This is a genomic window from Blautia sp. MSK18_10 (assembly GCF_020553185.1).
Lineage (GTDB): Bacteria > Bacillota > Clostridia > Lachnospirales > Lachnospiraceae > Blautia_A > Blautia_A wexlerae.
Genome location: NZ_JAJCGT010000034.1, coordinates 1 through 43,537 on the forward strand (window position 1 = coordinate 1; position 43,537 = coordinate 43,537).

Genomic DNA, 43,537 nt, shown 5'->3' on the forward strand with positions numbered 1-43,537 from the left:
ACTCCCGGAGGACTTCTTCGCCGTACTTATCAATCATCCGTACCAGAAAATCAATGCACCGCTCAAATTCAATATTCTGTTGCATAAGCTCCTCCCGTCATTGTTTTAATCTGAGCTTATTTTACAGAACCTACCGGAAAACCACATTGAATAGAAATTGATTTTAAATTGACACAATCAATTTAAAAATATCCGCATTTTCTTGATCAGGAGTTATATCCACAGATTGGATTTTGCATTGGAAAAAATCTATCCGGTCTTTTAACAAAATAAGCATAATTTACGGCGGGCAACTTGCCCGCCGTTATATTCAACTATTCGTCAAATAAATATATGCATCTTCCAAAGTGATATCATTATCCAGGACACAATTCTCATTTGGCTTTCCTTTGCTTAATACTTTCATATGAATTCCATTTTCTACATACTGCTTAGATGATATAGAATAATTGGCTTCTAACAAACGGGCTTCTTCTGCATTTTGTACCGTACAATTCCAAACACAGCCCTTTGCATTTTCCAGCAACCCACTCACGCTTCCAGAATATAAAAAACTTCCCTTTTTCATAATGGCAAGCTGTGTACAGGTTGCTGCTAAATCTTCTACTACATGAGTGGAAAACAGCACAGTTCTATCCTTTGAAAAATCAACCAAAAGATTGCGGATCCTGATTCTTTCTTCCGGATCTAACCCGGTGGTAGGTTCATCAATAATCAAAAAATCCGGATTATTAAGAAGTGCCTGTATGAGTCCGACACGTCTCTTCATACCACCAGATAATTGCCGCATTTTTTTATCCTGATGCTCTGTAAGAGAAGTCTTTTCCAGATAATAGGTAATTCTTTGTTCGAGGTCATTTCTGGCTACTCCTGACAGTCCCCCCATATATACAAGACATTCTTTCACCGTAAGATTCGGATATAAGTCGATTTCCTGTGGAAGATAACCAATCTTTTTCTGTATTTTCTCATAATTTCCCTCGTTATACAGAATTCCATCAAGGGAAACCATTCCTTCCGTTTGTTTTAAAACAGTTGTAAGAACCCTCATCAAAGTGGTTTTTCCGGCACCATTCTCACCCAAAAGTCCGTAAATTCCCTTAGGTATTTCAAGAGATGCCTTATTTACTGCAACTACACCATTTTTAAATCTAACTGTTAAATCATTTATTCTAATACTCATAATCTATCCTCTTTTCTTTAAAGTCATTGGTAATACTGCAAATAAAAACAGCCCCGCTATAAAAGACACAAGCGTTCCATAAATCCAACTCTCGGACATTAATTGAGTAGGTTCACAAAAGCTGAAAGAAAACAATCCCAGATTTCCGAAAAATGAACTTCCCGCTTTTGATATAAGTCCAATGACAATTCCAAATAAACATCCAATACCTGCCCACATATTTCGAAGCAATGTACACAAAATCACAGAGCATATACTCCAAAGCCAGATAGTTCCAAACATTGCAATGAAATATAAAAGAAATATCTGAATACCCGAAATGCCTTCGTTTACACTGCCCGGTTTTTGCCAGTAAAACAAAACATATCCAACACAAGAAAGTATTAATAAATATAATATTTGAACGCCCACTCTCTGCGATATTACTTTTAACTGCTTTTTTTGATCATACAAATGAAATACATCGGCACGCTTACTTTTTACTTCCATCAAATATGTGTCACTACAAAAAATAATTGTTAAAAATGCTATTGGAGACTGAATTGCTGAACCGATTTCTTCATAGTATATAATCGGATGAATAACACACAATATCAGTATAAATGCACATGAATAAAAAATCTTATATAACGACAGGCAGTTTTTTAGTTCCGTTTTCAATGAACCCTCCTCCTTTTCCAGATTGTAACAGAAATACATACTAATATAACTGATGAAATTACAAGAATAATCTGATTTATGTTTGACATTTTGGCTGCATGTGTTTCAAAAAATCTGCCAGGGAATCGCACCATAATAGAGAACGGTCTCATATAATAAATATCATTCTTCATGGTCAGCATATTTGAATATATAATGTGCAAAAACAAGATTGGTGCTGCCGGAAGCGGATTTTTAAATATTACTGCTGTAATTGTATAGACACAACATATCATCAAAATATTCGGAATAATATAGATCAGAGAATTCACGCAAAAATCAATTGGTGTTACTGGAAAGCCCGATTCTAAAGACGTTTTCAAACACAGCATAAAGAATATAACATTCAAAATCACTAATACTCCCAGCATACTAATGAATCCGCTTATTACTTTCCCACATATATATTGGACTGCCGTAACAGGCTTTGTATGTAATAATTCATAGGTACTTTTTCGTGTATCCTGAATAAATAAAAATGATAGCAAGACTGTTGCAAAAAAGGCCATATGCAATCCTGCAAAATCCGTAAATTTTTTGGCAAAGTACCAGGAAAAAGAATGTTCGGATAATTTCCGCTCGATATAATGATTGATTTCTTCTGCTGTCCCCTTATGAATTTCAAGGTCCTCATAAGCATATATTGCATTATAATAGCCATATTGGGATTCCAAAAACTCAGAAGCAGTCTTTACATCCATATTCTGAATTTCTTTCATTACATGATCTGCTTCCTGCCTGCTAAATCCAAAACCATTTTTGGAGGTGTCCATTAGCGTCTCTTTGATCGTATCTTCCCACTCCCTTCTTCTTTCTTTATCATCAGATGTGGGAATGTACCCATCCATGACATCAGCATCTTCCAATGCTACGTCATTTTGTGTGATCTGTTCATTCTGTTTGATATAATGAATTTGCAAATACGATGACAGACATTGATACATACTGGTAACTATAATAATCAAGCCAATCCACAAAACAGGGTTCTTTAAATAATCAAGTATACTTCTTTTTATGATTGTTTTCATTGTATCTCTTCCTTTCTTTATTTCTTTAACGACATCATACAAATCAATTCTCAATAAATTCACAACAAAAAAGACTAAAACCACTTTATTTGTGATTTCAGCCTTATAAAGTATTTTTATTCAGCTTTGAAAAGAGCTTCTACATGAGCACCGCCCTGTCTGACATTATATATTTTCAAATTTCCTCCATGCTTTTCACAGAAAATACGAGAAATATACATACCAAGACCAAAATGCTTTAAATCATCTTGTAGATTCTTATGATAAAATGGCTCTGTTACTTTTTCCTCAGTATCCACGAATCCTATTCCATCATCTTCAACAGAAATTATAAGAAAACCATCCTTTTTCTTTATTTGCAAAGCAATACTTTTTTGTGCATATCGAACCGCATTTTCCAGTAAGTTGTCTGTCACTTCCATGACAAGTTCCTCATCCACTTTCACAATGTTTTGTTCCTGCGCTCTTTCTACCTTACATAATTTACTTTCCTTCTTGGACAGCATGGCAGCTTCTGCCTCAATCTTTTTTTCCAGTTCCGATAATTCTATCTCTGAGCATTGCAGTTCCCTCTGTTCTAAATGGGACATTTTTCTCATGTTTTCCGTAAAATGCTCTATACGGTCAATCTGATACATGCCTGTTTGTAAGATATCAATAACATCCTCTGTTTTTATACTCTCAGCAGAAACAAACTCTAAGAGCATTTCCTGATACCCACGCAATATGGAAAGTGGAGAACGTATATCATGTGCAATTGCATTCCGCAAAGCCTTCTCGTCATCAATCATTCGCCACATCTTTCTGTTGTTATCTGCTAAAGCACTTCGCATCATTTCAAATTCTTTACACAAAGTTCCCATCTCATCTTTATTTTCATAGGACACATGAAAATCCAGTTCATTATCCGCAATCATTTGCGAGGCATCTTTTAGTTCCTGTAGAGGTGTCTTTAACTTATTTTTATAAAAAAAGAATACCGCAGCAACACTCCCAACAATCGAAAAAATCAGTACCGAATATGTTTCCATAAAGTCACACATTTCCGAAAGATGATAGTCCAAACGATTCATCTGCGATTGATTAGGTCTTGATATCTCAATCTCGTATTTCTTTCCATATTGCTGAAACACGTCCGTATAATCTGCATAATCAATATATTTTTCCCATATTTTATTCTGCATATTTCTTGCAAAATGAACTGTAAATCCAGATAACAGAAATGCTGCCGTTAAGCTGATCACAAAATAAAGCAGAATTGTTTTTTTCAGTGACAAGTTTCTTATTTTTTCCATCGGTATCCAATCCCCCATACAGTTTCTATGTATTCTTTTTCTGAATAATCCGCTATTTTTTTCCTTATACGCCGTACTAACTCCGTTATCGTTCTACTGTCCCCTTCCGCATCATATCCACAGACTTGTTCATATATACGTTCTTTATCAAACACCTGCCCCGGATGCATGGATAAGAATTCTATAATCTGATATTCAATTTTTGTGAACTCCATCCTGTGTCCGGCTATAGCTACTATTTTTTCAGAATAATCAATCAGCATTTCATCCATGAAACGGTATTCCGTTTTTTGTTGATGCCTTTCTTCTCTCTTTATGTTTGTAACAATCCTCGCTTCCAACTCCCGAAGACTAAATGGTTTCGTAATATAATCATCCCCACCTGAAAGCAACCCATTAATTTTATCATCTTCGTCAACTCTTGCTGTCAGAAATAAAATTGGACATAACACTTTACTGCGTATCAGACGACATACTTCAATCCCATCCATGCGTGGCATATTGATATCCAATAAAATAATATCCGGTTTCATTTTTATTTTATTTAATGCTTCCATTCCATCTGTAGCCGTAATAGTTTCATATTGTTTCATATTAAAATAACTACAAAGCATTTTCACCAATTCTTTATCATCATCAACAACTAAAATCTTGTATTTCATCCAAACCACCTCCAGTATCCATATTATACGATAAAAAACAATGAAATCACAACAAGAGTACATGAAGAACGTAAGCACAATATATCTTTTTTCTCAATTCCTGCTCAATTTCCCCTCAATGTCTTTTACCTCCGATCTTCGTATGCTTATCTCACAGCAGAGCAGTACCACAACGGTACGACCTGCTGAATCAATCAATACGAAAACGGAGGTATTTTTTATGCAAGAACTCAGAAACACAAAAATCATTGCTGTAGATCATGGCTACGGCAATATGAAAACAGCAAACACCGTCACCCCAACCGGCATCAAAGCCTATGAAACTGAACCAATCTTCACCGGGAATATTCTGGAATACAACGGCATTTACTACCGGATCGGCAAAGGACACAAAGAATTTATCCCGGATAAAGCTATGGACGAAGAATATTATCTTCTGACACTAATGGCTATGTAAAAAAAGAGAAAGCCAGTATTTTTAATCCCATCCAGCATATAAAATTGAATCAGCAGCTTACCACTGTTACCGAAGAAATTGAAGAACTGAAATCAAGGAAAGAGCAGCTAATCTTCCAGGCAGAATGCTCTACCGATAAAGATATGACGAATCTATCCAAGAAATACGACCAGATGAATAACAATCTTGATATCCTAGATTCTCAGGACATCTCGCTCAAAAAACAGCTTGAAAAAGATGCTGCCGCTTTCCGGGAAGAAAAATTTCGTCCTGAACCTGAACAGTATACAGAATTGCTGGACACCAGAATCCAGATACGTCCTGATTTTCGGGATAAGCTGATCGAACAGCTCAAAGGTACTTTCGGTAAATATTATGACTATCACCGACGTGATATTGCAGCCAATGAGGTGGATTATCTCAATGCGGAAGATCCTGATGTTTTCTCTCATCGTGCATGGGAACTTGAATATCAGAGAAAACAAGAAATGCGGCGAAATCAGCCTGCTCGAACTAAGAAAAAGTCATATGATATGGAATTGTAACCGTCTTTGAATAGATAATATGTTCTTACAAATCTCTTGTTCAAAAATGAGTTTTTCCCAAAAAAGCGTATGGATTTAAAACTTCCATACGCCTTTTTATATTCTACTCTTCAAATTATCTAAAAGTTGACTAAAAATATATCACCGTTCATACGATGCAATAATTTCTTTGCTATCTGCTGTTTTATAATCAATTGTTCCCAAATTACCAATCAAGTCAAATGTCATATCTGCATTAACCTGCAATTCATCTTCAAGTTTGGCTGCAGACGGCTCATCTTTTAGAAAAACTGTTAATCCATAAGGCTCTGTTTCAGACTGTATCTCTATACTGTCATATGAGTATCCCGCCGGATACTCTTGACCACTTACAATATTTATAACATTTGAAGAATCTCCTACATAATCTGTCTTATACTGCGATAAATCAGGAATTTCGTACAGTTTTTCTTTTTTTCCACACGCCGAAATCAACATTATTGACATGGCGATTAACATAATTGCAAGTACTTTTTTCTTCATAGAAACACCTCCCGAAAGCTTTATTCAACACTTTTCGATTTGAGTAAAAGGCCAAGGGACTTTAATGTCCCTTATGCTTTTCTCTTTTCTTTCGCTGTTTCAGTTCAAACATTCGCTGCTCTTCTGCCTCTTTTTTCTTGCGTCTTTTCTCTTTGCGTTCCTGCTTGTTCTGTTCCTGTTGTAATTTCAACGCCTGTTGCGATTTTGTACCAATGCCTATTTCCAGCATCTGCTTCTTTGCTTCCCGCTGCATCCGTTTCGGATTTCTTTTGATATCCTTTACAACAGTTTCAACAACCGGACTGAATTTCAAACTGAAATAGCACTTTTGAATATATTCCTGTACTTCATAATCTTTTGGCTCTGCACCAAATGTTACCTTTGCCACAGATAGTTTACCATCTTCGATGCGTTCAAAGATTCCCACCCAAAACGGCTCTTCAAAAAATACTGTCAGCTTTCCATTTACTTTGTCCATAAGAATCCCTCCTAAAAATGATTGAACAAAGAATGGACAACCCGGAGGGGCAGGTTACTTACCCTATTTATATAGGACGGCCGGGCTACCTACCGGCTCTGGTACATCAAAGATGTACGTTGCGTTTTTATCTTTGCTTTTATAATCAAGCCATATGGCACGATTAACTTAATTCTGAAACTTCTAAGTTACTTTTTATGCTAAATAGCGAAACCATCACCTTTTGAGAAAAGGTTTATACTCCACTTAGGGAGATATCATTTAACTCACCATTTAAAAATCAATATCGGTATACTTATTTTTCAACTTGTAAAATGCTATTATTACGCTTGTATAATATTGCATCATCCAATCATACCATATTTCTTTGCTATAATCGTTCTTTTGATCTGCACGATTATGGCGAATATTATAACCATTAACTATACCAAAAATCAACTTATCATGTTCATTTTTAGGAACTTCATACTCAGCATTTAAAGTATCTTTTACTTCTTCACGTTCACTTTCCAAAATATCGGCAAGAATATTAATAGCTTTCTTTTTCTGTTCCAAATTGGCATCAAAACGATAATACATTTCTGTGGCTGTTGCTAATTGCTCATATACTGAATCGGGTAAATCAGAACCGTCATATTCTAACTGTTCACGCAACGCACCGTTAGGTATTTGCATTATAAATCCATTTGTCGGTTCAAGATAATATCCCTCTTTATATGCACGTAAGATATTATTAATTTGTTCAGCAAATTCTTCCTTTTGTGCTTCATTTTCAAACTGATCTATTTCATAGTTATAAACACCAATATGGTCGTATAAAATCTCAATCACTGAAAACAATGTCTGCTCATCATATTCTTCAAGATATTGCCAAATTGGCCAAACCTCTTTATCCTGTAAGCATGTTGCAAAATACACTTCCGGTGATGGCAACAAACTTGGTGGTAAAATCTGCTCCGAATCCTGCGTATAAGGAATTTGCCTCCACACTCCTCTTGTAGCCACTTCAAAATACTCTTTATCACAAAAATATTTATATACCTGTCCGAAATACTGTAATAACTCATCAAAATCTATCTGTAGTTGCTTTGTAAGTAAACCATGTCTTTCTGCGTAATATTTTTTCATATTTTTCTGTTCTCCTTATGTCAACTAAAAATTGCCTTGTTCATTTTTAATACTATTTTCCATTAATCTAATCAAATCATCAATGAATGCATTACAGATTTCCCCAAAGTCATAAGTCTTATATTCGCAGGCAAATTGATTTGCAATTACATTTCTTAATTCATCAACTTTCCTCATTTCTGTCCGTTCAATCTAATAGTATTATTTTACCATATCACTTGTTTTTTTACCATCTTCAAAAGAGCAATAGCAAAAAAGCTGATCAAGAATCATAACCTTCCAATATTTTCTCTCTCTGCATCTGTTCCATGTAAATAGATTGCTTTCCGGCACGCGAAAAAATTGTTTGTAGAAACGGTAAAAAGCTCCCGAAGGAGCTTTCCACGCTTTAAATATACACTAATTCTTTTAACACAATCTCTTCTGCTACATTTCGGATATTATTTACAGCCCTGACCCATTCCATCTGGTCACAAGCTTTCATTTCTTCCGTAATGCCTTCCTTTTCCATCATCTGACGCACTAGAATGTCCATTCTCTCCTGTGCTTCATCGTCCACAGCATTCAGATGTTCTGTCAATCTGTCTTCCAACATATACAGTGAATACATTGCCGGACGATACTCTTTCAGATATGTTTTCCGCATCATTCCATATTTCCCATAATGCGGTTCTTCATCTGTACTGACAAGATTCGGATAGTAAATTCCGTCTGCGCCAAGTGTGTAGGTTCCACCCATTTTTCAAATGTACTTTTCATGTGTTATTCCTCCTTGAAATCAGCGATGTCCTTAGATCATCGCATAATATTTCAGGGCAGCCTTGATAGCATCTTCTTTCTCTTTCGGGCATTGTGGAACTCTTGCATTTTCTGATTTTGGAAGATTATAGTTTTCTCCCACTTCAATTCCACATTTGCGTTTTACCTGAGAAATATATAAACTTGAAACCTTCAAGCCAGATTCTTTCAGCACATAATCCTTGATTTCCTGATAGGTTGCTTTCAACTCGGCACTGGTGGCATCCAGCTCATCCAGGTCTAAGTCGATCTCTATCGTGTCATCTGGCTTCTGTTGGGACAAAAGAACAACCGTCTCCACATGAACAGTCATCCCAAATTGATCAACCGGGCATACTTTTCTAAGCTCATATCCCCTCTCACACAGATACTTCAGATCCCTTGCCAACGTCGCACTGTCGCAACTTACATACACAATCCTATCCGGGTTCATCTCGACCATGGTCTCCAGCAGGGTTTCATCACAGCCTTTTCTTGGCGGATCTACGACGATGACATCTGCATAAACGCCATTTTTCTTATACTCTCTTGGCAGCACTTCTTCTGCCTTACCCACAAAGAACTCTGTATTCTCCAGGCCATTAAGTTTCGCATTTTCTTTCGCATTCTCTATAGCTGCAGGAACAATTTCCACACCACGGACAAATTTTGCTTTCTGTGCCAGGAACAGGGAAATGGTTCCGATCCCACAGTAGAGATCCCATACTGTCTCTTCCCCATGAAGATCTGCGTATTCCAGTGCCTTTGCATAAAGCTTCTGGGTCTGCATAGGATTTACCTGATAGAAAGACAGAGGAGAAATCTGATAGGAAATATCTCCGATCCTGTCTGTGATATATTCCTGACCCCAGAGCAGACGGATTTCCTCACCAAGGATTACATTGCTATGTTTCTTATTTACATTGATGGTGATGCTTGTCATTCCCGGAATCTCACACAGAGATTTTACAAGCTGTTCCTCTTTCGGAATCTTATTTCCGTTCAGGATCAGACAGACCATCACTTCTTTTGTGAAGTATCCGTAACGGATCAGGACATGGCGCACCAGCCCTTTGCCTGTTGCTTCATTATATGGTTCAATCCCGTATTTCTCCATATGTGCGATTACACAGTCCAGAACTTCTTTATTCTCAGCTACACCAAGTGCACAGTCACGGTTTTCGATAATGTTGTGGGTTCTTCCCGCATAGAAACCTGTAACGATTTTTCCCTCTTTATTTCTGCCTACAGGAAACTGTGCCTTATTTCTGTAATGAAAAAGTTCATCCATGCCAATGATCGGCTCCATGGGGATATCTGTAAAGCCACCGATACGTTCCAGATGTCCCTTCACCTTATTTGTCTTAAATACAAGCTGCTGATCATAGGAAAGTGCCTGAAGCTGGCATCCGCCACACTGGCGGGCAAATTCGCACTTGGGCTCAACTCTGTACGGAGATGGCTTCAGCACCTCCATAAGACGTCCGTAACCATAATTTTTCTTTGCTTTTATAATTTTGGCTGTTACTGTATCTCCGATCACTGCGTCCTTGACAAAAACGGTGAAGCCATCGGCTTTTCCGATACCTTCACCGTCAATTCCGCAATCTTCTATCTCTAACGTAACAAGATCGTTCTTACGAAATTCCATAAAGATTACACCTCATCTGTTCTTCTTAAGTTGGATTCAAACAATTTATTATATCCAAGCCATTCTTTTTTGCTCTTGTTTGCTGCAAAAATCTCTGTGATGGTTTCCATTCTTGCATCTGTATTATCTGCAAGATTGAGGGCTACGGCCTCCACCAGTGCAGGTTTTTTCGGGGAACCATATTCCAGTTCTCCATGGTGGGACAGGATACAATGGATCAGTTCATTCTTAAGCACCTCCGGAAATTCCGGTATCTGGCGCGCAAGATCATTGATCATCTGCGCTCCCATATAAATATGTCCCAGAAGCTGACCTTCATCTGTATAATCATTTAACGGAAATGCAGATAATTCTTTTGTCTTTCCGATATCATGAAGAAGTGATGCTGTGATCAGTAAATCCCTGTTGATGACCGGGTATGCCTTTGACATATAATCGCAGAGTCTGGTCACTCCCAGAGTATGCTCCATCAGACCGCCGATAAATCCGTGATGTACTGTCTTCGCTGCAGAATGTCCTTCAAACGCTTTCACAAAAGCTTCATCTTCCACAAATAATTTCTTCAGAAGTGCAGACAGATAAGTATTCTCCACACTGTCAATAAATGCTCTCAGCTGGCTGTACATATCATCTGTGCTGTTCTCACTTACAGGAAGATAATCTGCCGGGTCATATTCATCTTCGGCAGCCTTGCGCACACGCTTGATATTCAACTGCATAGCCCCTGCAAAGCTGGTCACATCTCCCACAACATCAATATAATCCAGGGCATCGAAATCATCAATTCCCAGCGAATTTGGATCCCAGATCTTGCCATCCATGATTCCGGTTTTATCCTGGAGGATAATATTCTCATAGGGTTTTCCATTCTTCGTTACCGCAGACTGTTTCTGCTTGCACAGATAAATCCCATTAATTCTGTCTCCCTCATGTAACTCATTTAAAAAACGCATAAAGCCTGCCTCTCTATCCTTTATTTTTAGTATTATAACAATTCCACAAGAAAGAATCCCGCTTGCAGGATTCTCCGCCTGTCACTATCTCTCTCCAACTGTTACCTTATAATCTTTCTCCGCATACTCACCATCGGAATTTTTGCGAAGAACCGTTATGGTAAGATTTTCTCCCTGCTTTTTTGTCTGAAGATATGTATAATAAGACTGCATACTCTCTGTGGGAGTTCCATCAATCTTACTTATGATATCTCCACACTGTATCCCTGCCTTCATCGCAGGAGATTCTTCTTGTGTACGCTCCACGTAAAGTCCCTGATCAATTCCCAGTTTTCTACATTGTGCCTGAGTTATCTCTGTTCCATAAATACCTGTATATCTGATTGTCTCTTTGTTAGCCAAATGTTCTACCAACGGAAGAATCTGCGAAATGGAAACTGCATGAATATTATCTCCATCGTTTTCATTCTTCTTCAGTATCATACCTGCCACATTTCCGTCAGAATCAAGCAGCACACCACTTCCATCTTCATTCCCCTGCACATCTGTAGCCAACACATTATACTCCGTATCCGCTACCGATAGTTTTTCAGAAACAGAAGTGATCATTCCATAAACCACCGCATCACTGTCACCGGCAGGACTTCCGATAGCAATTACTATATCGCTCTGTCCCAGTTTCTTTGTGTCTGTCAGATCAGATACCACGATACCTTCTCTTGTACTGTCATTGAGAAGATTTTTTCTCACAGTTGCAACTGCAAATCCGGAATCTGCATCTCCCCTGCATATCTCTCCCTGCACTGTCGAACCATCTGCAAAAGTCACCTGCAGTTCCTGCAGATTTTCCAGTTCTTCCTCATAGGTCAGGATATAAAATTGCGTCTCTGTTTCAAGAAAGACAAGACCTTCCGTATCTTCCTGCTGCAAATAAGAATTATTCAGCAAATCCTCATCCTTTGAAATTCCTCTCACGTTTACAAGAGATTTTCGGGATTTTTGGGAAACTTTCAGCACTTCCCTATACATCTCCTGACGCATTGCCAGAAGACTCTTCTCCTCTTTTTCAGAAACTGAAGCAACAGATTCCCTCTCTGTTGCCTGTTCTTCAGATATCGTCTCCGCTACATCCGATCCTGTCAGTTCGATTTTCTGCTGTGTATTCTCTTCTCTATCCGCCATAACCGGAAACACACTGGCAAAGGTTACGGCTGCGCAACCTCCAAACAAAACGCCACATCCTGCTATCATAAGCAGCCTGCGCAACAGACTGCCATTCTCTTTTGGCTGTTTTTTTACCGTTTCTTTTATAAACTGATATTCCTGTGTGTCCATTTTGTTTTTTTTCATACCTGATTCTCCTGCCGCACTCCATTCAGGATAACTGCCCAGTGTCATACAAAACAGCAATCTGCCAAACAGTTACCATTCAGGTTCAATATCGCTTGTATTCAAACAAATTATATCGTAACAATCTACACATTATTTTAACAAAAAGATATGAATTTTTTATGAATATACTATAAGTAATTTCCCACAGTACAAAAAAGAAGCTCCTACTGAAACACTTATCGTATCAGCGAAACACTGCAACTCAGGTTATTATGATGACACAAAAAAACGGCTTAAATGCACATATAATAGCATTCAAACCGTTTCTTATGCGGAAGATGGGACTTGAACCCACACGAGCGCAATGCTCACAAGATCCTTAGTCTTGCTCGTCTGCCAGTTCCGACACTTCCGCATATCGCATTTCTGTTATAAGTTTTACTTATTGTTGCGACAATTGGTACTATACCAAAAACTATATAAACTGTCAATAGCTTTTTTGAATTTTTTTTATTTTTTTGTAAAAACTATCATTTTTATGTATTTCTATCCTTTTTGCTTTCCATAGATTCCAAAATCATATATAATAGGAAAAGTATTTGTAACTGCTTATTTCACAGTAAGTTACTGTTCACTCCGTTCACAGTAACTTAGCCAAAATTCATTCCAGATTGCCTGCGGCAATGGAATTTTGGCTTGTATGTCTCGGGATTTTGGCATATTCATGCCAAAACACCTCGCGGGATAGTGATGTGTGAACAGTAACCACCGTTACACAGTTACAATTATTTTTTAGAATTGCTATAATCCCGGAGTACATTTCCATAACAGAAAATGCTATAATATCAGGGACAGCAAATTATAAAGATATCTATCAGGAGATTTAAACAGACAATGAATCAGAAAGCATATAAAGCACTTGAATATTATAAAATCATCAATATGCTGACAGACAAGGCTTCCTCTTCCATGGGAAAAGAAATCTGCCGGAAGCTGGAGCCATCCACAGATATTGATGAAATCCGACATATGCAGACTCAGACCAGAGATGCACTTACCCGTCTTTTCCAGAAAGGAAATATTTCCTTTGGCAGCGTCAAAGATGTGCGTGGTTCTCTGAAACGTCTGGAAATCGGAAGTTCTCTGGGGATTGGTGAACTTCTTGCCATCTGCAGCCTTCTTGAGAACACCAATCGTGTCAAAGCTTATTCCAGAAGTGAGCGCGGTGATTCTCTCCCGGACTCTCTGGACGGGATGTTCGAGGCACTGGAACCACTGACTCCTCTTACAACAGAGATCCGCAGATGCATCCTCTCAGAAGATGAGATCAGTGATGATGCAAGCAGCAACCTCCGCCAGATTCGAAGAAACATGAAGATTACCGGAGACAGGATCCATACACAGCTCTCCTCTCTTGTAAACGGAAGTGCCCGCAATTATCTGCAGGATTCCGTTATTACCATGAGAAACGGACGCTACTGCATTCCGGTCAAGGCAGAATACAAAGGACAGGTTCCGGGTATGGTACACGATCAGTCCTCCACAGGTTCTACTTTATTTATCGAACCTATGGCAATCGTAAAACTAAATAATGACATCCGCGAGCTGGAACTGGAAGAACAAAAAGAGATTGAAGTGATCCTTTCCACTCTGAGCCAGCAAACTGCAGAACAGACCGACTCTATCCGCGCAGATCTTAATATCATGGTACAGCTTGACGTTATTTTTGCCAGAGCATCCCTTGCCATGGATATGAATGCAACAGAACCAATCTTCAATGATGAAGGACGCATCCGTCTGAAACAGGCACGCCACCCTCTCATTGATAAGAAGAAAGCTGTTCCCATTGATATCCGTCTCGGCGATGATTTCGACTTGCTTGTTATCACCGGTCCGAACACCGGTGGTAAAACTGTATCTTTAAAGACTGTCGGACTTCTCACTCTCATGGGCCAGTCCGGTCTTCATATTCCCACACTGGACCGCTCAGAGCTTGCACTGTTTGAAGAAGTTTATGCTGATATCGGTGATGAACAGAGTATTGAACAGTCATTAAGTACATTCTCCTCACATATGACCAACGTGGTTTCTTTCCTGAAAAAGGCCAACCGTCACTCTCTTGTCCTTTTCGATGAGCTTGGTGCAGGTACAGATCCGACAGAGGGTGCTGCCCTTGCCATTGCGATCCTTTCCCATCTTCATGAACAGGGAATCCGCACTATGGCAACCACCCATTACAGTGAGCTGAAGGTATATGCACTCTCCACCTCAGGTGTAGAAAATGCCTGCTGCGAATTTGACGTGGAAACGCTCCGCCCGACCTACCGCCTGCTGATCGGTGTTCCCGGGAAAAGTAATGCATTCGCCATTTCTTCCAAGCTTGGACTTCCGGACTATATCATCGATAAGGCCAAAGAACAGATCAGTGAACAGGATGAGTCTTTCGAAGATGTTCTCAGTTCCCTGGAAAGCAGCCGTATAACTATTGAAAATGAACGCCGCGAGATTGAACAGTATAAACAGGAAATTGCCTCTCTGAAATCCGAAATGGAATCCAAGCAGGAGAAGTTGAACGAGCAGCGAGACCGCATCATCCGTCAGGCCAATGAGGAAGCTCATGCAGTTCTCCGCGAAGCCAAGGAATATGCAGACCAGACTATGAAGATGTTCCACAAATTCCAGAAAGACCATGTGGATCTCTCTGCTGTGGAAAAAGAACGCCAGAATCTGCGCAAACATATGAATAAAGCAGAGAAAGGCATGACTCAGAAAACTGCTGCAAAGAAACCGAAGAAGGAACTCACAGCCAAAGATATCTCCCTCGGAGATGCAGTTAAGGTTCTCAGCATGAATCTTAAGGGGACTGTCAGCAGCCGTCCGGACAACAAAGGTTTCCTCTTCGTTCAGATGGGTATCATCCGTTCCAAGGTTCACATCTCTGATCTGGAACTGATCGATGAAGCAGAGATCACCACACCAACCATGCAGCGTACAGGTGCAGGTAAAATCCGCATGTCAAAAGCAGCCCATGTATCCACAGAAATCAACCTGCTTGGCAAAACGGTAGATGAAGCAGTTGCAGAGCTTGACAAATATCTGGATGATGCTTATATCGCTCATCTGAAATCTGTCCGTATTGTTCATGGTAAAGGAACCGGTGCTCTGAGAAAAGGTGTACACAATTATCTGAAGCGCCAGAAGCATGTGGAATCCTTCCGCCTTGGAGAATTCGGCGAAGGAGATGCAGGTGTTACTATTGTAGAATTTAAGAAATAGGAGGGACCGCCATGGTTTCCAAACAGAAAATCCTTATTGTTGATGATGATAACAATATCGCAGAGCTTATTGCCCTGTATCTTACCAAAGAATGCTTCGAGACAAAAATCGTAAATGACGGAGAAGAAGCGTTAAGGGAATTTGCCTCCTTCCGCCCGGATCTGATCATTCTGGATCTGATGCTTCCGGGAATTGACGGTTATCAGGTATGTCGTGAAATCCGACATACCTCTGATGTTCCCATCATTATGCTTTCAGCAAAAGGCGAAACCTTTGACAAGGTTCTCGGACTTGAACTGGGTGCAGATGACTATATGATCAAACCCTTTGATTCCAAGGAACTGGTTGCCCGTGTACGTGCTGTCCTGCGCCGTTTCCAAGTTAAACAGCCATCGCCTTCTTCCAGTGAAAAATGTGTTACTTACCCGGATCTGACCGTTAATCTGACAAACTATGCAGTCACATACATGGGTCGTCAGGTTGATATGCCGCCAAAGGAACTGGAACTTCTCTATTTCCTTGCAGCATCACCAAACCAGGTATTTACCCGTGAACAGCTTCTGGATCACATCTGGGGTTATGAATACATCGGTGATACTCGTACTGTAGACGTTCATATCAAACGTCTTCGTGAAAAGATCAAAGACAATCCTCACTGGTCCATTGCCACCGTATGGGGAATCGGATACAAATTTGAGGTAAAAAATCCATGAAACAGCATCATCTTTCCACAAAATTCCTGAGATTTTATATTCTCATCGGGATTTTGGGATTTTTCCTCATAACCCTCGGCGGTTCTTATATGGTAGAAAAGCATCTGGAACACTCTTTAAGTGCCGCACTCTATACAGAAGCGCACAATATTGCATCTAACGAAGCAGTTAAAAGCAATATCTCTTCCAGTACAGTAGATACTCTTCAGGAACACTTATGTGCAATTTCCGATTTTCAGGATGCTGTATTGTGGATCATCAACAGTAATGGTGAAATCATTGTAAGTACACAGAAAAATATTGACGTCCGGGATCCAATCCCACTGGAAGAATTCGATGCTTCCAAATGGGGAAGCAACTATTATCAGATTGGAGAGTTTTATGGTTTCTTTAAAACAGATCATTTGAGTGTTATTGCCCCGATCACCTCTGATATGGAAACCAAAGGTTACGTGGCAATCCATTATTCGATGACAAACCTTTATCAGAGCCGAAGCAGTATTCTTTTTATCATGCAGGTAATCTTTCTCCTGTGCTATGCAGCCACCAGTCTTCTGCTCTGGGTTTACAGCCACTACATACGTAAGCCCCTGGCCAGGATCATGAAAGGTGCCAGTGAATATGCAGGAGGTAATCTTGCATATAAAATAGACGTTACTTCTGATGATGAAATGGGATATCTTGCCAAAACTCTGAATTATATGTCCGATGAACTGAACAAAAACGGAGAATACCAGCGTAAATTCATTGCAAATGTCTCTCATGATTTCCGTTCTCCTCTTACCTCCATCAAGGGATATGTCAATGCCATACTGGACGGTACCATCCCATATGAAATGCAGGAACGGTATCTGAAAATCATCGCTTTTGAATCTGAACGTCTTGAAAAACTCACCCGCAGTCTTCTGACTCTGAATGAACTGGATATGAAAAAACGGATGATGCACATCCAGCGTTTTGATATCAATGATACCATCAAAAACACAGCAGCTACATTTGAAGGCATCTGCACCAGCCACCAGATCCGCCTGGAGCTGCTTCTCTCCGGACATGAACTTTATGTCAGAGCTGATATGGAACAGATTCAGCAGGTCCTTTACAACCTTCTTGATAATGCCATTAAATTCAGCAATGATAATTCTTCTGTTCAGATTGAAACAACTGTAAAAAGTGGTAAGGTCTTTGTTTCTGTAAAAGATCACGGAACCGGCATTCCCAAAGAAAGTCTGGGCAAAATCTGGGATCGTTTCTACAAGATTGATGCTTCCCGCGGAAAGGACCGTAAAGGCACCGGACTCGGACTCTCTATAGTCAAAGAGATCATCAATGCACATAACCAGAATATTGATGTGATCAGTACAGAAGGTGTGGGAACCGAATTTATCTTTACTCTGGAGAAAACGAAATAAATTTCTTTCACTTGAAAAATATTGTCTTAAATATACCTGTAACAACCCTCTTACCTGGAGCGTGTCTGAGAGGACTGCTATAAAAAATACCGTAACAAAAGTATATATCATTTACTTTTATTACGGTATTTTTTTATTCTATGGCAATCCTCGTAAATAATGCATTTAAGACATTTCACCCACCTTAACTAAACGGTGTTCTCAGCATTCTGTCTTCATTTACGAGATAGATTCCTCTCGGTGTGATCCTGATTTCAGGAATCACAGGAAGTGCCATAAATGACAGGGTAATAAACGGATCAAATCCTTCTTTCACTCCCATCTCATGGGCCTTCGGAATCATTTTTGCAAGTGCTTCGTTTACACTCTCGTAGCCGGCATCGCTCATCAGTCCCATGACAGGAAGTGGTAAGGTTCCATAAATCTCTCCATTGCATACCAGAGTATAACCACCTTGCGTCCGCATCATTTCTTTTACAGCAATAGCCATATCACGATCATTATCTCCTACTACAATAATATTGTGGGAATCATGAGAAACACTGGAAGCAATGGCTCCGCCGCGGATTCCATAGCCTTTTATAATGCCCACTCCCATCTTGCCCGTATTCTTATGACGCTCAATCACTGCAATCTTCTGATATTCCCCGTCCGGAGCAAAATATTTCTCACCATCCGATTCTATCCATGGAACCTCTTCCAGAACATCCCTTGTCACAATCTGTTTCTCAAGCATCTGAATCACTCTTGCCTTTGTTCCCGGATGTTTCAGTTTCAGACGTTCCTCACTGAAACCTGATACATGAACTGTATTTTTCAGATATGGAGGACATGGTTTCAATTCTGCTTTCTCATCTTTAATGATCTTCTTACCACAATGATATACATCTACAACATTCAGATCTGCCACATTATCCAGAATAACAAAATCTGCCTGTCTTCCGGGTGCAATCATTCCAAGTCTGTATAAACCATAGCATCTTGCAGGCTGAATCGTCGCCATCTGCAGTGCTTTCTCAACCGGGAGTCCAAGCTGTACAGCCCGCTTCACATTATAATTGATATGCCCCTCTTTACGGATTTCTTCAATATGCTTATCATCAGTACAGAAGCAGAAACCTGACGTATCTGTATGGTGTTCCACAATCCCCTTCACAATAGCATCCAGATTTCTTGCAGCACTTCCCTCACGTATCAATACCTGCATTCCATTTCTTGCCTCAGCCATTGCATACTCATAATCCACACACTCATGATCTGTGTTAATTCCGCCAAGTACATATGCAGCCAGATCCCCAGGTGCCAGAAACGGTGCATGGCCATCCTTCACTCTGTCCTGAAACAGCTGGAGCTTTTCATGCATGGCAACACTTCCGTTAATCACAGAAGGCGCATCCATCACTTCACCAAGTCCCAGAATCCTCGGATGTTCCAGATATCCCTTCATCTTTCCTGCTGTAAGAATACACCCGTTATCATCCACATGGGTCGCCGGAACACAGGAAGGCATCATCACATATACATTCGCCGGTGCATTTTCTGTCTGATCCAGGATATAATCAATTCCATCCGTACCGGATACATTTGCAGACTCATGAGGATCTACAATAAATGTTGTAGTTCCACACTGTGCAGCCTGCCGGACCAGCTCACCCGGCGTCACCAGAGTAGATTCCAGATGCAGATGACTGTCGATAAATCCCGGACAGATTACTTTTCCTTCCAGATCAATCTCTGTCTCTCCTTCATATGTACCGACTCCGATCACAATTCCATCTGCAACAGCCACATCACCATCAATAAATTCTCCCGTACCAGAGCTGAACACACGCCCATTTTTAAACACCAACTCAGCCTTCTCAATACCTCTTGCCATCTGCGAATACCTGCGATACATCTCAAGTTCCATAAAAAAACCTCCCTTCGCTCCCTTGAAAGCCCTCCTGCGCCACACATTCATTATTACAGTAAAGCTTCCAATATATTATCATATTTACTTGTTTTTTCAGACTTTTTATTGTCCCAATCATTTTTTTCTATATATTTCATTATATATTATCATCTGTCTTTTTAATTTGCAACCTGTTTTTTCTTTACCAAAGCAACTTTCCATCAACTTTTAACGGCTTTACAAAAAGGCTGCCGGATATCTCCTGCAGCCTTTTCATATCACTTACATCTCTATATTTACATCATATAATCTTTGATCACATCATGATCTCTGAGTACTTTCTCGACCACAGTTCCCTTAACAGCTTTCAAAAGCGGTTTCTTCAGCATATCCAGTGGTCCCGGAAGTTCGATCTCCAGTGGAGATTTTCCATCCATCAGCTTCACACTGCTATCCAGTAATTCTCTGATATCATAAACACTGCCCCATACTTCCGGCACACCTCTGTCAACACCAAGAAGTCCATATACAGCCTCCATAGCAGTTCTTACGGAATATTCAGTAGTAAATACAGTATCTCTTGGTGTATCGGCAAACTGTCCAAGGAATGCGAAGTTTACACAGCCATCCGGAATAACATCAGGTCTGTCACCCTTTGTTCTCGGCATAAAGAATGCTGTAATATAAGGCATCATGGTCGGTACACAAACTGCACTGTTCTCAGCCATGTCTTCAATCTGGTCAACCGGAACGCCAAGATGATAGAGCCACTCTTCTGTGATTTCCTTACCTGTACACTCCTTCATAGGCTTCTTGATATAATCACCAGGTACATCTGTAAACAGACCATATACCCATACACAAACCTTGTCTTTATCCTGATCCTTGAACTGTCCCTGTCTGTTGATTGTCCAGCTTAATAACCAGCTAGAATCCTGACAGCTTACAATACCGCCTGTAACAACCTTGCCTGTTCTCGGATCACGTTTGCAGATATCTGTAATATAAGGAATGATCTTATCATCCAGAGTAGTCACTGTTGCTGACTCCCAATTTGTCTTAGCAATATCAGAACAGAATTTCTCAGGATGTCCGAAGGACGGATCCTGTTTTGCAATATTTTTCCAGAGGCTCCAGCATCCGCTTGTACGAACTTCTGCGTCTCCATTCGGTGCATGGTTTTGATCGCCGTAGATGGTTCCCTCTGTACAGCTTCCGTTTGTCACAAATACAAGATCATTCTCTGTAAGAACAATTCCCTTTTCTACGCCATTCACCTTACACTCGATTGCTTTTGCGATCTTCTTATTACCTTCAAACTCAAAGAGTACGTTTGTAACCTCTGTATTGAACTGGAATTCAACGCCTGCTTCTTCCAGATATTTCTGCATTGGCAGAATCAGGGATTCATACTGATTGTATTTAGTAAATTTCAGGGCGCTGAAATCCGGAAGTCCGGAAATGTGATGGATAAATCTCTGGAAGTACAGTTTCATTTCCAGTGCACTGTGCCAGTTCTCAAATGCGAACATGGTTCTCCAGTATAACCAGAATGTGGAATCAAATACTTCATCGTCAAATACATCTTCAATTGTCTTGTCATAAAGATCTTCATCCTTTGTCATGAACAGCTTCATGATCTCCATGCAGCCCTTCTGGCTCAGATTGAATTTACCGTCTGTATGAGCATCCTTGCCTCTCTCTTTTGTTGCACGACAGAGAGAATAGTTGGGGTCTTCCTTATTCAGCCAGTAATATTCATCAAGTACAGATACACCAGGTGTTTCAATGGATGGAATACTTCTGAAAAGATCCCATAAGCACTCGAAATGGTTTTCCATCTCACGTCCCCCACGCATCACATATCCACGACTCGGATCAAAGATACCGTCACATGCTCCGCCTGCAATATCCATTGCTTCCAAAATGTGGATATTCTTTCCGGGCATCTGTCCGTCACGTACAAGGAAACAGGCTGCTGCAAGAGAAGCCAGTCCGCTTCCTACGATATAAGCATGTTTATCATCTACGCCTTCCGGCTTTCTTGGACGTGCAAATGCTTCATAGTTACCGTTTGTATAATAAATTCCCTTACTGTTTTTCTCATATTTTCCACGTTCTGTATTGCGATATTCACTTGTATTATGAAGTGCGTCATAATCTTCTTTTTTCTTTGTCTCAGCTGTTTTATACTTCTTTCCTGCTGCCACTGCTGCCACGCCTGCTCCAACTGCCAATGCGGATACAAGTCCCAAACCTTTATTTTTACTCATAATACACATCCACCTTTCTTGATTTCTTCTTTAGAAGTTCTTTCAGATTCGTTATCCTGAATGCTTTTTACTCTCTGCTTTACCCATTTCCCGGCAACTCTTTTGCCTGCCGGAAATCTCTTGATCTCCCGTCAAGACATCTTCATGACTTTTACATTCTTATCTGTATGTTTCCCATATCATAAGCATTTCATCCGTCTGAATGATTTGTTTGTTGCTATGGCTGTATATTAACAGTTAAAATATGATTCTACAATTTACAAAAGCCGCCGAATGATAAGTTTTTTATCACCCTGCGGCTTTTGTAAAGAATTTTTATATGATTATTTTTCCATATTATTTTTCTGAAAGTTATGAATGGATGTAGTCACTGTATCGTGAAGCGTCAGATCCATCATTCTTACCAGATCTTCAATATTTTCTTTCATTCCTTCCCTGATCCACTCAAGCATGATTCCCACAAAACCATATTTATAGAAGTCTGCAATAAATTTCTTATCCTCTTCTGTGATATTCAGACCCTTGCTTTTTTCTTCCACCACACCCACGATCAAATCATAGGTTAATTTAAAAAGATAATTTTCTATCCGCTCCCTGTCCACATTTCTGTAAACATTCATAATAAACGGTTTATTTTCCAGCACTGCCTCAAATATCTGGGTCAACCCTTCTGTCCAGGACTCAGAAGTCTTTTTGCCCTGAAGGGCTTTTGTCCCATCTTCCACACAGGACCATTCAACCAGATCATAAATATCCTTGAAATGATAATAAAAAGCCATGCGGCTTATTCCACAGTCTGTGGTAATATCTGTTATCGTGATCTTGTCCAGAGGTTTCTTCAGAAGAAGCCGTTTCAGGGATTCTTCCAGAGCTGCTTTTGTGGTATTTGGCATATAACTCCTCCAGTCTGCTTACTGTGATTATTTCCAGTCGTAGTTTCTCAGGTGTCCTTCCAGATTCATGTGGTCAAAATTATTCTGGCGCAGTGCCTCGTACAGAACAATTGCTACGGAATTGCTCAGGTTCAGAGAACGGATATCTCCGATCATAGGGATCCTTACGCAGGTTTCCTGATTATTGACCAGAATGTCCTCCGGGATTCCTGCGCTCTCTTTTCCAAACATAATGTAGCAGTCTTCTTCATAATGAACATCAGTATAAGTCTGAGGCGCTTTTGTTGTTGCATAGTAAATCTTTGCACCGGGATTCTTCTCCAGAAATTCTTCAAAGTCCAGATATGTAGTTACATCCAGATCTTTCCAGTAATCCATTCCTGCTCTCTTTAAGGCTTTCTCACTTAAGGAAAATCCCAGAGGCTCGATAAGATGGAGTCTGGTTCCTGTTGCCACACAGGTACGGCCGATATTTCCTGTGTTTGCAGGAATCTCCGGCTCGTGAAGTACAATATTTAATTTTGCCATTTTGTTTTTATTCCTCTTGTTATTAATCGTCTGTCTTTTCTTAGAAAATTGTCTCTTAAGTTTCCTGCAGTTACTCTTTGAGAAGTTGCTGCAGTTCATCCTCTGCCGGACGTTCCAGATAGCGGGCACTGCCGCCACTGTAGAGAAGCCGGTCATTGCCGCTGTTAGTCTGACCGATGACCTCTGCCATAAATCCCTCATTGCGAAGTCTCTGTACCAGTGCTTCACCTCCGCGGATTCCAATCAACACTGCTCCATCTGCCTGAAGCTTATATGGATTCAGGTCAAAAATCTCGCACACTTCTATGGTCTCCTGACGAATCGGTACCTTACGGAAATCTGCTTCCAGTCCTACTTCTGAAGCTTCTGCCATCTTCCAGAGCGCACTTAAAAAGCCGCCCTCACCCATAGCATATAATGCGTTGGCATCTGCCTCCTGCGCAATTTTCCAGACAATACTGCCGGCTCCATAAGCATCCCAAAGTGAAACGCAATTCTGAATAAAACCGGCAGAGAATCTCTCTGCCAGTTTGTCCTTTTTATTTTTTGCTATTACAGAGGTTCCTTTCAAAGCCACCGGGCATGCCACTACCAGTTCATCTCCCGGTTTCAGGCATCCGGTTATTTCTGCCCTCAGAGCCTCCATTGCCGCCTGTCCCAGTCTCATTCTTTTCCTCCGAAAATTTATTATACGATCAGAGACAGAACTGTCGGCACTACCATTGCCAGTACCAGAATGATTGCAATAATTGCTGTGATCACTTTACGGTTCTTTGGATTAAACATTCCCATTTCTCTTCACCTCTTTAATCTCTGTTCAGGTTCTCAAACACATCTTTCGTCACATCTGTCACATGAGCATTGTTAGTCAGCGGATCACGGTCTGCATAGTTAAACAGCAGCACTGTTCCATCTGCAAATACTTCCACATGTGCATTCTTTGCCACTTTTTCCCGTTTTCTGAAGTCCCATATCTGTCTCTCAAAAGGCTTCTGATCTCTGGCAAAGCCAGGACGGCTTTTCAGGTTTTCTCTCAGATAGAGATCATATACCATCTGGTCTTTTACCTGATCCATGGAAATCTCCGGCACATCCTCCAGAAATTCCAGCAGGATCTCATATCTTCGCATTCTTGTATGAGAAACATCACCATAGCCCTTTTCCATGTAAAAGCTGCCCAGTCTCTCATAAATTGAGAAAACATCTGGGAAAAATTTTTCCAGATATTCAAGTGTATTCTGGAATTGTCCACTATTATAATACACTTCCACCATATTTTCCACAGTTTTCAGCTTCAAAACGTGGTCATAATCCAGCCACTTCGTGGAAAGTACCTCATAAGGCTCCTGTGTTTTGTATACAATACCATATTCCCTGCACATCTCCATCATATGGGAACCCTTTAACACCTTCAAAAAGCCCAGCTGAAGCTGCTGTGGTTTCAACGCATAGACATCATTAAAGGAATGCCGGAAGCTGTCGTAATCTTCATAGGGAAGTCCTGCGATCAGGTCCAGATGCTGATGGATATTTCCAAAGCTGTGGATTCTGTCAACAATTCCTTTCAGTTTTTCAAAATTCATAGTTCTGTGAATTGCCTTAATCGTATCCGGATTTGTTGACTGTACTCCAATCTCCAGCTGAATCAAGCCCGGACGCATAGTGGACATTTCCTGCAGTTCCTCTTCTCTTAACAGATCTGCTGAAATCTCAAAATGGAAGTTTGTCACACCATTATCGTGTTCATTAATATACTTCCAGATTGCCATTGCATGGTCATGTTTACAGTTAAAGGTACGGTCTACAAACTTTACCTGCGGAACCTTATTGTCTATAAAAAACTGCAGCTCTTTCTTTACGGTCTCTGTATCTCTGAAACGCAGTTTCTTATCAATGGAAGAAAGACAGTAACTGCAGGAGAAAGGACATCCTCTGCTGCTTTCATAATAAATGATCCTGTTCTTAAACTCAGACAGATCTTTGTAAATGAACGGAATACTGCTTAAGTCCATGATCTGGCGCCATCCATTATGTATGATCTGATCTCCGTCTCTGTAACAGATTCCTGTCATATCTTTCAGATCCTGCGGATTTTTTTCCACATAATATCCGGCAAGTTCTTTAAATGTTTCTTCACCTTCCCCGACCATAACACCTTTAAATTCTGAGTTTTCTGTCAGGAATTTCTCCGCATCATAAGAAACTTCCGGACCGCCGGCCCAGAAGTCGGCGCCCGGAAGAATCTTTATCAGATCTGCCATCAGTTCTTTTACAAAAGAAAGGTTCCAGATATAACAGGACACGCATACCACATCAGGATGCTCCAGGTAAATATCACGCATGATATCATCTTTCTGCTGGTTGATGGTATATTCCTTTAATACAATATGATCTGCGTAATCAGATGCATATGCCTGCAGATCATAAACAGCAAGATTAGAATGAATATATTTTGCATTGCATGCCACTAATAAAATCTTCATAAATCTTTAGCCTTCCAGTGCACTCTTCAGCTCTTCTTTGGAAGTAAGACCTACGAAGCGTTTCACTTCCGCACCGTCTTTAAACAGGATCAGTGTCGGAATGCTGACTACACGAAACTGCTGTGCAAGTGCCATATTCTGATCTACGTCTACTTTTCCTACTGCGTATCCCTCTTCTGCCAGTTCTTCTACAACCGGACCCTGACGCATACATGGTCCACACCATGTTGCCCAGAAATCTATAAGAACCGGTCTCTCAGATTTTAATACTTCTGTTTCAAAATTTGCTGTTGTAATCTCTTTTGCCATGATTTATATCTCCTTTGCTTATTCTTTATAAAAATTTGCAATGTAAGTTCTCTGGTTTTATAATATCAACACTATAACCCTGTTAAATTTTCAGTTTTTATTTTAGATTTTTATTTTAAAGATCTTACATACTTCCCTGCATTAATACCTGCCTGTGCTCCCTCATATACAGCTTTCGCCACCTGAAGAAGTCCGCCTGTACAGTCACCTGCCGCATAGAGTCCCGGGATGGTTGTTTCCATATTTTCGTTAACTTTAATGTTGCCTTTTTCCGTAAGTTCAGCTCCCATCTGGCGGGCAATCTCAGTACTGCCTGCAGTTCCCATTGCAATAAATACACCCTCTGCAGGACAGAAATCATTTGCCTGCTGACCTACTCCTGCCTTTATTTCCTCTGCCTGCACATCAGGTTCAAGACGGATTCCGGATACCAGATCATCGCCCTCTACAGACTGGATCTTCATTGTGTTTACACTGATATTTTCTTCAGGTGTAAATTCCGGTTCTTCACCGTTTGTATAAATGGTTACTGTAGAAGCAGTATTAGACAATTCCTTTGCTTCATGCATGGCGAAATCACCGTTTCCCAGAACTGCTACATCCTTGCCTCTGTAAAAGAAAGCATCGCAGATTGCACAGTAACTGACACCTTTTCCCTCAAATTCTTTAACACCCGGGATCTTCGGTGCAGCGCGCTTACTTCCTGTTGCAAGAATCAGACTCTGAGTCTCGAATTCACCTTCTGTAGTTTTTACCACAAAAGTATCAAACCCGCCGACTCCCAGAACCTGTGCATCCAATATTCGTACGCCCAGTGCTTTCGCCTGAGCGATTCCTGTATCATATAATTTCTGACCGGACAGCGGATGTTCCAGTCCGTAATAGTTTTCTATTTTCTCTGCTTTTTCCAAAGCACCGATCCCATTGTTGATCACCAGGGGATCCAGATTTCCACGAACTGCATAAAGCGCAGCGGAAATTCCTGCAGGTCCGGCACCTATGATTATCACTTTTTCCAAATTCTGTCACCTGCTCTCTGTTATTGTTTTCAATATACTGTGATATATCATCGTTACTGTTCACTCTGTTCTCAGTAACTTATTATCAGCTATTGTTACTATACTACGTTTTCTGAAAAAAATCCATGATTTTATTTGGATAATTTTGGTATAATTTGGTTAAATAAGTTTCTCGATTCAGCGACATAATAAATAAAAGCGAAGTGCTGTTCACTCATGAACCATGCATTTCGCTTTTATACATTATTTTGTATGATTTATTTATCCAACCAGAGGATATTTGTCTGTAAGTTCTTTGACGATTGCCTTTGCCTTTTCCTGGCTGCCTTCTTCTTTTAAGGTCATAGCAATTGCTTCTGCGATCTTATCCATATCTTCCGGTTTCATGCCTCGTGAAGTAACTGCTGCTGTTCCGAGACGTACACCGCTTGTAACAAATGGAGACTGGGGATCATTTGGAATTGCATTCTTATTGCAGGTAATGTTTACTTCATCAAGAAGATTCTCCATCTGCTTGCCTGTAACGCCCAGATTTCTGAGGTCTACAAGCATCAGATGATTGTCTGTGCCACCGGAAACGATATCAATTCCTCTCTTCTGAAGCCCTTTGCAAAGTGCCTGCGCATTCTCAACGATCATCTTTGCATAATCCTTAAACTCCGGCTGAAGCGCTTCTTTGAAACATACTGCCTTGGCAGCGATCACGTGCATCAGAGGACCACCCTGGATTCCCGGAAATACTGCTTTATTAAAGTTAAATTTCTTTGCATTCTCTGCGCTGCTTAAGATCAGGCCGCCTCTTGGTCCACGCAGAGTTTTGTGTGTGGTTGTAGTCACAACGTCTGCATAAGGAATCGGGCTTGGATGCTGTCCTCCTGCTACCAGACCGGCGATATGAGCCATATCTACCATCAGATAAGCTCCAACTTCATCTGCGATCTCACGGAATTTCTTAAAATCAATGATTCTGGCATAGGCACTTGCACCTGCTACGATCAGCTTTGGTTTATTCTCAATTGCGATTCTTCTAACTTCTTCATAATCGATCACACCGTCATCATTTACTCCATAATATACCGGCTTGAAGTAGGTTCCGGACATATTTGCAGGACTTCCATGTGTCAGATGTCCACCATGATCCAGATTCATACCCATTACAGTATCTCCCGGCTGCAGCATTGCAAAAAAGACTGCCATGTTTGCCTGTGCTCCGGAGTGCGGCTGTACATTTGCATATTCACATCCGAATAATTCTTTCGCACGTTCGATTGCAAGAGCTTCCACCTCATCCACGCAGGAACATCCGCCGTAAAATCTCTTCCCCGGATATCCCTCCGCATATTTATTAGTAAGAGGGCTTCCCATTGCTGCCATAACTGCTTTACTTACCCAGTTCTCTGAAGCGATCAGCTCAATATGGGAATTCTGGCGTGCAAGCTCCGCCTCGATCAGATCTGCGATATCCTTGTCTGTCTTTGCTACGTCGTCGATTGAATACATCTTCGTGCTCCTCCTTTGTTATACGCTCAGTAATTATTCCGATTATAACCAATTCTATCCATCATGTCAATCACCAAAAGACATTTGTCCGTGTACCAAAATATTTTATGTATAAATCCGTATACTACAGATTATACAGATTAATTTGCGTCAAGCGGATATTCGCAATCTCCACAGGGGACTTACTTGATTCGGTTAAACAGCAAAAACTGTGCTGTTTTTTCCATCAGATAGAAACTTATTTCTATTTTACTTATTATAATTTTGCCCTATAGTTAAAATGATTATAGTTTTTTAAGGAGGTTCTTTTTATGCTTCAAAATACATATCACAATCCGCTTCTTCCCGGTTTTTATCCTGACCCTTCTATCTGCCGGGTAGGAGATGATTATTATATGGTTACTTCTTCATTCGTTTATTATCCGGGACTGCCGATTTTCCACAGTAAGGATCTGGTTCACTGGGAACAGGTTGGTCATGGAATCCACAGACCTGAGCAGCTTGACTATAAAAACTGCGAAACTTCTGAAGGATTATGGGCACCAAGTATCCGTTATCATAACGGAACTTATTACATCATTAACACTTTCGTATCTGCAGGACGTGAAGCAGACCGTGACAATTATATTATTACAGCAAAAAATCCTGCCGGCCCGTGGAGTAATCCGATTGTTGTAAAAGGTGCAGACGGCATCGACTCCAGTCTTTTCTTTGATGATGACGGTTCTCTGTGGTATGTAGGCAACTACATCAGTCCTGACTGCCTTTATGAAGGACATCATGGTATCTATCTAAACGAACTTGATCCGGAAACCTTCCAGTTCAAGGGACCTCGTTACATTATCTGGGATGGTGTAAAAACACGCAGTAAATGGATTGAGGCTCCGCATATTTACAAGAAGGACGGATGGTATTATCTCCTTGTTGCAGAGGGTGGTACTTTCGTAAATCACAGTGTACAGATGGCCCGCTGCCGTATAATTCAGGGAGATTACGAAATCTGCCCGAGAAATCCGATTGTTAGTCACAGACACATGCCTCTGTTGAACCCGATTTCTGTTACAGGACATGCTGATATCGTAGAAACTCAGAATGGTGAATGGTGGATGGTCCTTCTGGCTGTGCGTCCATATGAAGGAGGACATTATAATCTTGGCCGCGAGACTTTTATGGTTCCAATTATATGGGCCGAGGACGGATGGCCTATGGTTGATAACGAAACAGGACTTGTCCAGACAGAAGACCGTCTTCCGGATCTACCTAAGACCATTTATCCATTAATGCCTGAATCTGATAACTTCGAATGTGATACTCTGCAGATGCAGTGGAATACCATTCATCCGCCAGTTAAACAAATTTATTCTCTGACAGACCGCTTCGGATATCTGCGTCTGTATACAAGAAAAGAAGTTCTGAACGAAATCTGTCTTCCTTCTTTCATAGGACGCAGACAGCGTCACAAAGTATTCCTGGCAAAAACAGCTATGGAATTTACTCCTGCAAACGAGAATGAAGAGGCCGGAATTGCTCTTGTACAGGATGACCGTTTCCATTATCTTATGGTATTAGTTCAGAAAGACGGAAAGCCATTCCTTCAGGCTTACCAAACAGAAAATGGTACAAAATCTTTGCTTGCAGAAACTGAGATCAAAGATGTAAAACGCCTCTACCTCAGTGTTCAGGGTAATACTACTGATTATGACTTCTATTACGGATACACAGATCAGGAAATGCTCCCGCTTGTCAGAGGGCTGGATGCTTCTCTGTTAAGTTCTGTAGTAAATAACGGATTTACCGGAACATACATCGGTATGTATACAAGTTCCAACCATCAGCCAAGTACTAATTATGCTGACTTTGACTGGTTCAACTATCAGGGAGAATAATCACTGTTTACAATTAACAAAGCTATAAAAAATTTAAAATATAACCCAAAAACGGATTGCCGTTCAACGTGAACCCGCAATCCGTTTTTGCTGTTTGCAATATCTATATTTCTTTAATCAATCAGATAAAATCATCCGCTTCGCTACGTAGCTCTACACCGAATAACTGCTTCGCAGTTTATCAGAAGGAGCTTACTTGATTCGGTTAAAAAGCTTTTTTGATCTGTTTTACCAGTGCATCCACATCTTCCGCTTTCACAAGAAATCTCTCGGTTCCATTGATTTCCAGACTATCATAAGTATCATCATATGCAAAATATTTCAGAGTTATTTCCGGAGCTTCTTCTGTGCTTCTGTGGAATGTTACAGTCAGCACTTCTTCCTTATCTGCTGCATCTTTTGTTTCTTCAACTTCCGAATCAAGCATTATACTTTGAAGCGCCTGATACAATTCAGTAAATTTCTCCTTCTTTACAGTTTTCTTTCCGAATTTATAATCGCTGCCATCCAGCTTCATGGTATAGGTTTTCTTTCCAATGCTCATATCCACACTGTCAAGTGTATCAATATTTACCAATGCCGGAATTTTCAGAATCAGATTAAACGGTTTCAGCTCCAGAAGACTGTTCACCGACTCTTTTGAAAGCATATAAACAGCCTCTTCGTATCCTTTTACACATGCATAATAGTCACCATTCTCATCTGTATTTCCGATAAGGATCGTTGCTGTTGCATCTGCATCCTGCGTTTCTTTTGCTGTGTCATCGTTAACTGTATTTACAAAATCTACTGTAAAATATGTCTTTGTATTATCCAGTCCGGTATCTGTATTTGCTGCATCGACGCCGTTGCTGAGATCAAAAGCAGCCAGCACTCCAAACATTTCATACATATTCTCTGTGTTTACTGTTGCAGTCTCATCATACGGATTGGTAATTTCCCAGTAGTCGAAATCCATCTTATAATCTGCCGGTTCCTGTTTGATCTGAAATACTTCTTCGCCGTCCTTTACAATGGAAAATCTGCGAATGGAATAGGCAGACATTCTTGGATGTTCTACAGTTTTTAAATCTGTATTTTCTGTTTTATCATCTGTCTGATCAGCAATTTCTTCTTCCACAGCTGCATCTTCTGCTTTTGGCTCTTCTGCAGTCTCAGAGTTTTGTTCTGCTTCATCTGCCCATACAGGACAGGATATAACTGCTGTGCCTGCTGCACCGGCAGTAAACATGGCTGTCATTCCAAGAAGTAATATTTTTTTAATTTTGTTTTTCATGTCTGTGTTCCTCCTGTCCATATATAATATGGTTTTTATTTTATGTTACTTTTCGCAATTGAAACAGAATACTTACTCCGTTCGGTTAAAGTGCAATTTCTACCTCAGCAGGCTTATGTCCTGTCAGTTCTGCACTTCTTGTATCCGGCTGGGATACTCCTGCAAATAAACGGAAATGTTTTCCTGCGATGTAACGATTTCCATCTTCATCAACTATATTCATTGCTTTATTAGAAATTGTAAATTCTACAGATTTCTCTTCTCCCGCTTTCAGAGATACTCTCTTAAATCCGCAGAGACTGTAGTTACGAACTGCAAGCGGAGAATCAAGGTCTTTGATATACACCTGAACAACTTCATCTGTATCTACTGTTCCATTGTTCTTAACAGTTGCTTTTAACATGATATCGGACTCTGCTGATACTTCACCGACAACCTCTGCTTCTGTTACGCAGGTATCACTGTATGTAAGTCCGTATCCAAATGGATAAAGTGCCTCTTTTTCCATATAACGGTAAGTTCTGTTCTTCATAGAGTAATCTGTAAATTCCGGCATTCCTTCCAGGTCTTTATAGAAGGTTATCGGAAGTTTTCCTGATGGAGATTCTTTTCCGAAGAGAAGATCTGCTATTGCACGTCCGCCTCTTGCTCCCGGATACCATGCAAGAAGGATTCCATTACAGTTATCCTGCGCATAATTCAGGTCAATCGCACTTCCTGCCATCAGAACTACGATGGTAGGTTTTCCTACTGCTGTTACTTTCTCGATCAATTCTTCCTGTACTTTCGGAAGATGAAGATCAACTTTGTCCCCGGATGCATCACTGTTTCCGGTATCTCCTTCTTCTCCCTCCAGAGTCTCATTAAGACCTACGCAGAGTATGACTACATCGCTGTTTTCCGCTGTAATTACTGCCTCAGAAATTCTGTCCTGATCCCATGCCAGATTTTCAACTTTGTCTTTATATAAATCACATCCCTGAGAGTAAAGGATCCTTACATCGTCACCTGCTTCTTCACGGATTCCTTCAAGAACAGTAATATATTCTGAAGATGTTCCATGATAATTTCCAATAAGAGCTGCACGGCTATCTGCATTCGGGCCGATGACACCAATAGTATTTACTTTTGTTTTATCAATCGGAAGAACTCCATCATTCTTCAGAAGTACGCAGCTCTTTCTTGCCATCTTAAGAGCTTCATCAATGTGCTCTTTGCACTCTACCACACTATACGGTATCTTATCATATTCACTTCCGTCAAACAGGCCCAGCAGATATCTGGTTGTCAGCAGTCTTACTGCGGATTCTGTAATTTTCTCTTCTGTTACCAGTCCATCCTGATAAGCTCCCATCATATGAAGATAGGTATTTCCACAGTTCAGGTCACAGCCTGCATTTAATGCCATAGCAGCGGACTGTCTTGGTGTGGAAGTTACCATGTGATGTTCATGAAAGTCACGGATTGCCCAGCAGTCAGAAGTATAATGACCTTCGAATTTCCATTTTCCTCTCAGGACATCTTCCATAAGATATTTATGTGCACAGCAGGGTTCTCCGTTTGTCCTGTTATAAGCACCCATTACAGCCTCAACATCCGCTTCTGTTACAAGCGCTTCAAAAGCCGGAAGATATGTTTCCCACATATCCTTCATGCTTGCCTGTGCATCAAATTCATGTCTGAGCGATTCCGGACCGCTGTGCACTGCATAATGCTTTGCACATGCTGCCGCTTTCATTACAGGTCCGTCACCCTGGATTCCTTCTACGAATTTCACGCCAAGTCTGGACGTCAGATATGGATCCTCACCATAGGTTTCATGCCCTCTGCCCCATCTCGGATCTCTGAAAATGTTTACATTGGGGGACCAGAAAGTAAGACCCTTGTAAATATCTCTGTCTTCTTTTGCAGAATATGCATTGTATTTTGCTCTTCCCTCAGTTGCAATGATGTCGCCAACTTTTTTCATCTCTTCATCGTCAAATACTGCAGCCATCGCAATTGCCTGCGGGAACATGGTTGCCACACCTGCTCTGGCTACTCCATGCAGTGCTTCATTCCAGTAATTATATGCCGGAACACCCAGTCTTTTCACGGGAGCAGCATCGTATTTTAACTGGGAAGCCTTCTCCAGAAGCGTCATCTGTGATACCAGTTTTTCTGCTTTTTTTCTTGCTTCTGCTCTTTCTTTTCTGTGATCTTTCATTTCAGATCCTCCTGTTTATATAATTTGATAATTATTCAGCAGGTATTAACAAAGCCTCAGCACAGCCCGCTACTCCTGCATTATGTATTCTGCATTTCTTCTCTGTATTTCGTCGGAGATTTTCCTGTATGTTTCTTAAATGCCAGTGAGAAATAATTCGTATCTCTGTATCCTACCATCATAGCAATCTTTCCAGTCTTGATGCTGGTAGTTTCCAGAAGGCTCTTCGCCTTCTCAATCCTCTTTCTAACAATGTATTCATTACATCCTTCACCTGTAATCCGCTTAAATAATCTGGAGAAATAATTCGGTGTGATATAGAGACTTTCCGCAATGCTGGAAACCGAAATATCCTCTGCAAGATGCTCATCTATATAGTGTCTGGCATTGGAAATGGTATAATGTACATCCTCTTCATCATTTTCAATGAGCTGCTCAATAAACATTCTCGTAATCTCACAGGCCTCTTCTTTTCCTGCTGATGACAGACTCTTGGAGAGTGCATCCAACTTTCCTTCTTCCACCTCACACGATACTTCCATGTAGGAAAAAATCAGAGTGGAGGCAATCTCGAAACAACATCTGCGCACAGCAGAAGGGGAAAGATTATAGGATTCTGTTGCCTTAGTAAAGGTATTAAATGCCTTTAGTACATAATCTGGAGTTCCTATATTGGAAATCATGATATTTCGCAGTTCTGCATAGATTTCCCAGAAGATTTTCTTCTTGTTCTGAGCCCCCATCGTCTGTATAATGTCCTGAATATTCTTTTTTTCATGTTCCAGAAGATATCTGGCATCATTGTAGGAAATTGCCAGATTTTCAAATCCTTGCACAGCACTTCCAACCGTAATCTTTGGTTTATATTCAAATTCATCCTTCAGCACATCCGACAATTCTTCAATCTGTTCCAGAACGCTGTCGTCATCATCCTTTTCAAAACAGACAATCGCAATCGTACCGTCATCATCTACAAATGTGATTCCTCTGTTTTGGGAATCCACCATGCTCATGCAGACATTTTTAACAGTCATTGCACGGAATTTTCCGTCATTCTGCTGTTCTGTATACATTCCCTGTTCCAGAAGAATCAGGCTCATTTTCTGCTTAATATCAAACTGAAAATCTTTCTGGAGAATATACAACTGCATCTCTTTATCTGCTTTTGTATGCACCAAATTTCTCATGCACTGCTCCAGTCTCATCTGCACTACAGAGCCTTGAGAGCGCCACACTCTGGCCTGATTCTGCTCTTTGTTTTCCTGCTCTTTCAGTTCTTTTATCTGCTTTTCTATCGCATTGAAAAGATCATCTTCATCAATCGGTTTCAGGAAGAAATCCTGCACCTGAAGCCGCAGGCTCTCTCTTGCATACTCAAAATTATCAAAGCCTGTAAGCACGATCACACGCAGTTCAGGTACTGATTCTCTGGCCGCTTTAATCAGTTCCAGTCCTGTCATTTCTGTCATCTGGATATCTGTAACCATAATTTCAGGACTTTCTTCTTTAAGAATCTTCAAAGCCTCGTTTCCTGACGCAGCAGTAAATACGTCATCTACTCCCAGTTTCTTCCAGTCTATTGCATTTTTCATCCCCATGCGTATCATCTTTTCGTCATCAACAATCAGTACTCTATACACACGTCCACTCGCCTCCTGCTGTGTTCTTTTTGATTTCTGTCTGATATGGCAGATGGATCACGACAGTTACTCCACCCGAATCATTCTTCTGGTAATTAAGACCATATCCCTCCCCAAAAAGAAGTTCAATCCTCTTGTTTACGTTTCGCACTCCATATCCAAAGGAATCCTCGTATCTGGAGAGCTGTTCATTCATTTCATCTATCTGTTCCTGACTCATTCCTGTGCCTGTATCTGATACCTTTATGATAACTTCATCCTCATTTTTATATGCTGTAAGATAAAGTGTACCTGTTTTTCCCTCTTTTACTTTCATTCCATGATAAATGGAATTCTCTACCAGTGGCTGCAGGGTCAGCTTCGGTATCAGGCTTTCTTCCACCTGAGATTCTACAACAATCTCACTTCCGATAATGTTGTCGTATCTCATGTTCTGGATAATCATATAATTCCTGATGTGCTCTACTTCTTCTCTGATTGTGATCACATCATGCCCTTTGCTGAGACAGATCCTGTAATATTTCGCCAGCGCCTTTACCATTGTGGAAATCTCTTTATTTCCTTCGGCAATCGCCTGCCAGTGGATACATTCCAGTGTATTATAAAGAAAATGTGGCTGGATCTGCGACTGAAGGGCATTAAAACGGATCTGCTCCAGCTGATGCTGTTCCAGTTTTACCTGTTCCATCAACACCTCGATTTCATCCATCATAGAGTTAAAACCAATTGCAAGCTTGGCAAAATCCTCGCCCATATTGTCAACATTGATTCTTGTTCTCAGGGAACCTGTTGCAACATAATCCATATTAGATACTACCTTATTAAGGGGCTGATACATTTTCCTGACCAGTGCTCTTATAATAATGCTTACTATGATCAGCACTATGATCAGAACCAGAATCACAACAACCATTATATGGAATCCTGATTCCATCAGTTTATAAAAAGAAATCGAACTGACTACATAATAATTCCAGTTCTTAATCTTCTGGCATACATACATATTCCCATTCTTTGTAAATATCTGTATCCCTTTTTCCATCTCATCTATATAATTTACGTAACGGCCTGTCTCCTCTTTATCATTCGAAAGCAGTATCATTCCACCTGTGTCAACTACTCTTGTTTCTGCTGAAGAATCTCCTACAGCCAGCATCCTCTGTACTGCCGGATCATCGAAATTCATGCACAGAAGCCCTCTTGCATCAGATACTTTTCTGGTATCATATAATGGATAATACAGACTCAATGTATATCTGTTCCCTTTATAATAATCGTTATAATAATCGTTATTATAGGAAACTTTCAGCGTTCCTTTCTGCGCATATTTGCTTCTCTCATATGCCTGGGGATACACTTCTTCAAACTGCGTAACTGATAAAGAACCCTTTCCTCTGTAGTAGTAACTTTTATAATCTGAACTGACAATGGCAGCAAAGTTCAGACTCTCATACATATTATTCAGATTCTCCAGCTTGCTGTAAACTGCATCAATGTCTGCTGTCTTCAGCTCATTTTTCTGCACCTGCCTGCAGTAATTCTGCACAGAATCATCCATGATCGTACCCAATACGATTTCTTTATATGAATCCATTGATCCCTTAAAAGATTCCGCAACTGTATTATTCTGCATCTGCAGAAGTTCTACAGACTGCTCTTTCATCGATGCTATAGAAAAAGTCAGAGAAACACCAGCAACCGTCAGCGTTACAATAAGAATACTGACGGTCACAAGTAAAAGTATTTTTTTATCAAATTTCCAGTAGCTGAATTTTGTTTTCCATTTGTTCATGTTGTCTTTCCTCATCTGTCACATAATTTCACATATACCCACATGATCAGGGGTGATTTTATCTCCCCAATATCATACCATGTTCAATGGTAAATGGATACAACAGATTTCGCAGAAAGAATCAACCCTTTACAGCACCTGCAGTCATACCTTTTACCAGTTTATCCTGGAAAATAATAAACATGATAACCATTGGTAAAAGTGTTAATGTAAGAACCGCCATGATCATTGGTGTATTCATAGAATACTGTCCCTGAAATTCCCAGATTGCCAACGGCAGGGTACGATTCTGGGCAGACTGTGTCAGTGTATTTACAAATGAGAATTCATTCCACATATTTACACCATTGTAAATTGCCAGTGTCGCCATTCCGGGTTTGGAAAGCGGCAGGATCATGGAGAAGAACATCTGAATCTTTCCACATCCGTCAATTTCAGCAGATTCTTCGATTTCTCTCGGAATCTCTTTCATAAAGCTGGTCAGGATAAATACGGAAATCGGAACTGCGAATGCGACATACGGTCCGACCAGTGACCAGATTGTATCATAAAGTCCTGTTGACTTTGCCATTTTGAATACAGGGATCAATGTAATATGTACAGGAATAGACATACAGGCTACAATGATCGCATAAATCGGCTGTGCCATTTTAAACTTAAATCTTGCCAGAGGATAAGAAGCGCATGCTGAAATAAACAGCAACAGAATCAGGGAGATTGCAAGAACGATCACACTGTTCTTGAAGTAATTTGCAAACCCTCCTGTAAGTACCTCAGTGTAATTGGACCAGTTCAGTTGATCAGGAAGCTGGAATACACCCTTGGTAAGCATCTCAAATTTCTCTTTGAATGAGTTCAGCACCATGAATATAAAAGGTGTAAATGATACAATTGCTGCACCGATAGCAAGAACAAAAGCAATGACCCAGGCTATGATGCTTTTTCTTCTACTTTTCTTATAGCTGTCCATCCCTTAATCCTCCTGTTTTCCGTTTATAAGTTTCATAGTAATCATAGATACCATTGTAATCAGGATAAACATACCTCCTGCAATGGCTGAGCCATAACCCATGTTAAAGTTCTTGAATGATTCTTTGTACATATAGGTTGCCATCAGCTCTGTAGCAGTACCAGGACCGCCACCTGTCATAACATAGATCAGATCGAAGTATTTCAGAGATCCAACCATTGAAAGGATAGCTGCACTCTTAATTGACGGAATAAGAAGTGGAAGTGCAATCTTCCAGAAATACTGTCCTCTTGTAGCACCATCGATTCTTGCTGCTTCAAATACATCATATGGGATGTTTGTATAACCAGCCATAAAGTAAACCATGTAGAATGGTGTAAACTGCCATGCAATGATAAGAATAACTGTGATCAATGCTAATTTTGGATTACCAAGAAGGTCAATGTTGCCCCCTCCAAACCATCCGGAAATTGTGCTGACAATACCTCCGTTTGTTGCAAGTGCGTATGTGAAAAGGAAACCAATTGCAACAGAAGACATAAGCATTGGAATAAACCAGATAACCTTGAAAATTGTAAGTTTCTTACCGCCAAAGTCAAGGAATGTTGCCATTGCAAGTCCTAACGGAATCTGGATAATGATAGATAAGATCATGATAATAACGTTGTTCTTAAATGCTATCCAGAATTTTGTATCTTTGATCAGTTTTGCCCAGTTTGCAAGTCCTACCATCTTCTTGTCTGCGGAAATACCATTCCACTGGTATCCGCTTGTAATAAATGTATCAATAATCGGATACGCGATAAATACTACTAATAAAATGATAACAGGTGCCAGAAAAAGTGCTGCTGTCTGACGTGTTTTTCTCTGTCTTAACTGAACCAGAGATATCCCTTTTTCATTCATTTTGGTGCCTCCTTTTTAATACTTTCTGAGATTTGATCATCTGACCTAACGTATGCCAGAGTATGTTTGAAAAATGCTTTCGGAATATGTTAGAGATATATTTCTGAGATGGTTTTTATATATTTTCTGACATGCTGTCTGATATGTAATTTGACATTGAAATGATTTTTCAAGCACACTCTGTGTACTCACATATTGTTTTTCAAGATAAAGGGTTCTGCACTTTCAGCATGTGCAGAACCCTTCTTTTCTACCCTTACTCAGGTCAGAATGAATGCCTGCTTTCCTTTAAAGATTATTCAGCATCATCTGCTGCTGCATCATCTGTAGCTTCTTCTGCAGTATCATCTGCTGCTGCATCATCTGTAGCTTCTTCTGCAGTATCATCTGCTGCGCCGGAATCAGATTTGGTACTTAAATATTCGTCCATTGCTTTCTGCATTTCTTCCTGTGCTTCCTGAGGAGTCTTTGTCAGACCAAATACTTCCTGTAAGCCATCAAGATGTGCAGTTGCAACAGATGTTGGCAGATACTGGTCATACCACAACTGGATAGAAGATGCTTTCTGAGCTGCATCAAAAATTTCCTTTACAACAGGGTCTTTGATGTGGTCTCCTGCATCTTTTACAGGAACAATCTTGTTGTTAGAGTATGTAATGTCTGCAACTTCATCAGATAAATGATCTGTTGCACATTCAAATGCTGCTGCAAGTTTATCACCTTCACAGTTGAAGGAAATGAACTGATCACCTACAGTACCGATCTGGATTGTAGGATCAGCATCGGAATCATCAATTGCAGGGAATGGGAACCAGCCGATCTTCTGATAGAATTCCTCACTGTCAGTCTGGAATGTTCCTGTATACCATGAGCCACAGAGAAGCATACCTGCTGTCTCCTGATACATTAACTGTTTTGCCTGTCCGTCATCTTCGCTTAAGGAGTTTACGCCATCCGGGAAGTATCCGTTGTTAACCCACTCCTGAATCTTCTCACCTGCTTTGATGAAGCAGTCATCTGTGAATTTACCGGTTCCTGCAACTGCATTCTGGAATGGTTCCAGTCCGCCATAACGTGCTGCCAGAGACATGAAGTACATGGAACCTGTCCATTTGGAAGCATTAGCAAGTGCAAAAGGTGTAATTCCGTTTTCTTTTAATGTTGCACAGATATTTTCCAGATCAGCTAATGTCTTCGGTTCTTCAAGTCCGTACTGTTTAAACATATCTTTGTTGTAGAAGATACCTGCCAGAGAAACATTCAGATATGGGATCGCATATACATGTCCATTGTAGCTTCCCTGTTCAATAGCTGCATCCAGAAGTTTATCTTTAACATCGGACTGATCAAGAAGATCATCAATCGGCTGAGCAAATCCGGAATCAATATATTCATACATCGGACCACCGGACCAGCTTGAGTACATATCAGGACACTCACCGGAGCTCATCGCGATAACAAGTTTTTCCTTGTATGTATCGTTCTGGATAGCTACCGAATTTACAGTATAGCCTGACTTTGTTTCTTTGTTAAACTTGTCTACTGCTGCAGTAACAATATCTTTGTCCGGGCTCTCTACCGCGATATTCCAGTAAGTAATTTCTTTGTCGTCAGCTGCAAATGCAGTTGTCTGCGCTGCCATCGGTACCACCATAGCTGCTGTCATGGCAAGTGCCATAATCTTATACATTCTTTTTTTCATTTCTTGTTTCCTCCTTTTTTATTCACTTTGTATATTTAAGTGTATTTATCATAGCATTCCATTCACATAATGCCCATAAAATATTCTGTCCAAAATCTATAAATTTCTGTCTTTCCGTTTTCTGTGTGCAGAAAATTATAGATATCTGTACTGGAATCTTTCCAAAAATGTCTTCTGAGAACCAGCAAAAATTGCTTTCAAATTTTAATTTTTTTATTATTTTTTGACTATTTTTCCATTATTTGCTTTAATATAAAAAGGAAGTCCCACCTACTGCTCATTACATTTTACAATTAAAGCAGAGGACTTACCTGATTCAGTTAACCTTTCAATTTATAGGAGGTCGTTTACATATTATGAGAAATTTTGAATATTATACACCAACACAGGTTCTCTTTGGAAAAGATACCCACCTTCAGGCAGGTTCCCTGCTGAAGAAGTATGGAGCAAAAAAAGTTCTGATCCATTATGGAGGTCAGAGTGCTGTCCGTTCCGGACTGATTGATGAGATCACTTCTAATCTGAAAGAAGAAGGTCTTGAATACATCACCCTGGGTGGTGTCATTCCTAATCCACTTCTTTCCAAAGTCCGCGAGGGAATCGAATTATGCCAAAAAGAACATGTAGACTTTATCCTTGCTGTAGGAGGAGGAAGTGTTATTGACTCTTCCAAAGCCATCGGCTATGGCGTTGCCAATCCGAACAATGATGTCTGGGATTTCTGTCTGAAAAAAGCTGTTCCAACCGGCTGTCTGCCCATTGGTGTCATCCTTACAATTGCGGCTTCCGGAAGTGAAATGAGCAGTTCCAGTGTTATCACAAATGAAGAAACACAAGAAAAACGTGGATGTGCAAAGACAGATTACTGCAGGCCGAAATTTGCCATCTTAAATCCACGTCTCACCTACACACTCCCACAGTATCAGACAGAAAGCGGATGTGTAGATATCCTCATGCACACCATGGAGCGATATTTTGTAAATATTGAAACTATGGAGATTACAGACAGTATCAGCGAAGCTCTGATGCAGACAGTCATTTACAATGCCCGTATTCTTATGAAAGAACCAGACAATTACAGCGCCAGGGCAGAAATTATGTGGGCAGGAAGCCTTTCCCACAACGGTCTGACCGGATGCGGTACAGGTGGTGGTGACTGGGCATGCCACCAGCTTGAACATGAACTGGGAGGTGTCTACAATGTAACTCACGGAGCAGGTCTGGCAGCTATCTGGGGAAGCTGGGCACGATACGTCTACGAGGTGAACCCTGAACGTTTTGCTCAGTTTGCCACCAATGTATTTGACATTCCATGTGGAACTGATTATAAAGAAACAGCCCTTGCAGGAATTGAAGCAATGGAAAATTTCTTCCGGTCTGTAGAAATGCCCACCAGTTTACATGAACTGGGTCTGGATCTCACAGATCAGCAAATTCATGATCTTGCATTCAAATGCAGTTTTGAGGACACTCGCACCATTGGAGTCTTTAAACAGCTCAATATGAGAGATATGGAAAAAATCTACCTTATGGCAAGATAAAATAAATTTTTGTTATAATTTTCTCTTTTTTCGCAAAAATCATAAAAATTACTTGCATTCAAACAATCGATATGCTATTATAAGGCCTGTGATACACAACAGTTCACAGACCAAATGCCCAGATAGCTCAGTTGGTAGAGCAGAGGACTGAAAATCCTCGTGTCGCTGGTTCGATTCCGGCTCTGGGCATTTTTTATTTTCTTTTTTGCTCACGGCTGGTTAGAAAAAGCCTGGGCATTTTTTATTTTCTTTTTTGCTCACGGCTGGTTAGAAAAAGCCTGGGCATTTTTTATTTTCTTTTTTGCTCACGGCTGGTTAGAAAAAGCCTGGGCATTTTTTATTTTCTTTTTTGCTCACGGCTGGTTAGAAAAAGCCTGGGCATTTTTTATTTTCTTTTTTTGCTCACGGCTGGTTAGAAAAAGCCTGAGCATTTTTTTATTTCATTTTTTAATATTGTCTTCTCTCACTTTCAGCAGTATAATTTTTCCAGAGTATGTTTGAAAAATGCTTTCCGCAAGATGTGCGTCACAATTTGTGGGAATGATTTTTCAAACACGCTCTAGAGCGTGTCTGAAAAACATTTTAAATTGTTTATTTTAACCAAATTAATATTG

At 40.3% G+C, this 43,537-nt stretch carries 33 protein-coding genes, 2 tRNA genes and 4 pseudogenes; 10 read left to right on the plus strand and 29 right to left on the minus strand.

Features of this window, described 5'->3' with window-relative positions; translation table 11 throughout:
• Window positions 1–310 precede the first annotated feature (310 nt).
• The 5 genes from LI074_RS12750 to LI074_RS12770 form a co-directional block, all read right to left on the minus strand.
• A complete protein-coding gene (locus tag LI074_RS12750; protein WP_173698205.1) occupies window positions 311–1,183 on the minus strand; it encodes an ATP-binding cassette domain-containing protein in 873 nt (290 codons plus the stop codon).
• A gap of 3 nt (window positions 1,184–1,186) precedes the next feature.
• Window positions 1,187–1,843 carry a hypothetical protein gene (locus tag LI074_RS12755; protein WP_009245308.1) on the minus strand — a complete coding sequence of 219 codons (657 nt, stop codon included), beginning with the start codon at window positions 1,841–1,843 and terminating at the stop codon, window positions 1,187–1,189.
• Window positions 1,840–2,910 (minus strand): ABC transporter permease subunit, encoded by a 1,071-nt coding sequence (locus LI074_RS12760; protein ID WP_144136944.1) that lies wholly within the window; start codon window positions 2,908–2,910, stop codon window positions 1,840–1,842. The genes LI074_RS12755 and LI074_RS12760 overlap by 4 nt, the downstream gene beginning before the upstream one ends.
• Window positions 2,911–3,026: 116 nt before the next feature.
• Window positions 3,027–4,205 carry a sensor histidine kinase gene (locus LI074_RS12765; RefSeq protein ID WP_118408755.1) on the minus strand — a complete coding sequence of 393 codons (1,179 nt, stop codon included), beginning with the start codon at window positions 4,203–4,205 and terminating at the stop codon, window positions 3,027–3,029.
• Window positions 4,193–4,867, minus strand: coding sequence for a response regulator transcription factor (locus LI074_RS12770; RefSeq protein WP_008705637.1), 675 nt, complete (start codon window positions 4,865–4,867; stop codon window positions 4,193–4,195). Before LI074_RS12770 ends, LI074_RS12765 begins: the two co-directional genes overlap by 13 nt.
• Window positions 4,868–4,907: 40 nt before the next feature.
• On the opposite strand from LI074_RS12770, the pseudogene LI074_RS17975 reads away from it, so the two are divergent.
• Both LI074_RS17975 and LI074_RS12780 read left to right on the plus strand, forming a co-directional pair.
• A pseudogene (locus LI074_RS17975) lies at window positions 4,908–5,321 on the plus strand (ParM/StbA family protein); the annotation flags it as partial.
• Window positions 5,321–5,869: pseudogene (locus tag LI074_RS12780) on the plus strand (MobQ family relaxase); the annotation flags it as partial. The pseudogenes LI074_RS17975 and LI074_RS12780, both read left to right, overlap by 1 nt.
• 141 nt (window positions 5,870–6,010) lie before the next feature.
• On the opposite strand, the gene LI074_RS12785 reads toward LI074_RS12780, so the two are convergent.
• The 8 genes and pseudogenes from LI074_RS12785 to LI074_RS12820 all read right to left on the minus strand — a co-directional run bounded on the left by LI074_RS12785 (window position 6,011) and on the right by LI074_RS12820 (window position 13,125).
• On the minus strand, window positions 6,011–6,391 hold the full coding sequence (locus LI074_RS12785; RefSeq protein ID WP_008705641.1) for a DUF4825 domain-containing protein: 381 nt from the start codon (window positions 6,389–6,391) through the stop codon (window positions 6,011–6,013).
• A 61-nt stretch (window positions 6,392–6,452) separates the two neighbouring features.
• Window positions 6,453–6,869: a YjdF family protein gene (locus LI074_RS12790; protein ID WP_008705642.1), complete on the minus strand. Its 417-nt coding sequence runs from the start codon at window positions 6,867–6,869 to the stop codon at window positions 6,453–6,455.
• A gap of 273 nt (window positions 6,870–7,142) precedes the next feature.
• Entirely contained in the window at window positions 7,143–7,997 is an 855-nt protein-coding gene (locus LI074_RS12795; protein ID WP_008705643.1) for a hypothetical protein, read from the minus strand.
• Between the two features lie 388 nt (window positions 7,998–8,385).
• A pseudogene (locus LI074_RS12800) lies at window positions 8,386–8,756 on the minus strand (TnpV protein).
• A gap of 31 nt (window positions 8,757–8,787) precedes the next feature.
• On the minus strand, window positions 8,788–10,425 hold the full coding sequence (rlmD, locus tag LI074_RS12805; RefSeq protein ID WP_265107676.1) for a 23S rRNA (uracil(1939)-C(5))-methyltransferase RlmD: 1,638 nt from the start codon (window positions 10,423–10,425) through the stop codon (window positions 8,788–8,790).
• Between the two features lie 5 nt (window positions 10,426–10,430).
• Window positions 10,431–11,378 carry a 3'-5' exoribonuclease YhaM family protein gene (locus LI074_RS12810; protein ID WP_022380962.1) on the minus strand — a complete coding sequence of 316 codons (948 nt, stop codon included), beginning with the start codon at window positions 11,376–11,378 and terminating at the stop codon, window positions 10,431–10,433.
• A gap of 84 nt (window positions 11,379–11,462) precedes the next feature.
• Window positions 11,463–12,728: a S1C family serine protease gene (locus tag LI074_RS12815; RefSeq protein ID WP_173744697.1), complete on the minus strand. Its 1,266-nt coding sequence runs from the start codon at window positions 12,726–12,728 to the stop codon at window positions 11,463–11,465.
• Between the two features lie 312 nt (window positions 12,729–13,040).
• Window positions 13,041–13,125: transfer RNA gene (locus LI074_RS12820), tRNA-Leu, on the minus strand.
• A 479-nt stretch (window positions 13,126–13,604) separates the two neighbouring features.
• Between LI074_RS12820 and LI074_RS12825 the strand changes: the two genes are divergently transcribed.
• Genes LI074_RS12825 through LI074_RS12835 form a run of 3 tightly spaced genes read left to right on the plus strand, consistent with a single transcriptional unit; the run spans window position 13,605 to window position 18,108 of the window.
• Window positions 13,605–15,986 carry an endonuclease MutS2 gene (locus LI074_RS12825; RefSeq protein ID WP_025579808.1) on the plus strand — a complete coding sequence of 794 codons (2,382 nt, stop codon included), beginning with the start codon at window positions 13,605–13,607 and terminating at the stop codon, window positions 15,984–15,986.
• An 11-nt stretch (window positions 15,987–15,997) separates the two neighbouring features.
• A complete protein-coding gene (locus tag LI074_RS12830) occupies window positions 15,998–16,699 on the plus strand; it encodes a response regulator transcription factor (RefSeq protein ID WP_008705651.1) in 702 nt (233 codons plus the stop codon).
• Window positions 16,696–18,108, plus strand: a complete 1,413-nt coding sequence (locus tag LI074_RS12835) for a sensor histidine kinase (RefSeq protein ID WP_119245766.1) — start codon at window positions 16,696–16,698, stop codon at window positions 18,106–18,108. The genes LI074_RS12830 and LI074_RS12835 overlap by 4 nt, the downstream gene beginning before the upstream one ends.
• 184 nt (window positions 18,109–18,292) lie before the next feature.
• Here the strand turns inward: LI074_RS12835 and ade are convergent, their stop codons facing one another.
• From ade to glyA, 9 genes are all read right to left on the minus strand, one after another.
• Window positions 18,293–20,017 carry an adenine deaminase gene (ade, locus tag LI074_RS12840; protein WP_119245765.1) on the minus strand — a complete coding sequence of 575 codons (1,725 nt, stop codon included), beginning with the start codon at window positions 20,015–20,017 and terminating at the stop codon, window positions 18,293–18,295.
• A gap of 278 nt (window positions 20,018–20,295) precedes the next feature.
• Entirely contained in the window at window positions 20,296–22,272 is a 1,977-nt protein-coding gene (locus LI074_RS12845; protein ID WP_022380386.1) for an oleate hydratase, read from the minus strand.
• 323 nt (window positions 22,273–22,595) lie between these two features.
• The gene (locus LI074_RS12850) at window positions 22,596–23,165 is read right to left on the minus strand and encodes a TetR/AcrR family transcriptional regulator (protein WP_022380387.1); all 570 of its coding nucleotides are present in this window, start codon (window positions 23,163–23,165) and stop codon (window positions 22,596–22,598) included.
• A gap of 27 nt (window positions 23,166–23,192) precedes the next feature.
• Window positions 23,193–23,693 (minus strand): tRNA (cytidine(34)-2'-O)-methyltransferase, encoded by a 501-nt coding sequence (locus LI074_RS12855; protein WP_055053526.1) that lies wholly within the window; start codon window positions 23,691–23,693, stop codon window positions 23,193–23,195.
• A 70-nt stretch (window positions 23,694–23,763) separates the two neighbouring features.
• Window positions 23,764–24,360 (minus strand): AIR synthase-related protein, encoded by a 597-nt coding sequence (locus LI074_RS12860; protein ID WP_118587227.1) that lies wholly within the window; start codon window positions 24,358–24,360, stop codon window positions 23,764–23,766.
• A 139-nt stretch (window positions 24,361–24,499) separates the two neighbouring features.
• Window positions 24,500–26,176, minus strand: coding sequence for a B12-binding domain-containing radical SAM protein (locus LI074_RS12865; protein WP_173698207.1), 1,677 nt, complete (start codon window positions 26,174–26,176; stop codon window positions 24,500–24,502).
• A 6-nt stretch (window positions 26,177–26,182) separates the two neighbouring features.
• Window positions 26,183–26,485, minus strand: a complete 303-nt coding sequence (trxA, locus tag LI074_RS12870; RefSeq protein ID WP_173698208.1) for a thioredoxin — start codon at window positions 26,483–26,485, stop codon at window positions 26,183–26,185.
• A 110-nt stretch (window positions 26,486–26,595) separates the two neighbouring features.
• On the minus strand, window positions 26,596–27,504 hold the full coding sequence (locus tag LI074_RS12875; protein WP_173698209.1) for an NAD(P)/FAD-dependent oxidoreductase: 909 nt from the start codon (window positions 27,502–27,504) through the stop codon (window positions 26,596–26,598).
• A gap of 261 nt (window positions 27,505–27,765) precedes the next feature.
• A complete protein-coding gene (gene glyA, locus LI074_RS12880; protein ID WP_128866502.1) occupies window positions 27,766–29,004 on the minus strand; it encodes a serine hydroxymethyltransferase in 1,239 nt (412 codons plus the stop codon).
• Window positions 29,005–29,315: 311 nt separating this feature from the next.
• Between glyA and LI074_RS12885 the strand changes: the two genes are divergently transcribed.
• Window positions 29,316–30,890: a glycoside hydrolase family 43 protein gene (locus LI074_RS12885; RefSeq protein ID WP_173698210.1), complete on the plus strand. Its 1,575-nt coding sequence runs from the start codon at window positions 29,316–29,318 to the stop codon at window positions 30,888–30,890.
• 205 nt (window positions 30,891–31,095) lie between these two features.
• On the opposite strand, the gene LI074_RS12890 is transcribed toward LI074_RS12885, so the two are convergent.
• The 7 genes from LI074_RS12890 to LI074_RS12920 form a co-directional block, all read right to left on the minus strand.
• Complete coding sequence (locus LI074_RS12890; RefSeq protein WP_055059964.1) at window positions 31,096–32,166, minus strand: hypothetical protein; 1,071 nt, start codon at window positions 32,164–32,166, stop codon at window positions 31,096–31,098.
• Between the two features lie 85 nt (window positions 32,167–32,251).
• The gene (locus LI074_RS12895; RefSeq protein ID WP_062807252.1) at window positions 32,252–34,372 is read right to left on the minus strand and encodes a glycoside hydrolase family 3 C-terminal domain-containing protein; all 2,121 of its coding nucleotides are present in this window, start codon (window positions 34,370–34,372) and stop codon (window positions 32,252–32,254) included.
• Between the two features lie 80 nt (window positions 34,373–34,452).
• Window positions 34,453–36,012: a response regulator gene (locus LI074_RS12900; protein WP_173698211.1), complete on the minus strand. Its 1,560-nt coding sequence runs from the start codon at window positions 36,010–36,012 to the stop codon at window positions 34,453–34,455.
• Window positions 36,005–37,804, minus strand: coding sequence for a sensor histidine kinase (locus LI074_RS12905; protein ID WP_173698212.1), 1,800 nt, complete (start codon window positions 37,802–37,804; stop codon window positions 36,005–36,007). Before LI074_RS12905 ends, LI074_RS12900 begins: the two co-directional genes overlap by 8 nt.
• 121 nt (window positions 37,805–37,925) lie before the next feature.
• Window positions 37,926–38,774: a carbohydrate ABC transporter permease gene (locus tag LI074_RS12910; RefSeq protein ID WP_173698213.1), complete on the minus strand. Its 849-nt coding sequence runs from the start codon at window positions 38,772–38,774 to the stop codon at window positions 37,926–37,928.
• 3 nt (window positions 38,775–38,777) lie between these two features.
• Entirely contained in the window at window positions 38,778–39,680 is a 903-nt protein-coding gene (locus LI074_RS12915) for a carbohydrate ABC transporter permease (protein ID WP_118611330.1), read from the minus strand.
• 295 nt (window positions 39,681–39,975) lie between these two features.
• Window positions 39,976–41,382: an extracellular solute-binding protein gene (locus tag LI074_RS12920; protein ID WP_227194689.1), complete on the minus strand. Its 1,407-nt coding sequence runs from the start codon at window positions 41,380–41,382 to the stop codon at window positions 39,976–39,978.
• Window positions 41,383–41,738: 356 nt separating this feature from the next.
• Between LI074_RS12920 and LI074_RS12925 the strand changes: the two genes are divergently transcribed.
• From LI074_RS12925 to LI074_RS18210, 4 genes and pseudogenes are all read left to right on the plus strand, one after another.
• On the plus strand, window positions 41,739–42,923 hold the full coding sequence (locus tag LI074_RS12925) for an iron-containing alcohol dehydrogenase (protein ID WP_119241956.1): 1,185 nt from the start codon (window positions 41,739–41,741) through the stop codon (window positions 42,921–42,923).
• Window positions 42,924–43,039: 116 nt separating this feature from the next.
• Window positions 43,040–43,112 (plus strand) — tRNA-Phe (locus LI074_RS12930).
• A complete protein-coding gene (locus LI074_RS12935; RefSeq protein WP_265107677.1) occupies window positions 43,083–43,424 on the plus strand; it encodes a hypothetical protein in 342 nt (113 codons plus the stop codon). Before LI074_RS12930 ends, LI074_RS12935 begins: the two co-directional genes overlap by 30 nt.
• Window positions 43,425–43,442: 18 nt before the next feature.
• Window positions 43,443–43,523: pseudogene (locus LI074_RS18210) on the plus strand (DUF6783 domain-containing protein); the annotation flags it as partial.
• Window positions 43,524–43,537: the final 14 nt, after the last annotated feature.

What these genes read in the sequence shown, in the direction of transcription:
- LI074_RS12750 (WP_173698205.1), bottom strand. Translation starts at nt 1,183, where the DNA reads ATGAGTATTAGAATAAATGATTTAACAGTTAGATTTAAAAATGGTGTA.
- LI074_RS12760 (WP_144136944.1), bottom strand. Translation starts at nt 2,910, where the DNA reads ATGAAAACAATCATAAAAAGAAGTATACTTGATTATTTAAAGAACCCT.
- LI074_RS12765 (WP_118408755.1), bottom strand. Translation starts at nt 4,205, where the DNA reads ATGGAAAAAATAAGAAACTTGTCACTGAAAAAAACAATTCTGCTTTAT.
- LI074_RS12770 (WP_008705637.1), bottom strand. Translation starts at nt 4,867, where the DNA reads ATGAAATACAAGATTTTAGTTGTTGATGATGATAAAGAATTGGTGAAA.
- LI074_RS12785 (WP_008705641.1), bottom strand. Translation starts at nt 6,391, where the DNA reads ATGAAGAAAAAAGTACTTGCAATTATGTTAATCGCCATGTCAATAATG.
- LI074_RS12790 (WP_008705642.1), bottom strand. Translation starts at nt 6,869, where the DNA reads ATGGACAAAGTAAATGGAAAGCTGACAGTATTTTTTGAAGAGCCGTTT.
- LI074_RS12795 (WP_008705643.1), bottom strand. Translation starts at nt 7,997, where the DNA reads ATGAAAAAATATTACGCAGAAAGACATGGTTTACTTACAAAGCAACTA.
- rlmD (WP_265107676.1), bottom strand. Translation starts at nt 10,425, where the DNA reads ATGGAATTTCGTAAGAACGATCTTGTTACGTTAGAGATAGAAGATTGC.
- LI074_RS12810 (WP_022380962.1), bottom strand. Translation starts at nt 11,378, where the DNA reads ATGCGTTTTTTAAATGAGTTACATGAGGGAGACAGAATTAATGGGATT.
- LI074_RS12815 (WP_173744697.1), bottom strand. Translation starts at nt 12,728, where the DNA reads ATGAAAAAAAACAAAATGGACACACAGGAATATCAGTTTATAAAAGAA.
- LI074_RS12825 (WP_025579808.1), top strand. Translation starts at nt 13,605, where the DNA reads ATGAATCAGAAAGCATATAAAGCACTTGAATATTATAAAATCATCAAT.
- LI074_RS12830 (WP_008705651.1), top strand. Translation starts at nt 15,998, where the DNA reads ATGGTTTCCAAACAGAAAATCCTTATTGTTGATGATGATAACAATATC.
- LI074_RS12835 (WP_119245766.1), top strand. Translation starts at nt 16,696, where the DNA reads ATGAAACAGCATCATCTTTCCACAAAATTCCTGAGATTTTATATTCTC.
- ade (WP_119245765.1), bottom strand. Translation starts at nt 20,017, where the DNA reads ATGGAACTTGAGATGTATCGCAGGTATTCGCAGATGGCAAGAGGTATT.
- LI074_RS12845 (WP_022380386.1), bottom strand. Translation starts at nt 22,272, where the DNA reads ATGAGTAAAAATAAAGGTTTGGGACTTGTATCCGCATTGGCAGTTGGA.
- LI074_RS12850 (WP_022380387.1), bottom strand. Translation starts at nt 23,165, where the DNA reads ATGCCAAATACCACAAAAGCAGCTCTGGAAGAATCCCTGAAACGGCTT.
- LI074_RS12855 (WP_055053526.1), bottom strand. Translation starts at nt 23,693, where the DNA reads ATGGCAAAATTAAATATTGTACTTCACGAGCCGGAGATTCCTGCAAAC.
- LI074_RS12860 (WP_118587227.1), bottom strand. Translation starts at nt 24,360, where the DNA reads ATGAGACTGGGACAGGCGGCAATGGAGGCTCTGAGGGCAGAAATAACC.
- LI074_RS12865 (WP_173698207.1), bottom strand. Translation starts at nt 26,176, where the DNA reads ATGAAGATTTTATTAGTGGCATGCAATGCAAAATATATTCATTCTAAT.
- trxA (WP_173698208.1), bottom strand. Translation starts at nt 26,485, where the DNA reads ATGGCAAAAGAGATTACAACAGCAAATTTTGAAACAGAAGTATTAAAA.
- glyA (WP_128866502.1), bottom strand. Translation starts at nt 29,004, where the DNA reads ATGTATTCAATCGACGACGTAGCAAAGACAGACAAGGATATCGCAGAT.
- LI074_RS12885 (WP_173698210.1), top strand. Translation starts at nt 29,316, where the DNA reads ATGCTTCAAAATACATATCACAATCCGCTTCTTCCCGGTTTTTATCCT.
- LI074_RS12890 (WP_055059964.1), bottom strand. Translation starts at nt 32,166, where the DNA reads ATGAAAAACAAAATTAAAAAAATATTACTTCTTGGAATGACAGCCATG.
- LI074_RS12895 (WP_062807252.1), bottom strand. Translation starts at nt 34,372, where the DNA reads ATGAAAGATCACAGAAAAGAAAGAGCAGAAGCAAGAAAAAAAGCAGAA.
- LI074_RS12905 (WP_173698212.1), bottom strand. Translation starts at nt 37,804, where the DNA reads ATGAACAAATGGAAAACAAAATTCAGCTACTGGAAATTTGATAAAAAA.
- LI074_RS12910 (WP_173698213.1), bottom strand. Translation starts at nt 38,774, where the DNA reads ATGGACAGCTATAAGAAAAGTAGAAGAAAAAGCATCATAGCCTGGGTC.
- LI074_RS12915 (WP_118611330.1), bottom strand. Translation starts at nt 39,680, where the DNA reads ATGAATGAAAAAGGGATATCTCTGGTTCAGTTAAGACAGAGAAAAACA.
- LI074_RS12920 (WP_227194689.1), bottom strand. Translation starts at nt 41,382, where the DNA reads ATGAAAAAAAGAATGTATAAGATTATGGCACTTGCCATGACAGCAGCT.
- LI074_RS12925 (WP_119241956.1), top strand. Translation starts at nt 41,739, where the DNA reads ATGAGAAATTTTGAATATTATACACCAACACAGGTTCTCTTTGGAAAA.